This window comes from Streptomyces gobiensis (genome assembly GCF_021216675.1).
Lineage (GTDB): Bacteria > Actinomycetota > Actinomycetes > Streptomycetales > Streptomycetaceae > Streptomyces > Streptomyces gobiensis.
On record NZ_CP086120.1, the window covers coordinates 4593461 to 4650664 of the forward strand.

General features: G+C 68.2%; 52 protein-coding genes and 1 riboswitch (1 of these 53 running past the window's edge). Of the genes, 38 read left to right on the forward strand and 14 right to left on the reverse strand.

The features are described from left to right. On the reverse strand, positions 1-208 hold the start of the coding sequence (gene lexA, locus test1122_RS21375) for a transcriptional repressor LexA (protein WP_232270773.1). 596 nt of this gene lie to the left of the window's left edge; 208 of the gene's 804 nt are visible here — the first part of the coding sequence; it begins with the start codon at positions 206-208; the stop codon falls past the left edge of the window. Positions 209-596: 388 nt separating this feature from the next. Here lexA and nrdR point away from each other — a divergent pair, with 388 nt between their 5' ends. From nrdR to test1122_RS21420, 9 genes are all read left to right on the forward strand, one after another. Next, a complete protein-coding gene (nrdR, locus tag test1122_RS21380; RefSeq protein ID WP_232270774.1) occupies positions 597-1124 on the forward strand; it encodes a transcriptional regulator NrdR in 528 nt (175 codons plus the stop codon). A gap of 116 nt (positions 1125-1240) precedes the next feature. Further along, positions 1241-4096, forward strand: coding sequence for a vitamin B12-dependent ribonucleotide reductase (locus test1122_RS21385; protein ID WP_232270775.1), 2856 nt, complete (start codon positions 1241-1243; stop codon positions 4094-4096). A gap of 210 nt (positions 4097-4306) precedes the next feature. Then, positions 4307-5068 carry an SDR family oxidoreductase gene (locus test1122_RS21390; protein WP_232270776.1) on the forward strand — a complete coding sequence of 254 codons (762 nt, stop codon included), beginning with the start codon at positions 4307-4309 and terminating at the stop codon, positions 5066-5068. Positions 5069-5157: 89 nt separating this feature from the next. Continuing rightward, on the forward strand, positions 5158-5994 hold the full coding sequence (locus tag test1122_RS21395) for an arylamine N-acetyltransferase family protein (RefSeq protein WP_232270777.1): 837 nt from the start codon (positions 5158-5160) through the stop codon (positions 5992-5994). Positions 5995-6014: 20 nt separating this feature from the next. Next, positions 6015-6626, forward strand: a complete 612-nt coding sequence (locus test1122_RS21400) for a YdbC family protein (protein WP_232270778.1) — start codon at positions 6015-6017, stop codon at positions 6624-6626. 64 nt (positions 6627-6690) lie between these two features. Next, entirely contained in the window at positions 6691-7347 is a 657-nt protein-coding gene (locus test1122_RS21405) for a histidine phosphatase family protein (protein ID WP_232270779.1), read from the forward strand. A gap of 69 nt (positions 7348-7416) precedes the next feature. After that, on the forward strand, positions 7417-8334 hold the full coding sequence (locus test1122_RS21410) for an ADP-ribosylglycohydrolase family protein (protein WP_232270780.1): 918 nt from the start codon (positions 7417-7419) through the stop codon (positions 8332-8334). A gap of 56 nt (positions 8335-8390) precedes the next feature. Beyond that, the gene (locus test1122_RS21415) at positions 8391-9098 is read left to right on the forward strand and encodes a ribonuclease HII (protein WP_232270781.1); all 708 of its coding nucleotides are present in this window, start codon (positions 8391-8393) and stop codon (positions 9096-9098) included. Positions 9099-9141: 43 nt separating this feature from the next. Next, positions 9142-9759 (forward strand): hypothetical protein, encoded by a 618-nt coding sequence (locus tag test1122_RS21420; protein WP_232270782.1) that lies wholly within the window; start codon positions 9142-9144, stop codon positions 9757-9759. Positions 9760-9992: 233 nt separating this feature from the next. Here test1122_RS21420 and test1122_RS21425 read toward each other — a convergent pair whose 3' ends face one another. Beyond that, positions 9993-10559 carry a hypothetical protein gene (locus test1122_RS21425; protein ID WP_232270783.1) on the reverse strand — a complete coding sequence of 189 codons (567 nt, stop codon included), beginning with the start codon at positions 10557-10559 and terminating at the stop codon, positions 9993-9995. Between the two features lie 218 nt (positions 10560-10777). After that, entirely contained in the window at positions 10778-12949 is a 2172-nt protein-coding gene (locus tag test1122_RS21430) for a RecQ family ATP-dependent DNA helicase (RefSeq protein ID WP_232270784.1), read from the reverse strand. A 133-nt stretch (positions 12950-13082) separates the two neighbouring features. On the opposite strand from test1122_RS21430, the gene test1122_RS21435 reads away from it, so the two are divergent. The 7 genes from test1122_RS21435 (at position 13083) to test1122_RS21465 (ending at position 23272) form a co-directional block, all read left to right on the forward strand. Further along, positions 13083-14252 (forward strand): DUF4192 domain-containing protein, encoded by a 1170-nt coding sequence (locus test1122_RS21435; RefSeq protein WP_338423560.1) that lies wholly within the window; start codon positions 13083-13085, stop codon positions 14250-14252. An 87-nt stretch (positions 14253-14339) separates the two neighbouring features. Then, on the forward strand, positions 14340-16403 hold the full coding sequence (locus test1122_RS21440) for a glycogen debranching N-terminal domain-containing protein (RefSeq protein WP_232270785.1): 2064 nt from the start codon (positions 14340-14342) through the stop codon (positions 16401-16403). Between the two features lie 44 nt (positions 16404-16447). Further along, entirely contained in the window at positions 16448-17203 is a 756-nt protein-coding gene (locus tag test1122_RS21445; RefSeq protein WP_232270786.1) for an NUDIX hydrolase, read from the forward strand. Positions 17204-17301: 98 nt separating this feature from the next. Beyond that, the gene (locus tag test1122_RS21450) at positions 17302-19173 is read left to right on the forward strand and encodes an ATP-binding cassette domain-containing protein (protein ID WP_232270787.1); all 1872 of its coding nucleotides are present in this window, start codon (positions 17302-17304) and stop codon (positions 19171-19173) included. 121 nt (positions 19174-19294) lie between these two features. Next, complete coding sequence (locus tag test1122_RS21455; protein WP_277879868.1) at positions 19295-20263, forward strand: FadR/GntR family transcriptional regulator; 969 nt, start codon at positions 19295-19297, stop codon at positions 20261-20263. Positions 20264-20637: 374 nt separating this feature from the next. Continuing rightward, a complete protein-coding gene (locus tag test1122_RS21460; RefSeq protein ID WP_232270789.1) occupies positions 20638-22227 on the forward strand; it encodes an RNA polymerase sigma factor in 1590 nt (529 codons plus the stop codon). Between the two features lie 157 nt (positions 22228-22384). Then, complete coding sequence (locus test1122_RS21465) at positions 22385-23272, forward strand: S1 family peptidase (protein ID WP_422397027.1); 888 nt, start codon at positions 22385-22387, stop codon at positions 23270-23272. A 97-nt stretch (positions 23273-23369) separates the two neighbouring features. On the opposite strand, the gene test1122_RS21470 is transcribed toward test1122_RS21465, so the two are convergent. Beyond that, positions 23370-23597, reverse strand: coding sequence for a DUF7455 domain-containing protein (locus tag test1122_RS21470; protein WP_232270790.1), 228 nt, complete (start codon positions 23595-23597; stop codon positions 23370-23372). Positions 23598-24024: 427 nt separating this feature from the next. On the opposite strand from test1122_RS21470, the gene test1122_RS21475 reads away from it, so the two are divergent. The 3 genes from test1122_RS21475 to test1122_RS21485 all read left to right on the forward strand — a co-directional run bounded on the left by test1122_RS21475 (position 24025) and on the right by test1122_RS21485 (position 28383). Continuing rightward, entirely contained in the window at positions 24025-26145 is a 2121-nt protein-coding gene (locus test1122_RS21475) for a DNA gyrase/topoisomerase IV subunit B (RefSeq protein ID WP_232270791.1), read from the forward strand. Between the two features lie 109 nt (positions 26146-26254). After that, positions 26255-26782 carry a DUF485 domain-containing protein gene (locus test1122_RS21480; protein WP_232270792.1) on the forward strand — a complete coding sequence of 176 codons (528 nt, stop codon included), beginning with the start codon at positions 26255-26257 and terminating at the stop codon, positions 26780-26782. A 5-nt stretch (positions 26783-26787) separates the two neighbouring features. Further along, positions 26788-28383, forward strand: coding sequence for a solute symporter family protein (locus test1122_RS21485; RefSeq protein WP_232272025.1), 1596 nt, complete (start codon positions 26788-26790; stop codon positions 28381-28383). A 52-nt stretch (positions 28384-28435) separates the two neighbouring features. On the opposite strand, the gene test1122_RS21490 is transcribed toward test1122_RS21485, so the two are convergent. Continuing rightward, positions 28436-29344 (reverse strand): sucrase ferredoxin, encoded by a 909-nt coding sequence (locus tag test1122_RS21490; RefSeq protein ID WP_232270793.1) that lies wholly within the window; start codon positions 29342-29344, stop codon positions 28436-28438. A 62-nt stretch (positions 29345-29406) separates the two neighbouring features. On the opposite strand from test1122_RS21490, the gene test1122_RS21495 reads away from it, so the two are divergent. Continuing rightward, entirely contained in the window at positions 29407-30459 is a 1053-nt protein-coding gene (locus test1122_RS21495; protein WP_232270794.1) for a CobW family GTP-binding protein, read from the forward strand. A 357-nt stretch (positions 30460-30816) separates the two neighbouring features. Here test1122_RS21495 and test1122_RS21500 read toward each other — a convergent pair whose 3' ends face one another. Then, positions 30817-33258, reverse strand: coding sequence for a DNA gyrase/topoisomerase IV subunit A (locus test1122_RS21500; RefSeq protein WP_232270795.1), 2442 nt, complete (start codon positions 33256-33258; stop codon positions 30817-30819). 268 nt (positions 33259-33526) lie between these two features. On the opposite strand from test1122_RS21500, the gene test1122_RS21505 reads away from it, so the two are divergent. From test1122_RS21505 to test1122_RS21520, 4 genes are all read left to right on the forward strand, one after another. Then, a complete protein-coding gene (locus test1122_RS21505) occupies positions 33527-34882 on the forward strand; it encodes a M16 family metallopeptidase (RefSeq protein ID WP_232270796.1) in 1356 nt (451 codons plus the stop codon). 26 nt (positions 34883-34908) lie between these two features. Next, entirely contained in the window at positions 34909-36294 is a 1386-nt protein-coding gene (locus test1122_RS21510) for a M16 family metallopeptidase (RefSeq protein WP_232272026.1), read from the forward strand. A 232-nt stretch (positions 36295-36526) separates the two neighbouring features. Continuing rightward, positions 36527-36664, forward strand: a riboswitch (cyclic di-AMP (ydaO/yuaA leader). 12 nt (positions 36665-36676) lie between these two features. Further along, the gene (locus test1122_RS21515; RefSeq protein ID WP_232270797.1) at positions 36677-37486 is read left to right on the forward strand and encodes a M23 family metallopeptidase; all 810 of its coding nucleotides are present in this window, start codon (positions 36677-36679) and stop codon (positions 37484-37486) included. Between the two features lie 200 nt (positions 37487-37686). Then, positions 37687-38364 (forward strand): GntR family transcriptional regulator, encoded by a 678-nt coding sequence (locus test1122_RS21520; protein WP_232270798.1) that lies wholly within the window; start codon positions 37687-37689, stop codon positions 38362-38364. A gap of 121 nt (positions 38365-38485) precedes the next feature. Here test1122_RS21520 and test1122_RS21525 read toward each other — a convergent pair whose 3' ends face one another. Then, entirely contained in the window at positions 38486-38767 is a 282-nt protein-coding gene (locus test1122_RS21525; protein ID WP_232270799.1) for an HPr family phosphocarrier protein, read from the reverse strand. Between the two features lie 143 nt (positions 38768-38910). On the opposite strand from test1122_RS21525, the gene test1122_RS21530 reads away from it, so the two are divergent. The 12 genes from test1122_RS21530 to test1122_RS21585 all read left to right on the forward strand — a co-directional run bounded on the left by test1122_RS21530 (position 38911) and on the right by test1122_RS21585 (position 50862). Further along, positions 38911-41607 carry a bifunctional acetate--CoA ligase family protein/GNAT family N-acetyltransferase gene (locus test1122_RS21530; protein ID WP_232270800.1) on the forward strand — a complete coding sequence of 899 codons (2697 nt, stop codon included), beginning with the start codon at positions 38911-38913 and terminating at the stop codon, positions 41605-41607. Between the two features lie 29 nt (positions 41608-41636). Further along, positions 41637-42230 carry a DUF5998 family protein gene (locus tag test1122_RS21535; protein ID WP_232270801.1) on the forward strand — a complete coding sequence of 198 codons (594 nt, stop codon included), beginning with the start codon at positions 41637-41639 and terminating at the stop codon, positions 42228-42230. Beyond that, complete coding sequence (locus tag test1122_RS21540) at positions 42230-43438, forward strand: alkaline phosphatase family protein (protein ID WP_232270802.1); 1209 nt, start codon at positions 42230-42232, stop codon at positions 43436-43438. Before test1122_RS21535 ends, test1122_RS21540 begins: the two co-directional genes overlap by 1 nt. A gap of 119 nt (positions 43439-43557) precedes the next feature. Further along, positions 43558-45045, forward strand: coding sequence for a recombinase family protein (locus test1122_RS21545; RefSeq protein WP_232270803.1), 1488 nt, complete (start codon positions 43558-43560; stop codon positions 45043-45045). A gap of 203 nt (positions 45046-45248) precedes the next feature. Continuing rightward, positions 45249-45470: a hypothetical protein gene (locus test1122_RS21550; RefSeq protein WP_232270804.1), complete on the forward strand. Its 222-nt coding sequence runs from the start codon at positions 45249-45251 to the stop codon at positions 45468-45470. A gap of 65 nt (positions 45471-45535) precedes the next feature. Continuing rightward, positions 45536-45724 carry a hypothetical protein gene (locus tag test1122_RS21555; RefSeq protein ID WP_232270805.1) on the forward strand — a complete coding sequence of 63 codons (189 nt, stop codon included), beginning with the start codon at positions 45536-45538 and terminating at the stop codon, positions 45722-45724. A gap of 1582 nt (positions 45725-47306) precedes the next feature. Next, positions 47307-47555, forward strand: coding sequence for a hypothetical protein (locus test1122_RS21560; protein WP_232270806.1), 249 nt, complete (start codon positions 47307-47309; stop codon positions 47553-47555). 14 nt (positions 47556-47569) lie between these two features. Continuing rightward, positions 47570-47800, forward strand: coding sequence for a hypothetical protein (locus test1122_RS21565; protein WP_232270807.1), 231 nt, complete (start codon positions 47570-47572; stop codon positions 47798-47800). Positions 47801-47812: 12 nt separating this feature from the next. Beyond that, positions 47813-48046: a hypothetical protein gene (locus test1122_RS21570; protein ID WP_232270808.1), complete on the forward strand. Its 234-nt coding sequence runs from the start codon at positions 47813-47815 to the stop codon at positions 48044-48046. Next, positions 48039-48530 (forward strand): hypothetical protein, encoded by a 492-nt coding sequence (locus test1122_RS21575; RefSeq protein ID WP_232270809.1) that lies wholly within the window; start codon positions 48039-48041, stop codon positions 48528-48530. The genes test1122_RS21570 and test1122_RS21575 overlap by 8 nt, the downstream gene beginning before the upstream one ends. Positions 48531-49546: 1016 nt before the next feature. Further along, complete coding sequence (locus tag test1122_RS21580; protein WP_232270810.1) at positions 49547-49954, forward strand: P27 family phage terminase small subunit; 408 nt, start codon at positions 49547-49549, stop codon at positions 49952-49954. A gap of 326 nt (positions 49955-50280) precedes the next feature. Next, positions 50281-50862 carry a hypothetical protein gene (locus test1122_RS21585; protein WP_232270811.1) on the forward strand — a complete coding sequence of 194 codons (582 nt, stop codon included), beginning with the start codon at positions 50281-50283 and terminating at the stop codon, positions 50860-50862. Between the two features lie 43 nt (positions 50863-50905). Here the strand turns inward: test1122_RS21585 and test1122_RS21590 are convergent, their stop codons facing one another. Genes test1122_RS21590 through test1122_RS21600 form a run of 3 tightly spaced genes read right to left on the reverse strand, consistent with a single transcriptional unit; the run spans position 50906 to position 52664 of the window. After that, the gene (locus test1122_RS21590; protein WP_232270812.1) at positions 50906-51751 is read right to left on the reverse strand and encodes a helix-turn-helix domain-containing protein; all 846 of its coding nucleotides are present in this window, start codon (positions 51749-51751) and stop codon (positions 50906-50908) included. A 9-nt stretch (positions 51752-51760) separates the two neighbouring features. Beyond that, the gene (locus test1122_RS21595) at positions 51761-52285 is read right to left on the reverse strand and encodes a DUF6879 family protein (protein WP_232270813.1); all 525 of its coding nucleotides are present in this window, start codon (positions 52283-52285) and stop codon (positions 51761-51763) included. Continuing rightward, complete coding sequence (locus tag test1122_RS21600) at positions 52266-52664, reverse strand: hypothetical protein (RefSeq protein ID WP_232270814.1); 399 nt, start codon at positions 52662-52664, stop codon at positions 52266-52268. The genes test1122_RS21595 and test1122_RS21600 overlap by 20 nt, the downstream gene beginning before the upstream one ends. A 717-nt stretch (positions 52665-53381) precedes the next feature. On the opposite strand from test1122_RS21600, the gene test1122_RS21605 reads away from it, so the two are divergent. Beyond that, positions 53382-53996: a thymidine kinase gene (locus test1122_RS21605; RefSeq protein WP_232270815.1), complete on the forward strand. Its 615-nt coding sequence runs from the start codon at positions 53382-53384 to the stop codon at positions 53994-53996. 98 nt (positions 53997-54094) lie between these two features. On the opposite strand, the gene test1122_RS21610 is transcribed toward test1122_RS21605, so the two are convergent. Genes test1122_RS21610 through test1122_RS21620 form a run of 3 tightly spaced genes read right to left on the reverse strand, consistent with a single transcriptional unit; the run spans position 54095 to position 56011 of the window. After that, positions 54095-54877 carry a DUF3710 domain-containing protein gene (locus test1122_RS21610; protein ID WP_232270816.1) on the reverse strand — a complete coding sequence of 261 codons (783 nt, stop codon included), beginning with the start codon at positions 54875-54877 and terminating at the stop codon, positions 54095-54097. 1 nt (position 54878) lies between these two features. Next, positions 54879-55394: a dUTP diphosphatase gene (gene dut / locus test1122_RS21615; protein WP_232270817.1), complete on the reverse strand. Its 516-nt coding sequence runs from the start codon at positions 55392-55394 to the stop codon at positions 54879-54881. Positions 55395-55426: 32 nt separating this feature from the next. Further along, a complete protein-coding gene (locus tag test1122_RS21620) occupies positions 55427-56011 on the reverse strand; it encodes a PaaI family thioesterase (protein ID WP_232270818.1) in 585 nt (194 codons plus the stop codon). Between the two features lie 148 nt (positions 56012-56159). On the opposite strand from test1122_RS21620, the gene test1122_RS21625 reads away from it, so the two are divergent. After that, on the forward strand, positions 56160-56603 hold the full coding sequence (locus test1122_RS21625; protein ID WP_232270819.1) for a DUF3093 domain-containing protein: 444 nt from the start codon (positions 56160-56162) through the stop codon (positions 56601-56603). A gap of 217 nt (positions 56604-56820) precedes the next feature. On the opposite strand, the gene test1122_RS21630 is transcribed toward test1122_RS21625, so the two are convergent. Beyond that, complete coding sequence (locus tag test1122_RS21630) at positions 56821-57120, reverse strand: DUF4193 domain-containing protein (RefSeq protein ID WP_232270820.1); 300 nt, start codon at positions 57118-57120, stop codon at positions 56821-56823. Positions 57121-57204: the final 84 nt, after the last annotated feature.

Below are 57204 nucleotides of genomic sequence, written 5' to 3' on the forward strand. Positions count from 1 at the left end.
TGACCCGGCGCTGCCGGTCGGTGAGGCCCGTGCTGTCGGCGCGGATCCCTGGAGGTCGCCCGGGCAGTGCGCGGCCGGGCTTGGGGCCATCTCCGGCACCGGGAATGCCGGGTGCCCCTGTGCTGTCGTTGATCTGATGCATCTGGTCGATTCGGTCCTGGGAGCGGTCCTGGGCGGTGATGGTGGCGCTGTCTGCGGTGGTGGTCACGTCGGCCCCTCTCGAGCGGTTCTCCCTAGTTGGACAACGGTAGTTGGTTTCGAAAGGTTGCGCCAAACACACGTTCGAGTGAAATATCGCAGATCAGCTGACGTGATCACTGTGAGGGGTGTATGAGCCCGAATCCCATCCGGCCTATTGCGGTACTCTCTCGTACGCTCCACGCTTCGGGGCCGTGCGACACGCGAAGCCGCGTCATTGCCTCCCAGCTACCAGATCTAGTGGTTTGATGGGCGCCAGCCACCAGAAGTTGTGGTCCCGTGTCCTTCGAGGCGTAGGGCATCGCCTATGCTGGTGGTGAGTTCCGAGGGGCCTGAACCGGGCCCGCGGAGCTGTTGAATCATGCTGCGCCATCGAGGGTGAAGGAGGGTGAGAAGCCATGCACTGCCCCTTCTGCAGGCACCCCGACAGCCGCGTCGTGGACAGCAGGACCACCGACGACGGCACCGCGATCCGCCGACGCCGCCAGTGCCCCGACTGCTCCCGTCGTTTTACGACACTGGAGAACGCGTCACTGACAGTGATCAAGCGAAGCGGGGTCACCGAGCCCTTCAGCCGGGACAAGGTGATCGCCGGAGTGCGCAAGGCATGCCAGGGACGCCCGGTCACCGAGGACGCCCTCGCCCAGCTCGGCCAGCGGGTCGAGGAGGCGGTGCGCGCCACCGGGAGCGCCGAGCTGTCGACCCATGATGTCGGCCTTGCCATACTCGGCCCGCTCCAGGAGCTGGACCTCGTGGCGTATCTGCGATTCGCGTCCGTCTACCGGGCGTTCGACTCGCTGGAGGACTTTGAGGCCGCCATCGAGGAGCTGCGGGAAGTGATGCCATCCGCCCGGGAGAGTGCGGGCGATGACGGGGGTGGCGACAACGGCGCCGCGGTCCCCGTCCCGGCGGCCGCCACCGACTGAGCGGCGCAAACGATTCTTGACCGGACCGCTGGAGAGCGGCCCCGGCCATCAGGCAGACACCGTGACCCGGGAAGAATCGGGGCACATCAGGGCGTTATGCCCAATAGGGAGGCGGAATGACAGAGACGGCGAGCGGCCCGGCACGAGGCTCCCACGCCAAGGGCAGCAAGGTGAGCAAGGGCCTGCGTATCGAGCGCATCCACACGACCCCCGGCGTGCACCCGTACGACGAGGTGGTCTGGGAGCGTCGTGACGTCGTCATGACCAACTGGCGCGACGGCTCGGTCAACTTCGAGCAGCGTGGCGTCGAGTTCCCCGACTTCTGGTCGGTGAACGCGGTCAATATCGTCACGAGCAAGTACTTCCGCGGGGCGGTTGGCACGCCGCAGCGTGAGACCAGCCTCAAGCAGCTCATCGACCGGGTGGTGAAGACGTACCGCCAGGCCGGTGAGGAGAACGGTTACTTCGCTTCCCCGGCGGACGCCGAGATCTTTGAGCATGAGCTGGCCTACGCCGTGCTGCACCAGATCTTCGCCTTCAACTCCCCGGTGTGGTTCAACGTCGGCACCAAGCAGCCTCAGCAGGTCTCCGCCTGCTTCATCCTCTCCGTCGATGACTCCATGGAGTCGATCCTCGACTGGTACAAGGAAGAGGGGATGATCTTCAAGGGCGGCTCGGGCGCGGGCCTGAACCTCTCCCGTATCCGCTCCTCCAAGGAACTGCTCTCCTCCGGTGGCAACGCCTCGGGTCCGGTCTCCTTTATGCGCGGCGCCGATGCCTCCGCAGGAACGATCAAGTCGGGCGGTGCCACCCGCCGCGCGGCCAAGATGGTCGTGCTCGACGTCGACCACCCGGACGTCGAGGCCTTCATCGAGACCAAGGTGAAGGAGGAGGAGAAGATTCGCGCGCTGCGCGACGCGGGCTTCGACATGGACCTGGGCGGTGACGACATCACCTCCGTCCAGTACCAGAACGCCAACAACTCGGTCCGGGTGACCGATGAGTTCATGAAGGCCGTGGAGTCCGGCTCGAAGTTCGGCCTGCGCGCCCGGATGACCGGTGAGGTCGTCGAAGAGGTCGATGCCAGGAACCTCTTCCGTAAGATGGCCGAGGCCGCCCACGTCTGCGCGGACCCCGGTATCCAGTACGACGACACCATCAACCACTGGCACACTTCGCCGGAGTCGGGCCGGATCACCGCGTCCAACCCGTGCAGCGAGTACATGCACCTGGACAACTCCTCGTGCAACCTGGCCTCGCTGAACCTGATGAAGTTCCTGCGCGACGACGACAAGGGCAACCAGTCCTTCGACGCCGAGCGCTTCGCCAAGGTCGTTGAGCTGGTCATCACGGCGATGGACATCTCCATCTGCTTCGCGGACTTCCCCACCCAGAAGATCGGCGACACCACCCGCGCCTTCCGCCAGCTGGGCATTGGCTACGCCAACCTCGGCGCCCTGCTGATGGCGACCGGCCACGCCTATGACTCGGACGGCGGCCGGGCGCTCGCCGGTGCCATCACCTCGCTGATGACCGGCACCTCCTACCGGCGCTCCGCCGAGCTGGCCGCGGCCGTCGGCCCGTATGACGGCTACGCCCGCAACGCGGACGCCCACAAGCGCGTCATGAAGCAGCACGCCGACGCCAACGACGCGGCCACGCGCATGGACGACCTGGACACCCCGGTCTGGGCCGCCGCGACCGAGGCCTGGCAGGACGTTGTCCGGCTCGGCAAGAAGAACGGCTATCGCAACGCCCAGGCCTCGGTGCTCGCTCCGACCGGCACCATCGGCCTGATGATGGACTGCGACACCACCGGCGTCGAGCCCGACCTGGCTCTGGTCAAGTTCAAGAAGCTGGTCGGCGGCGGCTCCATGCAGATCGTGAACAACACGGTCCCCAAGGCGCTCAAGCGCCTCGGCTACCAGCCGGAGCAGATCGAGGCGATCGTCGAGCACATCGCCGAGCACGGCAATGTCATCGACGCGCCGGGCCTCAAGCATGAGCACTACGAGGTCTTCGACTGCGCCATGGGCGAGCGCTCCATCTCCCCGATGGGGCACGTCCGGATGATGGCCGCGGCCCAGCCCTTCCTGTCGGGCGCGATCTCCAAGACCGTGAATATGCCCACGACCAGCACCGTCGAGGATGTCGAGGACATCTACCTCCAGGGCTGGAAGCTCGGCACCAAGGCACTGGCTGTCTACGTCGAGAACAGCAAGGTCGGCCAGCCGCTGTCGGCCAAGAAGAAGGAAGAGGTGCGCAAGCCCGAGACCGAGACGGTCGTCGAGTACCGCCCGGTCCGTAAGCGGCTCCCCAAGGGGCGCCCCGGCATCACCACCTCCTTCACCGTCGGTGGCGCCGAGGGCTATATGACCGCCAACTCCTACCCGGACGACGGCCTCGGAGAGGTCTTCCTGAAGATGTCCAAGCAGGGCTCGACCCTCGCGGGCATGATGGACGCCTTCTCCATCGCTGTTTCGGTCGGCCTCCAGTACGGCGTGCCGCTGGAGACCTATGTCTCCAAGTTCACCAATATGCGATTCGAGCCGGCCGGTATGACGGACGACCCGGATGTGCGGATGGCGCAGTCGATCGTCGACTACATCTTCCGCCGTCTGGCGCTGGACTTCCTGCCCTTCGAGACCCGTTCGGCGCTCGGCATCCACTCCGCCGATGAGCGCCAGCGCCACCTGGAGACGGGTTCATACGAGTCCACCGATGACGAGGTCGACGTCGAGGGCCTGGCCCAGTCCGCCCCGCGTCAGCCGGAGTCTGCGAAGGCCCCGGAGAACCCAGCCCCGGGCGAGGCCCCAGCGCCGCCGCAGGCGCACAGCTCAACCGAACTGGTTGAGATGCAGCTCGGCCTGAATGCCGACGCCCCGCTGTGCTTCTCCTGCGGCACCAAGATGCGCCGGGCAGGAAGCTGCTACCTCTGTGAGGGCTGCGGCTCCACCAGCGGCTGCAGCTGATTCCGGGCGCCGCTCAGCGCGGATAGTCAGCGGGGACCGGTGAAGCACCGGTCCCCGCTTTCCGCTGTCGGGGCGCGGGCAAGCCGCGGACCATGGTGCCCGGCGATGGTGGCGCGCCAGATGAAGCCCGCGGGCGCGCGGATGTCACATTGCCGTGGGCTCGTTCGGTCTACCCGGTGGAACACACATCACATCTGGAGGTTCGCACCTATGGACAGTCCGATTCTGGTTACCGGTGGTACCGGCACGCTGGGCCGTGAGGTGGTGCGGCTGCTGCTGGAGGACAAGCGTGAGGTGCGGGTGATGAGCCGGCGCGCGCGGCCGGAGGGCGACACAGGGCCCTATGAGTGGGCGAGGGCGGATCTCGTCACGGGGGAGGGGACCGACGCCGCGGTGGCCGGGGCCGGTGCGATCGTGCACTGTGCGACGACCAGGGGCAAGGGTGATGCCGAAGCGACGCGGCGGCTGGTTCAGGCCGCGCGGCGGGCCGGGAACCCGCATCTGGTCTATATCTCGATCGTCGGGATCGACCGGGTGCCGATGTTCTACTACCGGGCCAAGCTGGCGGCCGAGCGGATCATCGAGGAGTCCGGGCTGCCCTGGACGACGCTGCGCACCACTCAGTTCCATGACTTGATCGCGATGTTCACGGCCGTTCAGCGGTGGCTGCCGGTGACACTGACGCTGGGTGGCGGGGTCCGCCTCCAGCCCATCGAGGTACGCGAGGTGGCAGCCCGGCTCGCCGAGCTCGCCGTCGCGGAGCCCGCGGGACGGGTCGAGGACATGGGCGGTCCGCAGGTGCGTACGGCCGTAGAGCTGACCCGGACGACTCTGCGTGCGTATGGCCGCCGTCGGCCGGTGCTGCCGCTGCGCTGGCCCGGCGCGTCCTTCCGGGCGCTGCGGGAAGGGGGCCTGCTGGCGCCGGATCACGCGGTGGGCCAGGGTACCTTCGACGACTTTCTGGCCCGCTGAGGGTGAGGCGAGGGTGAGCCGGGAATGAGCCGGGGCCAGGGGAGGTTGGCCTTTCCGTCGGGCGTGCGCCCGGCGGAGAGGGGTTCTCGGTGAGTGACGGTATGTGGGGCGGCGACGCGTTGGATCTGGGCGCCTACCTGGCGCGGACTGGGTACGGCGGCGCGGATCCGCAGCCGGATCTGGCGACACTGCGGGAGCTGCAGCGCGCGCATGTGGACCGTATCCCCTTTGAGAACCTGGAGATCATGCTCGGCCGTCCGGTCCTGCTGGAGCTCGATGCGCTGCAGGCGAAGATGGTGGCGCGGCGCCGTGGCGGCTACTGCTTTGAGCAGAACCTGCTGTTCGCCGCCGTATTGGAACGTATCGGCTTTGAGTTCACCGGCCTCACCGCCCGGGTGCGGATGGGCAGTGATCAGCTGCGGGCTGCCACGCATATGCTGCTGAGTGTCGATCTCGATGGCGAGCGCTGGCTCGCCGATGTGGGCTTCGGCGGTGAAGGACTGCAGGCGCCGATCCCGTTGAAGGACGGGGCCGAAGTGCGGCAGGGCGGCTGGACCTTCTCGCTGGCGCGCGAGGACGGCGGGGTGTGGGTGCTGCGCTCGCTGCACCCCGACGGCTGGTTCAGCATGTACGCCTTCACCGAGGAGCCGCACTTCCCGCCGGACTACGCGGTTGTCAACTACTACATCTCCACCCACCCACGCTCGCCCTTCACCACCAGACCCGTGCTGCAGAAGCCGGAGCCACTGGTGCGTACGACCCTTATCGGCACCCGGCTCTCGGTGGTGCGTCCCGACGGCAGCGAGCAGGAACGGGAGGTTCCGGCTGAGGAGTTGGGGATGCTGCTTGAGCAGGCCTTTGGAATCGAGCTGAGCGAAGGGGAGTTGGCTGAGCTGCGGCAACGGTATCGGACGATAAGCGGCTGAGATGGCCGTACGATGGCGCGGTGCTGGTCAAGTGGATGCGGTGCACCGTGATCGATCGACGCGGCTTCGAGCGCGGGCAGCGGAAGTGGGCGGGGCTGCTCGGCGAGCCCGGCTTCCGGGGCCAGGGCGGTGGCTGGAGCCGGTCCCGACCGGAGGTGGCACACCTCTTCGGCTTCTGGGAGAGCCGGGCCTTCTACGACTCCTTTATGGCCCGCTCCCATGATCGGTTGCATGCGGCGCAGGTCGGCACCTACCTGGGGATGCGGACGCTGCTTTTTGAGTACCGCTTCGATGTGAAGACGGGCTTCCTGCCGGAATTCACCGGCGCCGATCTGCTGCGAGTGGCGCACTGCCAGGTGCGGGAGGACCGTATCGAGCACTACATCCTGATGCAGGAGAAGGTCTGGAATCCGGCCATGGCCGGATCGCCCGGGATGCTGCGCGGGATCTTCGCCCAGGCGCGGGCCGAGGAGGAGTTCCTGGTCCTTTCGATGTGGGACTCGGCGGCCGAGCACGGCAAGTACCGCACCGAACGCGTCGAGCGGCTGGCCCTGCGTGCTCAGACCGGGGCCGATATCGCCGCGATCGACGGGGACGTCATTGATCTGGAGCCCTCCTGGACCGTCGCATGACCGGGTGCCCGGTCGGCGGCTCCCCGGCGGGCCGGGGCCGGGCAGCGGACCTAGGGTGGGCCATATGGCACGACCGCGGCGCATCGTCCTCATCCGGCATGGCGAATCCGAGGGGAACGTCGATGACACGGTGTATGAGCGGGTGCCCGACCACGCGCTGCGGCTGACCGCCGAGGGCTGGCAGCAGGCGCGGGCGGCGGGGGACCGGCTGCGGGAGCTCTTCGGGGAGGAGCGGGTGTCCGCATACGTCTCGCCCTATCGGCGCACTCATGAGACGTTCCGGGCACTGCGGCTTGATCCGTCCCGGGTACGGGCGCGCGAGGAGCCCCGACTGCGCGAGCAGGACTGGGGCAACTGGCAGGACCCCAAGAACGTACGCCAGCAGAAGGCGGCCCGTGACGCGTACGGGCACTTCTTCTACCGCTTCGAGCAGGGAGAGTCCGGCGCGGATGTCTACGACCGGGTCGGGGCCTTTCTGGAGAGTCTGTGGCGCAGCTTCGATGCGCCGGACCATCCGCCGAATGTGCTGCTGGTGACGCATGGGCTGACCATGCGGTTGTTCTGCATGCGCTGGATGCACTGGAGCGTGGCCGAATTCGAATCGCTGTCCAACCCGGACAACGGTGAGACCCGGATGCTGATCCTGGGACGGAAGGGGCGCTACCACTTGGACCGGCCGTTCGAGCGGTGGTGTGTGCCGGACCCCTATGAGGTGCTGTAACGATCCGGCTGGCCCGGCTGGTCTGTCTTATCTGGCTCATATGGGGTGGCCGGATAGAGTTTCGCCACCATGACCGTTGATCCCGCTCGCCGCGACCGCGCCCTGGCGAGCCTGCGCGGGCTGTCCGTGGGGGACGCCCTGGGCTCGCAGTTCTTCGTACCGGCCCACTACCCGCTGCTGCGGCGCGGGGAGCTGCCGCCCGCCCCCTGGCAGTGGACGGATGACACCGAGATGGCCTGCTCGGTGGTGGCCGTGCTGGACACCCGGGGCGCCGCTGATCAGGACGCGCTGGCCGCCGCCTTCGCGGAGCACTATGACGTCGACCGGGGTTATGGGCCCATGGTCGATCGCATGCTGCGGCAGATCGCCCAGGAGGGCGCCGACTGGCGTGAGCTGGCCGCCGCCCTCTTCGACGGGCGGGGCTCCTGGGGCAACGGCGCGGCGATGCGGGTGGCACCGCTGGGCGCCTGGTTCGCGGATGACCCGGCCCGGGCGGCGGCCGAGGCTCAGCAGTCGTCGTACGTCACCCACCAGCACCGGGAGGCGGTGTGCGGAACCATGGCGGTCGCGGTAGCGGCGGCGCTGCGGGCCAGCACCCCGGCGTGGGGGCCGGACAGCGGGGGCGCGCTGTTGGACGGTGTGGTCGAACTGGTGCCGCGCAGCGCCGTACAGGCGGGGCTGCGCCGGGCCCGCGACATGCTCGACTACGGGGACCCGGGGACGGTGGCGGCGGTGCTGGGCTGTGGGCGGCGCACCAGCGCGCAGGACACGGTGCCGTTCGCGCTGTGGGCCGCCGCCCGGCATGGCGGTGACTTCGAGCGGGCGCTCTGGACGACCGTTCAGGCGGGCGGTGACATGGATACCACCTGCGCGATCGTGGGCGGTGTCCTCGCGGCGGGGCCCGACTGCGCGCCGCCGAGCGCTTGGACGCAGCGGACCGAGCCGTTGCCGGAGTGGGTGCCGGGCGCGGATCTGGCGGGCCGCTGAGGAACGGGTGACCGGTGTGTCATCGGGCGCGGGGCCAGCGGTAGGGTGACGGTGTCATGCCGTACGAGCCACCCACCCATCGCGTCGAGCGGTCGCTGAGGGCGACCACCGGGGCCAAAGTTGTCGCCGGAGTCGATGAGGTCGGACGGGGCGCCTGGGCCGGCCCTGTCACGGTCTGTGCGGCGGTTACCGGCTTGCGCAGGCCCCCAGAGGGGCTGACCGACTCCAAGCTGCTGACCGTGAAGCGACGCACCGAGCTGGCCGAGGTGCTTTCCGGCTGGGTCACCGCCCATGGCCTGGGCCATGCCTGGCCCGAGGAGATCGACGAGGTGGGTATGACGGCGGCGCTGCGGCTCGCGGCGGGCCGTGCCCTGGAAGTCCTCCCGATACGGCCGGATGCGGTGATCCTGGACGGCAAGTACGACTATCTGGGTACGCCCTGGCAGGTCCGTACGGTGATCAAGGGCGATCAGTCCTGTGTTTCGGTGGCGGCTGCCTCCGTTATCGCCAAGGTTCGCCGGGACGCGCTCATGGCCGAACTGGGCCTGGAGCACGTCGATTTCGGCTGGGATGACAACGCGGGCTACCCGGCGCCCGTGCACCGGGCCGCGCTGGAGGAGCTGGGGCCCACCCCGCACCACCGGCTGTCCTGGGCGTATATGGACGCACTGCCGCGCTGGCGGCATATGAAGAAGACCCGGATCGTGAACGATCCCATGGCTGCCGAGGGGGGATTGGAGACTGAGCAGATCGGTCTCTTCTGAACCCGCTGGCGCATCCCGTACCGGCGTTTGATAGACATCACCCATGCCTCACAGCTCCGAGGAGCCACAGATTCACCCAAGTGTTCCGGGCCCCCGCAATGCCGCGGCCGCCGCCCGTACTCCACAAGCCCCCCGCCCCGCCGTTCCTGGCCCCCGGCCCGGCCCGCGCCCCGCACCGCCGCGCGCGGACAGCAGCCGTCCAGGACCGGGCCGCCCGGGTCCGTCGCGCACCGCCCCGTCCCCGGCCCCGGCCGCCGCGCCGACGGCCTCAAGTACTGCTACGGCCGCGGGGATTCAGCTGGTCACCGCCACCGCGGCCACCGCGGTGGAGGCCGCCGACGAGACGGTCGACCGGCTGCTCGACGAAGGTGGCGCGCCGACGGACATCCTGATCCTCACCACCGGGGAACAGCATCCCTGGGCACAGCATGAGCTGTCCTTCGGTGAGGACGCGTACTGGCGGCAGCAGGCCGAGGGCGGGGACATCTTCTACGCCCACACCTCCGCCGCCGCCCGCCTCATGGCTCGTCCGGTCGTGGTGCTCGCCGTCAACGGCGGCACGGACACGGAGGTCGCCGAGGCGCTGCCGGTGGCGCTCGGTCGGGCCAAGGCCCAGCTGATCGTGTGCGGCGATCCGCAGCGGCTGCGCGCCCTGCTCTGAACGACGTGCGTTCCGCCCAGGGGGTGTCCGGTGGGTCTCCGTGGAGGGAGGAGCTGGGGGCACCCCCAGGCGAAGCTCTGGGGGAGTCTGGTGCGTGCGATCGCAAGGCGGAGGAGGAAGCCAACCTGGTTGGTTGGCGACCGACGACAACGCGGCTGGGGGCACCTCCCAGACGAAGTCTGGGGGAGTGCGTGCCAGGCGTCGCGATGCCGCGGAGACCCACCGGACACCCCCTAACCGGCTATTCGGTCGGCGGGCGGGGCCGCGAACGGACGGCGGCCGCCACGGTCTTCGCCGAGCACCCGCCAGCCGGTGGGTGTCAGCGTGATGTAGGCGCCGCAGCGCAGGCCGTGCAGTGTGCAGGCGTCGCGCAGTCCCCACATCCAGGCTCCGTCCTCCTCGGTCCAGCGGTCCGCGCCACTGCGGCAGTACAGCAGCACGGCGGTACGCGCCGGTCTGCGGCGGCGCAGATCGTGCGGGATGACCTGGCGCAGCTGGACCAGCAACGCGTTGCGGTACTCCCAGCCGTCGGGGGCGGTGGCGGGGCGGCCGAATGACGCGCTGGCGACAAGCCGTTCATCCGGTCCGAGCACGGCCACTACCGCCGTTGAGGGCACCGGCAGATGCCTGGTGTACAAGCCGGTGACGACCTCGCGAGGGCTACGCAGCAGGGGAATCCCGGCTGCGGCCCACTCCGCGGGCTCAAGGGTGCGGCCGAGCCGGGAAGCGGGGTCGGCGACAGCGGCCCATGGGGCCCGGGCACGCCCGGGGGCGGCGGAGGGGGTGGAGCCGAAGGCCACTCTTCTCCCTTCGTCTGCGTTGATGCACCGGCGTTGATGCACCGGCGTTGACGCACCGGCGGGGCGCCGGGCATGGGCACACGCCACGACACCCTCATACCGGACCGGGGCGATCCGGATCAGGAGCCGCTCCAATTCTCGCCATCGCCCCGACTGGCGGCAACGAGTAATTTCGTACACGAGGCCGGAATCAGCCGGTCCCGGCCTGACGGATCCGCTCACCCCTGCACGGCGAGGACCAGCGGCAGTACGTCCTTGGCTCCCGACTGACGCAGCAGCCGCGCCACCATGGCCAGGGTCCAGCCCGTATCGGTGAAGTCGTCCACCAGCAGTACCGGACCACCGGCGTTCACCAGCGCCTCGGCGAGGGGTGGCGGCACCGCGAGCGTCTGATGCAGCGCCCGCACCCGCTGTGCGCTGTTGCTGCGCGGCAGCGCTCCCCCCGGGCCATCCTCCGTACGCACCACGGTCCCCAGCAGGGGCATCCGCCCGATGGCCGCGATCCGCTCGCCGAGCGACTGGACCAGCTTCGGCCGGGCGCCGGAGCTGACGGTCACCACTCCCACGGGGCGGTCCGGTGCGCCCTGCTGGCCGGATGCCCAACCGCCGGGGCCCTTCGCCCAGTCGGCGAGAACCGTCACCACCGCCTGTACCACATCGTCCGGCACCGGCCCATCGTCCGCCTGCGGAGCGAGCAGCGGGCGCAGCCGGTTGCCCCAGCCGATGTCCGAGAGGCGCCCCAGTGCCCGGCCGGGCGCCGACTGCTGGCCGGGTGGAATACGGCCCTTGAGGTCCACCCCTATTGCGGGCAGCCCGGTCGGCCACATCCGTCGCGGCTCCACCTCAACTCCCGGGCGCGACAGCTCTCCGGTGGCCGCCGCCAGCGAATCCGGGGTGACCTCAGTGGTGAAGCGGGCTCCCGCGCAGTTGTCGCACCGGCCGCAGGGTGCCGCCTGAGGGTCGTCCAGCTGCTGGCGCAGGAACTCCATCCGGCAGCCGCTCGCGGTGGTGTAGTCCCGCATCGCCTGCCGCTCCGCCTCCCGTTGGCTGGCCACCCAGGCGTACCGCTCGGTGTCGTAGGACCACGGCTGGCCGGTGGCGGTCCAGCCGCCGCGCACCCGCCGCACGGCGCCGTCCACATCGAGCACCTTGAGCATCATCTCCAGCCGGGATCTGCGCAGCTCAACCTGGGGCTCCAGCGCAGGCAGCGATACCGGGCGGCCGGCGGCCGAGAGCACCTCGAGGGTGCGGCGCACCTGCTCCTCGGGCGGGAACGCCAGCGAGGCGAAGTACCGCCAGATCGATTCGTCCTCCGGGCCCGGGAGCAGCAGCACCTCCGCATGGTCCACACCGCGCCCTGCACGGCCGACCTGCTGGTAGTAGGAGATGGGGGAGGACGGCGAGCCGAGATGCACCACAAAACCGAGATCCGGCTTGTCGAAGCCCATGCCCAGAGCCGAGGTCGCCACCAGCGCCTTCACCCGGTTCGCCAGGAGATCCGCCTCGGCGGCCTCCCGGTCGGCGTTCTCCGTCCGCCCCGAGTAGGAGGTGACCACGTGCCCGCGCTGCCGCAGATAGGCCGTGACCTCCTCCGCCATCGCGACCGTGAGGGTGTAGATGATCCCCGAGCCAGGCAGCCCTTCCAGATGACCGTCGAGCCAGGCGAGCCGGTGTGCCGCGTCCGGCAGCCGCAGCACCGACAGGCTGAGGCTTTCCCGGTCCAGTGGACCGCGCAGCACCAACGCCTCCGTGGACTGCGCACCCGTGCCCGTGCCGAGCTGCTCGGCGACATCGGCGGTGACCCGGGCATTGGCGGTCGCGGTCGTGGCCAGCACCGGCACCCCGGGTTTCAGCTCAGCCAGCATCGTCCGCAGCCGCCGGTAGTCCGGCCGGAAGTCATGGCCCCAGTCTGAAATGCAGTGCGCCTCGTCGACCACGAGCAGCCCGGTCGCCGCCGCAAGTTCGGGCAGCACCTGATCGCGGAAGTCCGGATTGTTCAACCGCTCCGGGCTCACCAGGAGGAGGTCGACCTCGCCCGCCGCCACCTCCGCCCGAACCGTCTCCCACTCCTCGGTATTGGCGGAGTTGATCGTGCGGGCCCGGATGCCCGCACGCCCGGCCGCCTCGATCTGGTTGCGCATGAGCGCCAGCAGCGGAGAGACGATGACAGTCGGGCCACTGCCGCGCTCCCGGAGCAGCGCGGTCGCGACGAAGTACACCGCGGACTTGCCCCAGCCGGTGCGCTGCACCACCAGTGCCCGCCGCCGGTCGGCGACCAGCGCCTCGATGGCCCGCCACTGGTCCGTCCGCAGCCGGGCCGCACCGGTGCCGTCACCCACGAGACGGGCCAGGACAGTGTCGGCGGCGGCGCGCAGCTCATTGGCAGTCATGCCCACATGCAACCTGATAGCACCGACAAAGCGCGAACCCGATCCTGTGGACAACATGGCGTTCGTATGATCAATTCGGCGCCCTGTGGACAGCGGCGAGCGGGCCCGCCCGCAGTCGCGCGATCGTCGGCCCATGGCACACAGCAGCGGACCGACCAAGGACCAGTCATTCACCGAGCACCGGATCACTCTGCGCGGCCCGGCCGAACTGGCCGACGCCCTACCGTATTTGCTTGGCTACCATCCCGATGACTCGATCGTCGTCATCGGAATCCACGGTGGCAGCGGACGCTTCGGCGGCCGGATCCGGCTCGGCATTCCCTCCGTCCCGCAGGAGTGGGCGGACACCGCCCGACAGGTAGCCGACTGCCTGCTGGACAACAGCGAGGCCCATGGCGCACGGCCCGACGGGGCCATCGTCTATCTCTGCCAGGACCCGGCCGCAGGAGAGAGCGGACACGGGGTCATGGAACGGCTGCGCCCGCTCGCCCAGCAGCTGCGTACCGCCTGCGGGGCGCTGGATATGCCGGTGTACGAAGCACTCTGTCTCTCCGGCGGCCGGTACTGGTCGTACTGCTGCCCCGATCCGCACTGCTGTCCGCCCGACGGCACCCCGCTGGGTCCACCCGGCACCTCGACCATGGCCGCCGCGGCCAGTTACGCGGGCATCCAGGTGCGGGGCTCGCTGAAGGAGCTGAGGGCCCGGCTGGCCCCGCTGGGCCCGCCGCTCGCCGCGGGACAGGAGCGGGCGCTGGACGAGGCCGGGGCGGCTCTGCTGCCCAGAATGCTCGGCGCGGCGGACCGGGACAGGGTGCGGACGGAAACCCTGGACCTCGGCGCCCGGCTGCTCGCGCGGTACCGGTCCGCACCCGTGGCGGGAGAGCCCCTTGATGAACCGGCCATCGACGCCCGGGACGACGCGCTCCTGGCCGACACGGAGGCCGCCGCGCTGATTCTGGGCCTCCAGGACCGGATCACCCGTGATCAGGCGGCGGAGTGGATGGAGGGCACGGACACCGGGCCCGCTCTTCGGCTGTGGCGGGCGCTGAGCCGTCGCTGTGTCGGGGCCTATACCGAGCACGCGGCGGCTCCGCTCACCCTCGCGGGCTGGGTCGCGTGGTCCAGCGGGGACGAGCCCGGCGCCCGAATCGCCCTTGGCCGGGCCCTGGAGGTGGACCCCCACTATGTCTTCGCCCGGCTGCTGCACTCGGCCTGTAACGGCGGACTCGATCCGGAGCCGCTGCGGGACTGTCTGCGCAAACAGCGGGCCGCGCGCGGCTCAACGCGGCCGCGGCCAGCGTGACCAGGCGCCCATCGGGCCGTTCACTCCAGTGGCGGATATCGCGAGCCGCTCAGCCCCTGCCCCATGCAAGGAAGTACGGAGCCAGGCATGTCCCCGACCGCGCAGACAAACACCCCACCGAGCCGACGCCCGCCCGCGCGGACCCCGGCACCGCCCCGGCCAGGCGTCGTATACCAGCCCGCACACGCGGTGCTGATCTGCGTCGCCGCCCCGGCACTCGCGATCTCTACCGAGCAGGGTCAGCTCACCGGCCAGGGGCTGGAGGGCTTCTACCACGGTGGGCGCAGAGTCCTCTCCCGCTGCCAACTGCGTCTGGCGGGGGAGGAGCCGGTGCCGTTGCAGGGACGGATGCTCGGTGCGGGCCGTGCCCGGTTCATCGCCGCAGCGCGGACCACCGCCGACACTGGACCCGACCCTGCCGTCACCGTTGAGCGGGTGCGCTGTGCCGACGGCACCGAGCGGATCACGGTGCTCAGCGCGGCCGAGCACCCCGTGCGGCTGCCCGCCGAGCTGCGGCTCGGCACCGATCTGGCGGAGCTGGGCGCCATCGCGGTCGGCCGGTCCGGGGCCGAGCTGCCCGCCGCCGTCCATGGCGCCGGACTGCGCTGGTCGGCGCCGACCGGGCAGGCCGTCGTCACCGCTCAGCCCGCCCCGGACACCACGTGGGCCTCGGCCGGACTGCTGCGCTGGGAGCTGGAACTGCCCCCCGGCGGCAGCCGCACGATCACGCTCTCCATCGGACTGCGGAAGACGGCCGGTGCCGTGGCCGCGCCACAGGCCCGTACCCCTGCCGCCCTTCCCGGGCCGCCCCTGGACGCCGCCGCGGCTCCCTGGCCCCGGTCACAGGCCCGGTGCGACGACGCCCGGGTGGACACGCTGCTGCGCACCAGCCTTGACGACCTCCACGCGCTGCTGCTCCGTGACCCGGTGCGTCCGGCCGATGTCCATCTGGCCGCCGGGGTCCCCTGGCGCTGTGCCCTCGCCCCTGCCGAGTCCCTGCGTGCGGCCCGTACGCTGCTGCCGCTCGGCACCCGCCTCGCCGCAGGCACCCTGCGTACCCTCGCCCGCAGTCAGCTGACCGGCCCGGGTCCGGACCATGGCCGGATTCCTGGCACGCTGCGGAACGCGGGGCCGCATGTCCCGCCCAGCTGCACCGGTATCGAAGCCACGCTGCTCTTTCCCGCCGTGCTGGCCGAGGCCCGCCGCTGGGGCTTGGCCGACTCCGACATCGAGCCGCTGCTGCCCGCGGCCGAGCGCTGTCTGGAGTGGCTGCGCGGCGCTGCCAAGGAGGGCGGCTATGTGCCCGACCCGGTCCCCGACGGGCCGCTGCGCTGCGAGACGCAGGCACAGGCACACCGGGCGGCCCTGCTGGGGTCCGATCTCCTCGACGCCTTCGGCCGGCCCGGTGGCGAGGAGTTGCGGGAGTGGGCGCAGGCGCTGCGGCAGCGCTTCCGGGAGGACTTCTGGCTGGACGACCGCTCGGGCGGCAGACCTGCCGCGCTGCGTACCGCTGATGGCAGCGCCATGGCACATCTGAGCAGCACCGCCGTAGAACTGCTCGACACCGGGCTGACCGACGCCGGTGAGTATGCGGTCGGTCTGCTCGACAAGGTGCAGACCGAACAGCTTGCCAGGCTGCTGGGCGGTCCCTCGCTCGACTCCGGCTGGGGGCTGCGCAGTCTCAGTACCAAAGAGCCGGGCCATAACCCCTTCGGCCATCGCAGCGGTGCCGTGCGCAGCCAGGAGACCGCCACCGCGGTGGCGGCTCTGGCCGCGGCAGGGTACGAGAAGGAGGCGGCGTCGCTGCTCCGGGGTGCACTGGACGCCGCGGAGGTCTTTGGCTACCGGCTGCCGGAGATGTACGCCGCCGAGCAGCGCACGGCGGGCAGCGCTCCGCTGCCGCATCCGGCCGCCTGCCGCCCGGCGGCCGTCGCCGCCGCGGCGGCGGTGCAGCTCCTTCTCGCCCTCGCCGGGATCCGCCCCGATGTGCCCGCGGGCACCGTCGCTGTCCGGCCGATGAGCACCGCGCCGCTGGGCGCGGTGCAGTTCACCGGATTGCGGGTGGCCGAGGAGCCTTTCTCGGTGCGGATCAGCAGGCTCGGCATGGGGATGGTCGAGGAGGCGCCGGAGGGATTGCAACTGGGCATCTGACTGAGGACCCTGTTTATCGTCAGGCAGACGACTATGATCATGGCATGCCCTACGACCCGTCGACCTGTCCCTCCTTCGCCGTCACCGTCGACCTGGTCGTGCTCACCGTGCGCAGGCACGCGCTGTGCGCACTGGCCGTACGCCGCGGGGAGCCGCCCTATCAAGGCCGGTGGGCGCTGCCCGGTGGGTTCGTACGGCCGGACGAGGACCTGGAGGCGGCGGCTGCCCGTGAGCTCGCGGAGGAGACGGGGCTGCGCGCCCACGAGACCAGCGGCCAGTGCTCTGGCGCACACCTTGAGCAGCTTGCCACCTATGGCGCCCCGGAGCGGGACCCACGGGCCCGGGTGGTCAGTGTCGCGTATCTGGTGCTCGCGCCTGATCTTCCCGCGCCCACCTCCGGAGGGGACGCGCAGACCGCCCGCTGGGCCCCGGTCGACACCCTGCTGTCCCCGGCCGAAGGCCCCGCCAGGGGCAGAGAGCACAGCTCCTCGCTCGCCTTCGACCATGAACGGATCCTCTCTGACGGAGTTGAGCGCGCTCGCTCGAAGATCGAGTACTCCTCGCTCGCCACCGCGTTCTGCCCGCCGGAGTTCACGGTGGGGGAGCTGCGCCGGGTCTATGAGGCGGTCTGGGGGGTGGCCCTCGACCCGCGTAACTTCCATCGCAAGGTGACCGGTACCCCGGGCTTCCTGGTGCCCACCGGCGGCACGACGACACGTCAGGGCGGCCGACCCGCCCAGCTGTTCCGGGCGGGCGGTGCGACGCTGCTGAACCCGCCGATGCTGCGTCCGGAGATCTGACCGGCCCGGACACCACGTCGACCTCGCGGGTTTGCCGGGAAAATCGCACATGTCGCGTTATCTTGCATGCGTTCCTCATGCGCTCTGCGGGAGAAGCGATGATTCAGGCCATCGGACTCACCAGCGCCCCCCGCCGTAGCCAGCCGCCCGCCGTGGACGACCTCACCTTCGAGGCGCGCCCCGGCCGGATCACCGCGCTGCTCGGCCCCCAAGGCGCCGGCAAGACCACCGCACTGCGGCTGATGCTGCAGCTGCAGTCCGGGCGCGGTGTCGCCCTCTTCCGGGGACGGCCGTTGCACCGTGTCCCGCACCCCGCCCGGGAGATCGGGGCGTTGCTCGGCGATGTGCCCGGCCATCCGGGCCGTACCGCGCGCGGACATCTGCGGATGCTCACCGCCGTCGCCGGAGTCCCCGCCGCACGGGCCGACGAGATGCTGGATGTGGTAGGCCTCAGCGGGCTCGCGGACCAGCGGCTCGGCGCGTTCTCCCTCGGCATGGACCGCCGCCTGGGCCTGGCCGCGGCCCTGCTGGGCGATCCGCACACCCTTGTGCTCGACGAACCCGCGCACGGGCTGTCACCCCGCGAGGTCGCATGGCTGCACGGGCTGCTGCGCGGCTTCGCCGACCAGGGCGGTCTCGTGCTCACCACCACCAGCGAGCCCAAGGAGGCGGCCCGCACCGCGGACCGGGTCATCACCCTGGAAAGGGGCCGGCTCATCGCGGATCAGGAGGCGGCGGACTTCGCCCGCACCCGGCTGCGCCCCCGGGTCGTTGTCTCCTCGCCGCACGCCGAGCGGCTGGCCGCCCTGCTCGTTCAGGAGTCCCGCAGCGCCACTCAGCTGGAGTCCTTCGCCCCCGCCCGGGCGACCGACTCCATGGAGCCCATCGAGGTCGTGCGGGAGAGCGGCGGCCGCATCGCTATCTACGGCAGCGACCGGGCCATGGTCGGCGAGACCGCTTACCGGCATGGCATCCTGATGCACCAACTCGCCGACGAGATCGGCGACAACGGCGACAGCGCCCTGCTCCCCCCGCTGGCCCGCGCCGACGGACGCGGGCCGGCCCCGGACTACGAGACAGCCCCGGACTACGAGCCGGCCGCGGACCCCGAGCCGGCCGCCGCCCAGTCCTCCGTCCCCGCGGCCCGCCGGGAACGGAGCGAGGAGGCCGAGCTCCCGCCGCGCCTCACCGCCGTGCCCGCCCCCGGCCCCAGCTGGCCGCTCCGCTATGAGCTGCGACGGCTGACCGGTGTGCGCTCCAGCTGGCTTATCGCGGCCGCCACACTGCTCACCGCCTTCCTGGTGGCCGCCGTGCTCGGCTACCGGGACGGCACCCCCGCGCTGCGGCTGCTCACCGGCTGGCCCGACGGGGTCCCCCTGCCCCCCATGGCGGCCACGGCCGGACTGCTGGGGGCGTTCGCCTTCGGCCAGGAGTTCCGCTACCCCGCTCTCGCCCCCGCCCAGGTCCCCGTACCGCGCCGCCTCGGGCTGCTGGCCGCCAAGCTCTCCATGACCGCCACCACCGCGGTGCTGCTCTGCGGCGCTTCCACCGCCGTCAACGCCACCGGTCTCGCTCTGCTGTACGGCCCCGGCTTTCTGGCCCTCCCCGGCGGCTGGCCGCTCTCCCTGGCGGCGACCGTGGCCCTCGCCGTCGGCTGTGCCTGGGCCGGGCTGCTCGCCGCCGCGGTCTTCCGGTCAACCATCGCCGGAGTGGGGGCAGTCCTCGCCGTACCGCTTCTGATCGCCCCGGTGGTACGGAAGTTTCTCGCCGGTCCGGCCGGGGCGTCCATCGAGGGGCTGCCAGGACGGCTGGAGTCGCTGACCCTGGTCCCATGGCCGGCCGGCGCCGATCGGTGGGTTGCCGCGGCCATGCGACTGCTGGCTCAACCCATGGGCAGCGCCCTCATGTTGTCGCTCACCGCGTTGTTCTGTGCATATACGTTCAGCACGCTGCGCGGCAGAACCCACTGACGCCACCGCGTGACCACAGTAGTGGCGTCAACTACCGTTTATGTGACGGTGATGACGGAGAGGGGCCGTTTCCTTCCGAATGGGGCGTCAATGGCGCAGGAGTCGACGATCACCCTTTCGTGTGCTTTTCACCAAAGCCCTCAAGGCCGTCCCGGGCTCCGCCGACAAAGGATGCGTGACTACCCTTGCGCACTCCATGATGACCGCGGCTCGCCCCGCCGACTCCGGCCTTGCCGGCCCGGGTGAGCTGGACCGCTACTCCTACGCCGAGTCCTCCGGCGCCGCACGCGCCACCAACGCCCCTGCCTGGGAAGGTGGTGACAACGATATGGCCCGAGTGGGCCGCCGCGCCGCGGGCAGCCGGGGCCGTGGCCTGCACGGCCAACTCGTCCAGCAGCTCGGCCAGATGATCGTCTCTGGCGATCTCGGCGCTGACCGTCCCCTGGTTCCCGAGGAGATCGGTCAGCGCTTCGAGGTCTCCCGCACCGTCGTCCGTGAATCCCTCCGCGTCCTTGAGGCCAAGGGCCTCGTCAGCGCACGTCCCAACGTCGGCACCCGGGTACGCCCGGTCAGTGACTGGAACCTGCTGGACCCCGACATCATCGAATGGCGCGCCTTCGGACCGCAGCGCGAGGACCAGCGCCGCGAACTGTGCGAGCTGCGCTGGACCATCGAGCCGCTCGCCGCCCGGCTCGCCGCCGGCCACGGCCGCGACGAGGTCCAGCAGCGTCTCACCGACATGGTGGAGATCATGGGCCACGCGCTCGCCCAGGGGGACACCCTCACCTTCTCCCGCGCCGACGCCGAGTTCCATGCCCTGCTGCTGCAGGCCGCCGGAAACCGGATGCTGGAGCACCTCTCCGGCATTGTCGCGGCGGCGCTGCAGGTCTCCGGTGGCCCGGCCACCGGCTGCGAGCGGCCCACCGAGGCAGCGATCGGCCATCACCAGCGGATCGTGGACGCCCTGGGTTCCGGCGAGGCCGCCGTCGCCGAGACCTCCATGCGTCAACTGCTCGCTGTCCACCCCGAGGCCGGCGCCCCCGGTGCCGCCCCGGCCGATCATGTGGTGCCCGCTCCCCGCGAGCACTGACTCCGACCGGTCGCACACGGCACCAATCGCAGGCCGTCGCCGGACCCGCCTACGGGCGGGCTCCGGCGACGGGCTCCTCTCCCTGCCACTTCTCCCCTGGCGTGCCGGACCATCCCATACGTCTGAATACGGACCGATAGCAATGGATACGCCGTGTGACTCGGGACACGCGAATTGGGCGTAACGCTTCTGGGAGAAGTGCGATGACTCAAGAGGTGGTAGCCGCAGAAGGGAATACGATCGTCGTTCGCGGCGCTGTATTCCTTCACCGCACCGCTCCGCCCGAGTCACCGGTTCATCTCCGCCGGTGCTCGCAGGCTCCGGTCCTCCATGGACGGGGCCGTAGTCGTTTCCATCGTTCCGAGAGGTTGTTCGTGTCGGCCAGCACATCCCGTACGCTCCCCGCGGAGATCGCCGAGTCCGAGTCTGTGATGGCGCTCATCGAGCGGGGAAAGGCTGAGGGGCAGATCGCCGGCGATGACGTGCGTCGGGCCTTCGAGGCTGACCAGATTCCGCCAACCCAGTGGAAGAACGTTCTGCGCAGCCTCAACCAAATCCTCGACGAGGAGGGTGTGACGCTGATGGTGAGTGCCGCCGAGGCGCCCAAGCGCACCCGTAAGAGCGTCGCAGCGAAGACCCCGGCCAAACGCACCGCCACCAAGGCGGTCGCCGCCAAGACCACCGCCGCCAAGAAGGCCACCGCCGCCGCGAAGACGGCGTCGGCTGAGGACGCCGAGGTCACCGAGGGCACTGACGAGCTGTCGGAGTCGAAGCCCGCCAAGAAGGCCGCTGCGAAGAAGACCGCCGCCAAGAAGACCGCCGTGAAGAAGACGGCGGCGAAGAAGACGGCCACCAAGAAGACGGCCGCTAAGAAGTCCGTCGTCGACGAGCTGCTTGAAGGTGATGACGAGGGCATCGAGGAGCCCCCCGCCAAGGGCGGCAAGGCCGGGGCGGAAGACGCCGCCGCCTCCGATGGCAAGACCGAGAACGAGGGTTTCGTCCTCTCCGACGACGACGAGGACGACGCTCCCGCCCAGCAGGTCGCCGCGGCCGGCGCCACCGCCGACCCGGTCAAGGACTATCTCAAGCAGATCGGCAAGGTCCCGCTGCTCAACGCCGAGCAGGAGGTCGAACTCGCCAAGCGCATCGAGGCGGGGCTGTTCGCCGAGGACAAGCTGGCGGGTTCGGACAAGCTCGCGCCCAAGCTCAAGCGTGAGCTGGAGATCATCGCCGAGGACGGCCGCCGGGCCAAGAATCACCTCCTGGAGGCCAACCTCCGCCTCGTGGTCTCGCTGGCCAAGCGGTACACCGGTCGCGGCATGCTCTTCCTGGACCTGATCCAGGAGGGCAACCTCGGTCTCATCCGCGCCGTTGAGAAGTTCGACTACACCAAGGGCTACAAGTTCTCCACGTATGCCACGTGGTGGATCCGGCAGGCCATCACACGCGCCATGGCTGACCAGGCCCGCACCATCCGTATCCCGGTGCACATGGTGGAGGTCATCAACAAGCTGGCCCGTGTCCAGCGCCAGATGCTCCAGGATCTGGGCCGCGAGCCCACCCCGGAGGAGCTGGCCAAGGAGCTGGACATGACGCCCGAGAAGGTCGTCGAGGTCCAGAAGTACGGCCGTGAGCCGATCTCCCTGCACACCCCGCTGGGGGAGGACGGCGACAGCGAGTTCGGTGACCTCATTGAGGACTCCGAGGCCGTCGTCCCGGCCGACGCGGTCAGCTTCACCCTTCTCCAGGAGCAGCTGCACTCCGTCCTCGACACGCTCAGCGAGCGTGAGGCGGGCGTGGTCTCCATGCGCTTCGGTCTCACCGACGGCCAGCCGAAGACTCTCGATGAGATCGGCAAGGTCTACGGCGTGACCCGTGAGCGGATCCGGCAGATCGAGTCCAAGACCATGTCAAAGCTGCGCCACCCGTCCCGCTCTCAGGTCCTGCGGGACTACCTGGACTGATCCGGGCAGCGCTCGTACGGCGGAGAACCCGCATACGGCCCGGGCCGGTGCCCCACCAGGGGCACCGGCCCGGGCCGTATGCGCTTCCGGATGCGAAAACGCCCCCGTTCGGCCCACGGTGCGTAGCCAGGGAGCTTCTTACCGTTAAAGAAGCTCTATGCGTCCTTTCTCTTCCTCGCTGCTCTCTTCCCCGCTGCTCGGCATCGCCATCGCCATCGGCATCATGGCGCCAGCCACCCTTGCCCTGCCGCCTCCTGCCTCAGCTGGCCAGGTCATCATCGGTGGCAGCCCGGTCCCCGTCGCAGAGCATCCATGGGCCGTGGCCCTGGCCAGCCGCGCCGTATTCGGCGACGCCAGGTCCGGACAGTTCTGCGGCGGTGCGGTGGTGGGCCCGCGCACCGTGGTCACGGCGGCACACTGCTTCAGCTCGGAGGTGCTCGGCCGTGACCACACCCAGATCCGTGATCTGCGGGTCATCGCAGGCCGGGAAGACCTGCGCGGCAATACGGGCAAGGAGCTGGCGCTCCGTGCCACCTGGGTGAATCCGGACTTTGACACCGAGACCAACGCCGGGGATCTCGCCGTGCTCCAGCTTGCTGAACCGCTGCCCGCCGGCTACGTCATCCCCATGGCAGGCGAGGACGACCCGGCGTACGCACCGGAGACGCAAGCGGCGGTCTACGGCTGGGGGGACACCCGCGGTGACGGCAGCTACGCCGACCGGCTGCGCTCGGCGCGGGTGCGGATGCTTGACGACAAGATCTGCGCCACCGCGTATCCCGGCGGTGCTGGTGGCACGTACCAGGCCGACACGATGGTCTGTGCCGGAGAGCCCAAGGGCGGGCGGGATGCCTGCCAGGGTGACAGCGGTGGTCCGCTGGTCGCCCAGGGGCGGCTGGTGGGCCTGGTGTCCTGGGGCTCGGGCTGTGGTCAGCGGGGACGGCCGGGGGTGTACACCCGGGTCGGAGCCATCCGGGACCTGGTGCGGGAGCACGGGGCTGAGCCTTCCCCGCTACGGACATGGCCCTTCCCTCTGCGGACATGACGATGGGCGGCCACTCCCGGCTGGGGGTGGCCGCCCATCGCTTCCGGTCCTGGGCCGGTCCGAGCTCGTCGGAAAGGAACGCTGTGCGTCAGGTCAGTCAGCTCTGGTCGCCAGCAGCTGCCGGAGTGGCGGTCAGCCGCTCCGTCTCGTCCTGTATTTCCGCGGCGATCTTCTTGAGTTCTGGCTCGAACTTGCGGCCGTGGTGAGCGCAGAACAGCAGCTCTCCGCCACTGAGCAGTACGACGCGCAGGTATGCCTGGGCGCCGCAGCGGTCGCAGCGGTCAGCGGCCGTCAGCGGGCTCGCGGGTGTCAGAACAGTAGTCACGTCGCCTCTTCTCTAGCTCGACGAGCTGTCGTACCAGGGTCAACATCCAACCAGGCCGAAAACGTTCCCGCTCGGGGCTTTTCCTCAAAAATTCCCTCTGAGGTGGCCGAATGCTGCCGGTTGGCGGCGAAGGAGCCGTATTGCTAGTTGATTGCGGTTTTCATGCCATTTGTCCGGTTGTCGTCTCTGAGCTGGTTGCCCAGTTCGTTCATGAGGACGTGCCCGGAGCCTAAATGGTTCATGCCTCGATGGGAACGTGATGTACACGTCACCCGGATGAGTTATCGAACATCTGCGCGACACTGGGTTAGCATAGGTTTACTCCTGGGTGGCTGCACACCAGCTCTACGGGGCCTCGGTACCCTCTGACCGGCAAGCAAGCCACCCGAGTTAATCCCTGAGCGAAATTCAGCGAGGAGCGAACCGCGTGACCGCCGAGACGTCTGTGCCGTCCACCGCGCTGCTGACCGGAGCAGACCGGGATGGAGGCTCCAACTACACCGCTCGGCACCTACTGGTCCTTGAGGGTCTGGAGGCGGTGCGGAAACGGCCCGGCATGTATATCGGCTCGACCGACAGCCGTGGCCTGATGCACTGCCTCTGGGAGATCATCGACAACTCTGTCGATGAGGCCCTGGGCGGTCACTGCGACCGTATCGAGGTGATCCTCCATGAGGACGGCTCGGTCGAGGTGCGGGACAACGGGCGGGGCATCCCGGTGGATGTCGAGCCCAAGACCGGGCTCTCGGGCATCGAGGTCGTGATGACCAAGCTGCACGCCGGCGGAAAGTTCGGCGGTGGCTCCTACGCCGCCTCCGGCGGTCTGCACGGTGTCGGCGCCTCAGTGGTCAACGCCCTCTCCGCCCGGCTCGATGTCGAGGTCGACCGGGCCGGCCGCACCCACTCCATCAGCTTCCGGCGCGGTGTCCCCGGCATCTTCACCGAATCCGGTCCGGATGCCCCCTTCGATCCGTCGAGCGGCCTGCTCAAGGGCAAGAAGATCCCCAAGACCCGCACGGGCACCCGGGTGCGGTACTGGGCGGACCGGCAGATCTTCCTCAAGGACGCCAGGCTCTCCCTGGCGGACCTGCACGCCCGCGCCCGGCAGACCGCCTTCCTGGTGCCCGGACTGACGATCACCGTGCGTGATGAGCGCGGTATAGAGGCCCCGGCCGCCGAGGAGGTCTTCCACTACGACGGCGGCATCAGCGAGTTCTGTGAGTACCTGGCCCAGGACAAGGGCGTCTGCGATGTGCTGCGGCTCCAGGGCCAGGGGTCCTTCAAGGAGACCGTGCCGGTCCTCGACGGCCGTGGCCATATGATCCCCACCGAGGTCACCCGAGAGCTGGGCGTCGACATCGCCCTGCGCTGGGGCACCGGCTACGACACCACCGTCAAATCCTTCGTCAACATCATCGCCACCCCCAAGGGCGGCACCCATGTCGCCGGCTTTGAGCGCGCGGTCACCAGGACAGTCAATGAGGTACTGCGCTCCGCCAAGCTGCTGCGTGTCGCCGAGGATGACATCGTCAAGGACGATGCGCTGGAGGGACTTACGGCGGTCGTGACGGTACGGCTGGCCGAGCCGCAGTTCGAGGGGCAGACCAAGGAGGTGCTGGGCACCTCGGCGGCCTCCCGGATCGTGGCGCAGGTGGTGAGCAAGGAGCTGAAGGCGTTCCTGACGTCCACCAAGCGGGACGCCAAGCAACACGCCCGGGCCGTCCTGGAGAAGACCGTCGCCGCCGCCCGCACCCGGATCGCCGCCCGGCAGCACAAGGAGGCGCAGCGCCGTAAGACCGCGCTGGAGTCCTCCTCGCTCCCGGCGAAGCTGGCCGACTGCCGCAGCGACGATGTGGAGCGCGGCGAGCTCTTCATCGTCGAGGGTGACTCGGCGCTCGGCACCGCCAAGCTTGCCCGTAACTCCGAGTTCCAGGCGCTGCTGCCCATCCGTGGCAAGATCCTCAACGTTCAGAAGTCTTCTATTTCAGACATGCTGAAGAACGTTGAGTGCGGCGCGATCATCCAGGTCATAGGAGCCGGGTCCGGCCGGACCTTCGACATCGACCAGGCGCGCTATGGCAAGGTGATCTTCCTCGCTGACGCCGATGTCGACGGCGCGCACATCCGCTGTCTGCTGCTGACCCTCTTCCAGCGCTATATGCGGCCCATGGTCGAGCAGGGCCGGGTCTTCTCCGCGGTGCCGCCGCTGCACCGGATCGAGCTGAGCAACCCCAAGAAGGGGCAGGACAAGTACATCTACACCTACTCCGACAGCGAGCTCCGGCAGACCCTGCTGGACCTGCAGGCCAGGAACATCCGCTTCAAGGACGCCATCCAGCGCTACAAGGGTCTCGGTGAGATGGACGCCGACCAGCTCGCGGAGACCACGATGGATCCGCGCAAGCGCACCCTGCGGCGGATCAACATCAGTGATCTGGAGGCCGCCGAGAAGGCGTTTGATCTGCTCATGGGCAACGAGGTCGCGCCGCGTAAGGAGTTCATCACCACCTCAGCGGCGACGCTCGACCGCTCACGTATCGACGTCTGACCGGCAACGATCCACTCGTCACCTGAAGGGGTGAAGGTCCCGGATAGCGGAGTCCGGGATCTTCACCCCTGTCCATGCTTGGACTCTCCGGCAAGCAAGGAGAGTTCGGGTGACACAGCACGACGAGCGCGACGACCCCAGCGGGATCCGGCTCCAGGACCCCTGGTACGACGCGCTGGCCTCCGGCTGGGGTGAGGGGGACAGCGCCCAGCAGGAGCCGCGCAGTAACGCTCCTGCGCCGGATGTGCCCCCAGACCCGGCAGCCCGGGCGGACCCGGCAGTTCCGGCGGACCCGGCAGCCCCCGGCGGTCCGGCCGCGGTCTACCTCGCGGTGCACCGGAGCGAGGCCTTCCAGGAGGTGCGCCGTCGCCACCGGCGCTTTGTCTTCCCCGCTACCGTCGGCTTCCTCGGCTGGTATCTCGCCTACATCATCACCGTCACCGCCGCGCCCGGGGTGATGGGGCGGCCGGTGGGGGACGGCCCGTTCAATGTGGGCATGCTGGCCGGGCTCGGGCAGTTCGCCACGACTGCCCTGCTGACCTGGGCGTACGCCTGGAACGCCCGGCTGCGCCGGGACAGGGCGGCACTTGAGCTGCGCTGGGAGACCCAGCAGCGATCCCGGGAGGCAGCCCGGTGAGCCCGGTGAGCTGGAGCCATCAGACCCTGGCGCTGGTCCTCTTCAGCGTCTTTGTGGCCGTCACCCTGGCGATCACCACGTGGGCCAGCCGCAGACGGCAGGGATCGCCGGAGGAGTTCTATGCGGGCGGACGGCTGTTCTCGCCCATGGAGAACGGTTTCGCCATCTCCGGCGACTATTTGTCCGCCGCATCCTTCCTCGGTATCTCCGGCCTGATCGCCCTCTACGGTTTCGACGGCACGGTCTACGCCGTTGGTTTCCTGGTCGCCTGGCTGGTCGTACTGCTTCTTGTCGCTGAGCTCCTGCGCAACTGCGGTCGGTTCACGCTCGCCGATGTCCTGGTGGCGCGGCTGCGGGAGCGACCGGTCCGGATCGCCGCGGGCAGCGCGTCGGTCACCGTCTCGGTGCTCTATCTGGTGGCGCAGATGGTTGGTGCGGGCACCCTGGTCGCGCTGCTGCTGGGCGGCACCGGCTCCGCCACGCGCACCTGGACGGTGATCGGAGTCGGGGCGCTCATGGTGATCTACGTTTCGTGCGGCGGGATGCGGGCGACCACCTGGATCCAGATCGTCAAGGCAGTGCTTCTGCTGGGTGGTGCCATCACACTGGCCGTCCTGGTTCTGCTGCGCTTCGGCGGAGATCTGGGCTCGCTCCTGTCCGGCGCCGCCGAACGCAGCGGGCACGGCAACGGCTTCCTCACCCCGGGCCTGCTCTTCGGCGCAGGCTGGACCTCCCGGCTGGACTTCATCAGCCTCGGGATCGCGCTTGTCCTGGGCACCGCCGGACTTCCGCATATCCTGGCCCGCTTCTACACGGTGCCCACGGCACGGGCCGCCCGCCGCTCGGTGATCTGGGCGATCGGGCTGATCGGGGGCTTCTATCTGATGACGATCGTGCTCGGTTTCGGCGCCGCGGCGCTGCTGGGGCCGGACACGGTGCGGGAGTCCAACCCGGCCGGTAACACAGCGGTGCCGCTGCTCGCCCAGTTCCTGGGCGGCGGCGCCGGGACGGCGGGGGGAACGCTGCTCTTCGCGGTGGTGGCCGCGATCGCCTTCGCCACGATTCTCGCCGTGGTCGCCGGGATCACTCTGGCCTCTTCGGCGGCCATCGCCCACGATCTGTACGCCTCACTGAGCCGCCGCGGTGGCCGTGGGCCGCGCAGCGAAGTGGCCGTCGCCAGGATCGCCGCCGTTGGGATCGGCGCTGCCGCCATCGGGCTCGGGCTGCTCGCCCAGAACCTCAACGTCGCCTTCCTGGTGGGCCTGGCCTTCGCCGTCGCCGCCTCGGCGAATCTCCCCGTGCTGCTCTACACCCTCTTCTGGCGCCGCTTCACCACGCGCGGCGCGCTCTGGTCCATCTACGGCGGCCTCGTTCCGGCCATCGCCCTGGTCGCACTCTCGCCGGTGGTCTCCGGCAGCCCTGAGTCCCTCTTCCCGCACCTGGACTTCGCCCTCTTCCCGCTGCAGAACCCCGGGGTGGTTTCCATCCCGATCGGATTCCTCATGGGCTGGCTGGGCGCGGTCACCGATACGGACACCCCGGATGAGGCCAAGCATGCTGAGACGGAGGTACGGGGGCTGACGGGGGCGGGGGCGGCGTAGGCATGGCGACCCGGGTCAGCTGCGAGATCCCTCCCGAGCCCGGCCGCGTTGGCTAAGCGAGCGTGGTGATGGCCGCGATCTCCATCCTGGGCTGTACGGCGAGCGCGGCACCGCAGCTCGCGGCGGCTGGGGGAGCGTCGGTGGAGGCGGTCACGCTGACCAGCCAGGAGCGGCCATCGCGGTGGGTCACGGTCACGACCCAGCCGCCGTCATGCTCCTCGGTGTCGGCGACCGTCAGCGCGTCCGCACCGTTCTCGCCGGTAAGCTCCCGTACCGCGAGCTCAGCGGCCTGGCCGGGGCGCTCCCAGGCGGAGCGGCCGCGGCAGCGCTCAACGACCACCCGGCCGTCACGGACGGCGGCCAGCAGCGCCTTGACAGCGGGTGCCTCGACGCGTCCGTAGGCATAGCCCTGCGGCAGCACCAGCAGCGTGGGGGCGAACCGGTGGCCGCCAATATGGGTGATCTCCCAGACGTCGGCCCCGCCGGAGGCGGCCAGCTCTGCGGCGAGCGGGCGGCCGAGCAGGGCGCAGCAGCGGTCCCGTTTGCCGTTGGTGCACACCAGGGCGAGCGGATGGCCGTCGTAGGGGTCCCACAGCCCGTTGTGGTCGCCCGCGCCGAGCGCGGTGAAGTCCAGTTCCCGCAACCGCTCCGGGTCGCCGACGTCCGCCGCGGTACGGATCCAGGAGCGGCCCGGAACCGTATGGGCGGCGAAGACCCGACGGCGGACGGGGCCATGGCAGTCCGCGTGCCGCCCGGGGCGGCGGATCAGTGCGATACGTACTCCGGTGCCCTCGGCAGCCTCCTCCAGGGCGCGGCCGAGCGCCGGATCCAGATGGCTCTGGACCAGGGCGTTGCTCCCCCACGGCCCGGGCTGTTCGATCAGCAGCCAGGTACGGGCGGGCGCGGCGGTCGCCGCCAGCGGCTCAGCCAGTTCCCGTGATGCGGTCGCACACGTACTCACATAGGTGAGCCTAACCTCCGTTACGATCGACAGCCGTCCGGCACGAATGGAGGCGCGCACCCTTGCTGAGGAAACCGATCCCGGTCATCGTCGTCGCTGGCTTTCTGGGGTCCGGGAAGACCACTCTGCTCAACCACCTGCTGAGAAACCGGCAGGGCGTCCGGGTCGGTGCGGTGGTCAACGACTTCGGCAGCATCGAGATCGACGCCATGACCGTTGCCGGACAGGTCGACTCGATGGTCTCGCTCGGCAATGGCTGTCTGTGCTGCGCCGTCGACACCGAAGACCTGGATGAGGTGCTGGACAAGCTCGCCCGTCCCACGGCCCGGATCGACCTGATCATCATCGAGGCGAGCGGTCTCGCCGAGCCGGAGACCCTGATCAGGATGGTCCTGGCCAGCACGGACCAGCGCATCGTCTACGGCGGGCTGGTCGAGGTCATCGATGCCGCGGAGTTCGACGGTGTCCGGGCCCGGCATCCCGGGATCGACCGGCATATCGGTGTTGCCGATCTCGTCGTGCTGAACAAGGCCGACCGGGTGACGGAAGACCGACGGCAGGCGCTGCTGGACACGCTGGGGCAGCTCAGCGGCGGCACACCCGTCGTCTCCGCCTCATACGGGCGCATCGACCCGGAGCTGTTCTTCGACCGGGAGGTGGGCCGGGAGGGGGAGCAGGCCGTGCGACAGCTCTCCTTCGAGGATCTGTACACGGACGACGACCACGGTCAGCATGTCCACACCGCCTATGAGAGCGTCGAGTTCACTGCGGACGCCCCGCTCAGCCCGCGCCGGTTTATGAACTTCCTCGACACCAGGCCTCCCGGCCTCTACCGGATGAAGGGCTTTGTCCACTTCGGGGCTGATGGCCAGCCGCAGAAGTGGACGATGCACGCCGTCGGCGGTTTTCTGCGCTTCTACCCCTCGCCCTGGTCGCGGGATGAGCAGCGGCAGACGCAGCTGGTCCTGATCGGCGCCGGGGTCGATGCCGACGCCCTGCGCAAGGAACTGGACGCCTGCGTCGGAACCGGACCCGAGGAGTCCGGCCCCACCAGCATGTGGAACGTCCTGCGCTACGTAGACGCCCCCGAAGAGCCGACTCCCCCCACCCCGTAACGGATCGTTGTGGGCACTCGGTCCGCCCGAGGGGCGGAACGGGTGGGCACAACACCGGCCACCGGCCCGCACCCGGCAAACCCCGGGGCCCCGGGGCGAAGCCCCGGTTACGGGAAGGGGCGGGATACGGGGAACCACCCACGGCCCCCGCAACCGGGCGAAGCCCCGACCGCGGCGGAGCCGCAAATCGGCACAGCCGGGAAGGGGCGGGATACGGGGAAGCCCACCCTCACGGCACCCCGCAACCAGGCGAAGCCCCGCCGCGCGGCGGAGCCGCGTACCGCACAGCCGCGGGCGGAGCCCCGTGACGGGGCGGGCCGGGCCCGCGAGCCCGGCCCCGGCGTACCGGGGCCCGGCCTACACCGGCCCGGCGACCACCGCGATCGCCTTGCCCAGCGGGAGCCCGGAGCCATCACGCCGCGGATCCATCTCCGGCAGCTCGACGGGCGCCCCCGTCCTCGTGGCGGCCCGAGCCGGAGCCGCACCCGCCCAGGCGAAGGTCAGACAGTCCTCGCCCTTCAGGAAGCGCTGGCAGCGCACCCCACCCGTCGCCCGCCCCTTGCGCGGATACTGGTCGAAGGGCGTGAGCTTGGCCGTACGGACCGAGTCATCCAGCGTGCCGTGGGAGCCCGCCACCGTGAAGACCACCGCGTCGGCGGCCGGGTCCACGGCGGTGAACGAGATCACCTTGGCCTCCGGCCCCAGCTTGACGCCTGCCATACCACCCGCCGGGCGGCCCTGCGGCCGGACCTGACCGGCCGGGAAGCGCAGCAGCTGGGCCTCATTGGTGATGAAGACCAGATCCTCCTCACCGGTGCTCAGCTCGACCGCGCCGACGATCCGGTCGCCCTCCTTGAGGGAGATGACCTCCAACTCCTCCTTGTTGGCGGGATAGTCGGGCACCACTCTCTTGACCACGCCCTGCTCGGTGCCGAGCGCCAGGCCCGGCGAGGACTCGTCCAGCGTGGTCAGACAGATCAGCGATTCATCATCTTCGAGCGAGAGGAACTCGGAGATCTCCGCCCCGCCCGCCAGATTCGACGAGGACGCCGGGAGCTGGGGGAGGTCGACGACCGAGATCCGCAGCAGCCGCCCGGTCGAGGTCACGGCCCCGATCTCGCCGCGTGTTGTCGCCGGGACGGCCGAGACGATCACATCGTGCTTGGCGCGCTTGCCGGACTTGGTGAAAGCGGGCTCACCATCGGCCGTACGGGCCAGCAGCCCGGTGGAGGAGAGCAGCACCCGGCAGGGGTCGTCGGCGACCTCCAGCGGTACGGCCGCGACCGTGGCGCCCGCCGACTCCAGCAGCTCGGTGCGCCGCTCGGTGCCGTACTTCCTGGCCACCGCCGTGAGTTCGGAGGAGACCAGCTTGCGCAGCTCCGCGTCCGATTCCAGGATCCGGGTCAGCTCCTCGATCTCCGCCGTGAGCCTGTCGCGCTCGGCCTCCAGCTCCAGCCGGTCAAACTTGGTGAGGCGGCGCAGCGGAGTGTCCAGGATGTACTGCGTCTGCGTCTCGGAGAGACCGAAGTGAGCGATCAGCCCCTCCTTCGCCTCCGCCGCGTTCTCACTCGACCGGATGATTCTGATGACCTCATCGATGTCGAGCAGTGCGACGAGCAGGCCCTCGACCAGATGCAGCCGGTCGCTGCGCTTGGCGCGCCGGAACTCGCTGCGCCGCCGCACCACCTCGAAGCGGTGGTCGACATAGACCTCCAGCAGCTCCTTGAGCCCGAGGGTGAGCGGCTGCCCGTCGACCAGCGCCACATTGTTGATGCCGAAGGACTCCTCCATCGGCGTCAGCTTGTAGAGCTGCTCCAGCACGGCCTCCGGGTTGAAGCCGTTCTTGATCTCGATGACCAGCCGCAGCCCGTGCTTGCGGTCGGTGAGGTCCTTGACGTCCGCGATGCCCTGGAGCTTCTTGGCGTTGACCAGGTCCTTGATCTTGGAGATGACCTTCTCGGGGCCGACCATGAAGGGCAGTTCGGTGACGACCAGGCCCTTGCGCCGGGCCGTGACGCTCTCCACCGACACCGTGGCACGGATCTTGAAGCTGCCACGCCCCTTGGCGTACGCGTCCTTGATCCCGTCCAGTCCGACGATCCGGCCGCCGGTCGGCAGGTCCGGTCCTGGCACAAAGCGCATCAGGGTGTCGAGGTCCGCGCCCGGGTGCTTGATCAAATGCTTGGCGGCGGCGATCACTTCGCCCAGATTGTGCGGCGGCATATTGGTCGCCATGCCGACCGCGATCCCGGAGGCGCCGTTGACCAGCAGGTTTGGATAGGCCGAGGGCAGCGCCACCGGCTCCTGCTCACTGCCGTCGTAGTTCGGTGCGAAGTCGACGGTGTCCTCGTCGATCGACTCGACCATCAGCCCGGCGGCGGGTGCCGTCCGGCACTCGGTGTACCGCATCGCCGCGGGCGGGTCGTCATTGCCCAGCGAGCCGAAGTTGCCATGCCCGTCGACCAGCGGCAGCCGCATGGAGAAGGACTGTGCCATCCGCACCAGGGCGTCATAGATGGCGCTGTCACCGTGCGGGTGCAGCTTTCCCATCACCTCACCGACAACCCGCGCACACTTCACATACGAGCGCTCGGGTCGCAGCCCCATCTCATGCATTTGGTACAGAATCCGGCGGTGCACCGGCTTCATCCCGTCACGGGCGTCGGGGAGCGCACGGGAGTAGATGACCGAGTATGCGTACTCCAGGAAGGATCCCTGCATCTCGTCGACGACGTCGATGTCGAGGATGCGCTCCTCGAAGTCATCCGGCGGCGGGGTCTTCGTACTGCGGCGGGCCATCGGGGCTGCGGCTCCTTTAGGTACGTGTGCCTACGGCGTTACTGCGATTACCGGGCTTACTGCGTTGATTACTGCGACTACTGCGGTTACTGCGTTCTGCGGACGTGGGGCTGCTGCGTCTGATGCCGACCATTGTGGACCCAGCCGCTGACAGCCGGGCGTCCGACCCGGGGTCAGGGGGAACCGTACGGGAACTTCGCGCCAGGTCTCCGCGCTTGCATACAGTGGCAGGACTGCTCTGCTCAACGACGGAAGGGACTCCTCGCCCATGGGTCACACGGCCACGCCCCCGCCCCCCACAGGAGGGCTGACAGCGACCGAGCATTGGCTGGCCAACGGCCTGCGCGTAGTGCTTTCCGAGGATCATCAGACACCGGTAGCCGCGGTCTGCCTCTGGTACGACGTCGGCTCCCGCCATGAAGTCAAGGACCGTACCGGTCTCGCTCACCTTTTTGAGCACCTTATGTTCCAGGGTTCGGCGCAGGTCAAGGGCAATGGACACTTTGAGCTGGTGCAGGGCGCGGGTGGCTCGCTGAACGGCACCACCAGCTTTGAGCGCACCAACTACTTCGAGACTATGCCCGCCCACCAGCTTGAGCTCGCGCTGTGGCTGGAGGCGGACCGGATGGGCTCGCTGCTGGCCGCTCTGGACGACGAGTCCATGGAGAACCAGCGCGATGTGGTCAAGAACGAGCGGCGGCAGCGGTACGACAATGTGCCCTATGGCACCGCGTTCGAGAAGCTGACCGCCATGGCCTACCCGGCGGGCCACCCCTACCACCACACCCCGATCGGCTCGATGGCCGACCTGGACGCCGCCTCGCTGGAGGACGCGCGGGAATTCTTCCGTACCTACTACGCGCCGAACAACGCCGTGCTGTCGGTCGTTGGCGATATCGACCCGGAGCGGACGCTCGCCTGGATCGAGAAGTACTTCGGCTCCATTCCCGGCCACGACGGCAAGCAGCCGCCGCGCGACGGCACGCTCCCCGACATCATGGGGGAGCAGCTGCGTGAGGTCGTCGAGGAGGATGTACCGGCCCGGGCGCTGATGGCGGCGTACCGGCTGCCGCATGACGGCACCCGGGAGGCCGATGCCGCTGATCTCGCGTTGACCGCGCTGGGCGGGGGTGAGTCCTCCCGGCTCTACAACCGGCTGGTCCGCCGGGACCAGCTCGCCGTCACCGCGGGCTTCGGTCTGCTGCGGCTGGCGGGCGCGCCCTCGCTGGGGTGGCTGGATGTGAAGACCTCCGGCGACGCGGAGATCGCGGACATCGAGGCCGCCGTCGACGAGGAGCTGGCCCGCTTCGCCACTGAGGGCCCCAGCCCCGAGGAGATGGAGCGTGCCCAGGCCCAGCTGGAGCGTGAGTGGCTGGACCGGCTGGCGACGGTCAGCGGCCGCGCCGATGAACTGTGCCGGTTCGCCGTGCTGTTCGGTGATCCGCAGCTCGCGTTGAGCGCGGTGCAGCGGGTGCTGGAGGTCACCCCGGAGGAGGTACGGGCCGTGGCCGCCGCCCGGCTCCGCCCCGACAACCGTGCGGTGCTGGTCTACGAACCGACCGAGCCCGACGTCGTTTACGCCGCCGACCACACAGCCGACAACCTCGAAGGGGCCGAGCAGTGAGTAACCCCACCCCCACCACCCCCACGATGGAGCTCCATCCGCAGCCGGTCGGCGGACAGCCCAAGCCCTGGAAATTCCCCGCGCCCGACCGCGGCACCCTGCCCAACGGTCTGACGGTGCTGCGCTGTCACCGTCCAGGCCAGCAGGTCGTCGCGGTCGAGGTCAACCTGATCGCCCCCCTGGACGCCGAGCCCGAGGGTCTCGACGGCGTCGCCACCATCATGGCGCGGGCGCTGTCCGAGGGCACCGACAAGCACAGCGCCGAGGAGTTCGCCGCGGAGCTGGAGCGCTGCGGCGCCACCCTGGACGCACACGCCGACCACCCCGGGGTCCGGGTGTCCCTGGAGGTCCCGGCCTCCCGGCTGGCCAAGGCGCTCGGGCTGCTCGCCGACGCGCTGCGCGCCCCGGCCTTCCCGGACAGCGAGGTCGACCGGCTGGTGCGCAACCGGCTGGATGAGATCCCGCATGAGCTGGCCAACCCGGCCCGCCGCGCCTCCATGGCGCTGTCCAAGGAGCTGTTCCCGGCCGAATCCCGGATGTCCCGCCCCCGGCAGGGCACCGAGAAGACCGTCGAGCGCATTGACGCCGGTGCCGTACGGGCCTTCTACGAGGCGCATGTACGGCCCGCCACGGCCACCGTGGTCATCGTGGGTGACTTCACCGGCGTCGACCTGGACACGGCGCTCGCCGACACCCTCGGTGCCTGGACCGGCGCCGCCGCCGAGCCGCGCCCCATGCCGCCGATCACCGCCGATGACACCGGCCGGGTGGTCATCGTGGACCGGCCGGGAGCGGTGCAGACCCAGCTGCTCATCGGCCGGATCGGCGCTGACCGGCATGACCGGGTGTGGCCCGCCCAGGTGCTCGGCACGTACTGTCTGGGCGGCACCCTCACCTCCCGCCTCGACCGGGTGCTGCGCGAGGAGAAGGGGTACACCTACGGGGTGCGCGCCTTCGGGCAGGTGCTGCGCTCCGCGCCCTCTTCTGCCCCGGGCGGGGCTGTCGGCGCGGCGATGCTCGCCATCAGCGGCTCGGTGGCCACCGATGTCACCGGCCCCGCGCTGGCCGACCTCTGGCAGGTGCTGCGCACCCTCGCCGCTGAGGGCCTGACCGATGAGGAGCGCGATGTCGCCGTGCAGAACCTGGTGGGGGTCGCCCCGCTGAGGTACGAGACGGCAGCGGCCGTCGCCGGGACGCTCGCGGACCAGGTGGAACAGTTCCTTCCGGATGACTTCCAGGCGCAGCTGTACGCCCGGCTCGCGGAGACCGGCACGGTCGAGGCCACCGCGGCGGCCGTCAACGCCTTCCCGGTGGACCGGCTGGTCACCGTTCTGGTCGGCGACGCCGAGCAGATCGCCGGGCCGGTGGGTGAGCTGGGGATCGGTCAAGTGACCGTCGTCACAGGCCAGTAATCGCCGACCGGGCGGCCAGTGCCGCCCGGCGCGGACCCAAAAGCCCTCGGATGTCAGGACTGATATCCGAGGGCTTCTCTTATGTCCGGCCTTATGTCCGATTTGGCAGGTGATATGAGGGGTGACGGTGTGGGATGTCTGACAAAGAGGCTAGATCCTCTTGGTACTTCGCAGATGTCCGGTTTAGCTTCGGTGTCGCTGTTCGTTAGAAGTGACCGCATCCGCGGCCGACGTCCAGTGAACGCCGAGTCCCCGTGAGGGAGCCGGGGACCCACCAGTAGTCCTTGGGGTGAATCGAGCCGTGTGCTCGTAGGAGACCTTCCTGCTCCGAACCCGTCAGCTAACCCGGTAGGCGTGAAGGAAGGAAAGGAGCACGCCTGCCATGGCGTTCACCCATGCCACCGGGGCGGATCACCGACCGGGACGCGCCGTCCGCACCGGCGCCAAGATCTTCAGCGTTGCCGCCCTGACCGCCGGTCTGATCGGTTCTCTCGCAGCTCCCGCCTCCGCCGCGGGCGGCACCAAGGCCAAGCAGGTGAGCGGATTCAGCCAGGCCCTGATGATCGGCGACTCGATCGCCGAACAGATCAGCGCCCAGGCCAAGGCTCAGCAGAGCGCCGCCGACGCCAAGGCTGCGGCGGCCAAGAAGGCCAAGAAGGCCAAGAAGGAAGCCGCCGAGGCCAAGAAGAAGGCGGCGGCCAAGAAGAAGGCCGCTGAGCAGGCCAAGAAGGAGCGGGCGGCGCAGCAGGCCAAGGCCTCCCGGGCCGCCAAGCGTGCCAACCCCAACGCCTTCGTTTCACCCGTCAAGGGCTCCAAGGTCACCACCCCGTACCGGGCGGGCGGTGCCCTGTGGTCCTCCGGCAAGCACAGCGGCATCGACTTCGCCGCCGCTGCGGGCACCCCCGTCCGCTCCGTCGGCGGCGGCACCGTGGCCGTAGCGGGCTGGGGCGGCGCGTACGGTAACAACATCGTCATCCGTCACAGCGACGGCACCCACACCCAGTACGGCCACCTGTCCTCCATGGGTGTCAGGGTCGGACAGCAGGTGAAGTCCGGCCAGCAGATAGGCCGCGTCGGCTCGACCGGCAACTCCACCGGCCCCCACCTGCACTTCGAGGCCCGGATGACCCCGAACTACGGCTCGGACGTCAACCCGGTCTCCTACCTGCGGTCCAAGGGCGTCAGCGTCTGACGGCCACCGTGCGCCGCTGTGACGCATCGCACAGAGCGACGAAGACCCCTGCTTTCAGCCGGGGTCTTCGTCGTTTCACGCCCATCCCGCCGCTCTTTTTCCGCCTGATTCGGGCCGGGCGTCGGAAATAACTGGCGGTTGGAATACAGTTCGGGTCTGCGACATCTCGAAAACGTGGGGATTACGCCGGAGGTCCGACCATGCGCATTTCCGCGCACACGGTATGCACAGCGGTTCGCGATGACATCGTCTCTGGCGCCTTTCCGCCCGGCGCCCGGCTCACCGAGGAGCTGCTGGCCCAGCGCTACGGCGTCTCCCGGGTGCCGGTGCGCGAGGCCCTGCGCACCCTGGAGTCCGAGGGCTTTGTGACCACCAGGCGGCATGCCGGCGCCTGTGTCGCCGAGCCGACCGAGCAGGAGGCCGCCGACCTGCTGGACATCCGCGCCCTGCTGGAGCCGCTGGGCACCGCACGGGCCGCCCAGCGTCGCACCGAGGCGCATCTGAAGGTGCTGCGGGGGCTGGTACGGCTGGGGCAGCAGCGGGCCGAGCGGGGGCAGTTGTCGGACCTGCGGTCGCTGGGGGACTGGTTCCACGAGACGCTGGCCCAGGCCTCCGGCAGTGCCAGCCTGGCCGCGCTGCTCACCCAGCTGCGCCGGAAGATCGCGTGGATGTACGCGGTCGAGCCGCCGGTACAGGCCACCACGGTCTGGCGGGAGTATGGCGCGATTGTTGACGCGGTCGCCCGCGGGGATGCCGAGCGGGCCCGCTCGCTTGCGGCCGCGCATGTGGAGCGTTCCATCGCGGCCCGTCGGCAGCAGCGGCCGGTCGTGGTGAGGAGTTTGAAACCTACTGTAAACACCGCGCGCGGCCGCGTTTAACAAAGTCTGTATACAAATGGAGCTGGAATTCCCGGGGGTAATTACTGCTGCCCGGAAATTCCCGTAGAACATGTAAAAGCGGTGGAGCGGGGTGCTCCACCGCCTTTTTGGGCCCGGCTTCTCAGACGGTCTCGGGAAGCTCCTCAAGGCCCTCCTCGACCAGCTTGGCCAGTCGGTCCAGCGCCACCTCGGCGTCGTCTGCGTCGGAGGTGAGCACGATCTCCTCGCCACCCTCGGCGCCCAGGCCCAGAACGGCGAGCATCGACGCGGCGTTGACCGGGGTGCCGTCAGCCTTGGCGATGGTGACGGGGACGCCCGCGGCGGTCGCGGCGCGGACGAAGATCGAGGCGGGACGGGCGTGCAGGCCCTCGGCCCAGCCGACGTTGACGCGGCGCTCAGCCATGGTGTTGCCCTTCAAGTCGGAACGGTTGTCTAGACCAGTTTCGCATGGCAGGGAGAGTGCTCCCGTCCCGGCACGGTGCCCCCTCAGACTGCCCCTTCGCACGGATGTCCGCGAGCCGGTGCAACTGGCCTTACGCTGGCCCCATGCAGACGCCCACGGAGCGCGCCTACCCCACTCACTGGGAAGCCGATGTGGTGCTGCGCGACGGTGGTACGGCCCTGATCCGGCCGATCACCCCCGAGGACGCGGGTCGCCTGGTCAGCTTCTATGAGCAGGTCTCGGACGAGTCCAAGTACTACCGCTTCTTCGCCCCCTACCCCCGGCTCTCCGACCGCGACGTCCGGCACTTCACCCAGCACGACTACGTCGACCGGGTCGGGCTCGCCGCGACCGTCGGCGGTGAGTTCATCGGAACCGTCCGCTACGACCGCGTCGACGAGACCGGGCGTCCCGCCTCCGCCCCCGCCGACGGGGCCGAGGTGGCCTTCCTGGTCCAGGACGCTCACCAGGGCCGCGGCGTCGCCTCCGCTCTCCTGGAACACATCGCCGCCTGCGCCCGCGAGCGCGGGGTGCGACGCTTCACCGCCGAAGTGCTGCCCGCCAACAACAAGATGATCAAGGTGTTCACGGACGCCGGTTACTCCCAGAAGCGCAGCTTCGAGGACGGCTCCGTCCACCTCACCTTCGACCTTGAGCCGACCGCCGAGTCCCTTGCCGTGATGCGCGCCCGGGAGCAGCGCGCCGAGGCCCGCTCGGTGCAGCGGCTGCTGGCCCCCGGCTCCATCGCCGTCATCGGCGCCGGCCGACGCTCCGGTGGGGCCGGTCGCACCGTGCTCGACTCGCTGCGGGCCACCGGCTTTACGGGCCGTATATACGCCGTCAACAACCGGTTGCCCCACGGGCAGAGCGAGCTCGGGGGCGTCCCCGGCATTCCCGCGCACCGCCAGGTGAGCGCCATCCCCGAGCCCGTCGATCTCGCGGTCGTCGCCGTCCCCGTCGGCCAGGTGGACGCCATCGTCACCGAGTGCGGTGAGCACGGCGTCCAGGGCCTGGTCGTACTCTCCGCCGACTTCGACCGTGCCGAGCAGCGCGAGCTGGTCCGCAAGGCCCGTTCCTACGGGATGCGGATCATCGGCCCGAACGCCTTCGGCCTGATCAACACCTCTCCCGCCGTCCGGCTCAACGCGACCCTCGCCCCGGAAACCCCCGCCCGTGGCCGTATCGGCCTCTTCACCCAGTCCGGCGCGATCGGCATCGCCCTGCTCGCCGGGCTGCACCAGCGCGGCGCCGGGCTCTCCTCCTTCGTCTCCGCGGGCAACCGCGCCGATGTCTCCGGCAACGACGTCCTGCAGTACTGGGACGACGACTCCGATACCGATGTCGCCCTGATGTATCTGGAGTCCCTCGGCAACCCCCGCAAGTTCACCCGGCTGGTCGGGCGTACGGCCGTCCGTAAGCCGATCGTCGTCGTCAAGGGTGCCCGGCACAGTGCCAGCGCACCGCCGCCCGGCCACGCGGTTCCGGTCAGCCGCACCCCGGACGCCACGGTCGCGGCGCTGCTGCGGCAGGCGGGTGTGCTGCTGGTCGACACCGTCACCGAGCTGGTCGACGCCGGAGTGCTGCTCGCCTTCCAGCCGCTGCCGACCGGGCCCAGGGTGGCCACCCTGGGCAACGCGGAATCGCTCTGCCTGCTCACCTACGACGCCTGCCTCGCCCATGGGCTGCGTCCCCGGCCTCCCATCGACCTGACCGCTGCGGCCTCCCCGGACGACTTCCGGCGAGCGCTCGCCGACGCGCTCGCCGACCCCGATACGGACGCCGTGGTGGTGGCCGCCATCCCCTGGGTTGACGACCGCGAGACGGCGGAGCTCGCTGACGCCCTGCAGGCCGCCGCCGAGGGCTCGGGCAAACCGGTAGCCGTCGCCCACCTGGCGATAGAAGGGCTGGACACCGCTCTCAGCAGTCGGCGCATCCCCTCCTACCCCTCCCCGGAACGGGCCGTGCGGGCGCTGTCCGAAGCGGTCCGCTACGCACAGTGGCGCCGTGACGCACAGTCCCCGGGGCGAGTGCCCGACTACGACGACATCGACGCGTCCGCCGCCGCGGCGCTGCTCGCCGACGGGGCCACCGGACAGCCTCCCGGCGAGGCGGCCAGCACACAGCTCACCCCCGCGCAGACGGCAGCGCTGCTCGCGCACTACGGCATCGCCGTGCAGCCCACGCATGCCGCGCCGGACGCCGAGGCGGCGGTCACGGCCGCCCGGCGGATCGGCTATCCGGTCGCGCTCAAGACCACCGCGCCGCATCTGCGGCACCGCGCCGACCTCGGTGGGGTCCGGCTCGATATCGCCGGCGAGGACGGACTCCGACGCACCTACGCCGAGTTCACCGAAACCCTCGGTCGGCCCGCCGAGCTGCGGCCCGTCGTCCAGGCCATGGTCCCACGTGGGGTGGACACGGTCGTCCGGGCCGCCGTCGACCCGTCCATCGGCACCGTGCTCTCCTGCGGGCTCGCCGGTCCCCCCTCCGAACTGCTCGGCGACATCGCCTACCGGCTGGTGCCGGTGACCGACCGGGACGCCGCCGGGATGATCCGCTCCCTGCGGACCGCGCCCATGCTCTTCGGCTGGCGCGGCGCTCAGCCGGTGGACACCGCCGCCCTGGAGGAACTGCTGTTGCGTGTCTCCCTGCTGGTCGATGACCATCCGGAGATCGTTTCGCTCACCCTGGAGCCGGTGATCGTCGCTCCGCACGGCCTGACCGTGCTGGGCGCCGCCGTACGGCTGGCACCGCCCCCGGCCACCACCGACCTGGGTCCCCGCCGACTGCCCGCGTACTGAGCCATCTCGATCCCCGTAGGATGGGCTGCATGGCGAAGACCGGAACGACGACGCAGGGGCTGCGTGCGGCGATCGAGCGCAGCGGCTACTACCCGGCTCTCGTGGCGGAGGCGGTGGAGGCCGCGGTCGGCGGCGAGCCGGTCGCCTCGTATCTCGTCCACCAGGAGACGACGTTTGACTCCAACGAGGTACGCCGCCATGTCACGGTGCTCGTCCTCACCGGCACCCGCTTTATCGTCAGCCACACCGATGAGCAGGCCGCCGACACCACCTCCCCGGCGCCCTACGCGACGACGTCCACCGAATCGGTGAAGCTGGAACGGATCTCCTCCGTCGTGCTCAGCCGCGTCGTCGCCAACCCCGAGTCGTACACCCCCGGCTCCCTGCCCCGCGAGGCCGTACTGACCATCGGCTGGGGCGCGGTCAGCCGTATCGATCTGGAGCCCGCCAGCTGCGGCGACCCCAACTGCGAGGCGGACCACGGGTATACGGGTTCAACCACCGCCGACGACCTCTCGCTGCGGGTCAGCGAGGCCGGGGACGGCCCCGACACCGTGCGCCAGGCGCTCGGCTTCGCACAGGCACTCGCTGAGGCCACGGCGGCGACGGTGACCTCGCACTGATGGTCCAGCCCACCACCACCGACCCGGCATGGCCGGAACCCGCCCCGCTCGATCCCCGCACCGCCCCCGTGCCGAAGTACGGCGACGCGTCGCTGGCCGATCTGCTGCCCGCCATCGTTGCGGGCCAGGGCGTGCCCGGATTCACGTCCAGGCTTCCGCTGGACCCGGCCGACCGGGTCTGTGTCTTTCTTGTCGACGGCATGGGCTGGGAGATCCTGCGGGCACACCCGGACGAGGCACCGTTCCTCACCTCACTGCTGCCCAGCTCCGCGAACCGCACCGGGGCGCCGATCACTTCCGGTTTCCCCTCCACCACCGCGACCTCGCTGGCCTCGGTGGGCACCGGTCTGGTGCCCGGCGCACACGGGCTGCCCGGCTACTCGGCGCTGGACCCGGACACCGGCGCCCTGATGAACCAGCTCCGCTGGCAGCCATGGACCGACCCCTACGTCTGGCAGCCCTACCCGACCGTCTTCCAACTCGCCCACGCGGCGGGCGTGGAGACCTGCCAGGTATCGGCCCCGCACTTTGAGCACACCCCGCTGACGAAGATCGCCCTGTCGGGCGGCACCTTCCTCGGGCAGCTCTCCGGCGAGGACCGGATGGACCTCGCCGCACAGCGCCTCGCCGCCGCGGACCGGTCCCTGGTCTATACGTACTACGCCGACCTGGACGGCAACGGCCACCGCCATGGCGTCGACTCCGACGCCTGGCGCGGACAGCTGATGTACGTCGACCGGCTCGCCCAGCGGCTCGCCGAACAGCTGCCGCCGCGCTCCGCGCTCTACGTCACGGCCGACCACGGCATGGTGGACGTCCCGGCCGGTCCTGATGCCCGTTTCGACTTCGATGAGGACTGGGAGCTGCGCGCGGGCGTCGCAGTGCTCGGCGGCGAGGGCCGGGCCCGCCATGTCTACGCGGTGCCCGGCGCGGCGTCCGATGTGTACGCCGTATGGCGGGAGGTCCTCGCCGAGCAGGCCTGGGTGGCGACCCGGGACGAGGCGATCGAGCTGGGCTGGTTCGGGCCACCCGGAGCGGGAGTTGACGAGCGCGTGTACGGCCGGATCGGGGATGTAGTGGTGGCGATGAGCGGGGACTCCGCCATAATCGCGACCGAGACGGAGCCGAAGGAGTCCGAACTGATCGGTATGCATGGCTCGGTCACCTCGGCCGAGCAGTTCGTCCCGCTCCTCGAAGTCCGCACCTGACCGCCCCACCATCACTAGCCACCGAGAAAGGTCCGCAACTCCCCATGCCTGAGCTGGTGTTCTTCTCCGGAACCATAGACTGTCGCGACAGATAAACACTTGCGCTGAGAGGGGCGGGCATGGAACCAGCACAGCTTGTAGACCTGTATATCCGCAGGTCAAAGACGGGAAGCCTTGAGCTGAGTACCGCCGCGCAAGAGGCACGGGGGCGAGACTGGGCAGCGCGAAACAACCTTACGGTCCGCACGGTGTGGACCGACATGAAGAGCGGTAGTCGCGCTGACGTAAAGCGTCCCGACTACGACAACGCCCTAGCGGCACTCCGCAACGGGGAAGTTCGAACCCTTTGGGCATACAAGCTTGACCGGTTCTCCCGAATGGGTGCTATCGCTGTGTTGACCATCCTGGATGAACTCAGCGGCTCACGAGTCATCTTCGATTCAGACGGACTGGACTCCGCCGACCCGACACATCGACGCATGATCATGTGGCGTGCGGAAGACGCCAAGGAAGAAGCAGACCGCATCGGAGGGCGACTCAAAGACACATTCGGCGCAGCAAAAGACGCTGGCCTATGGGTACCGGCAAAGGTGCCGTACGGATTCATCAGGACTGTCGGGCGAAAACTTGCCGTAGACAACGATACAGCGCCAATCGTCCGCCGCATCTTCGCGAACACCATTGAGGGAGTAAGCACCCCGAAGCTTGCTCGCGCGCTGAACGAGGAAGGTATTCCCGCCCCTTCGGGTGGTCGCTGGTCCACAAGCACGCTGTACGGCATTCTGCGCCACCCTGCGTATATTGGGTACGCAAGCCGACTTGAGGGACATAAGCGCGTCGCCTACCGGGACAGTAAAGGGAACCGTGTTCCCATCGGTCCCGCCATTGTCAGCGAGGCGACACAGGCACAGGCAGAGCAAGCCCTGAACTCCCGCACGGTCTATAAGAACGGAGCGAAGCGAGGAAACCGCGCTACGCCTACGCACTTGCTCACGGGCCTACTTCGGTGCGCTGGCTGCGACAGGACCCTTGTAGCGTCAGGAAAATCGTACCGCTGTACCTCAGCGAGTCTCGGCGGTAGGGAATGCCCCGCTCCGGCAATGGCACTGAGGGAAGCGGTAAACGACGCCGTAGCGCGTGCATGGGCTAATCGCTTGGCAGCAAGCGAACCAGACCGCCCCCTGATTAAGGCTGTGGCAAAGCGTTGGCTGTCTTCCCACAAGCCGGAAGTCATGGCGGAGCGGGACAGCGCCGTACGTGCCGTGAAAGACGCTCAGGCAGGCTTGCAAGACCTTCTAGACGCGCGTTGGAAGCGTAAGGAGTTCGAAGGTCCCGCAGCCGCCTACTTCCCTAGCCTTCTCGCTGATGCTGAATCGGCGGTGGAATCGGCTCAGCATCGCCTAGCCGAACTCCCCGAACCCATGGCCGATATCAGCTATCTACTAGACAGTGAACTTGTGTGGGAAGCATGGGAGGCAGCAAGCCTCAGCGACCAACGCGACTTGCTCAGACTGGCCATTGACCGTGTGGTCATGTGCAAGGCCCCGGGAAAGGGAAAGCCGTTCGCCCCGCTTGAGCGTCTGACATTCGTATGGGCCAGCGAGTAACGCAGTAACCACCAATGGCACCCGCCCGCCGACGCTTGGCGCTCTTCTGTCTGCGCTAACGGGAGATGCAGCGGCGCTCAGCCGGTAAGCCAGCGAGCGACACGAGCCCCGTTCGGGAAACTCCGGGCGGGGCTCTTCGCTGTCTCCGGGCAATCGGCACTCTAGACCCTGGGTGAGACCGCCTAGGGGACGGAGAGACGACCATGCACCCTGATGAAGAACTTATGTTCACGCCCGAAGGACGTAAGTTCCTTCTAGATCGTGAATCTTGGTGCGGCAAAGTGAGAGAACTCATGACCGAGGAAGGGACCTATCAGGAACTCGTCACAGCCAGGAAAATTCCATGGTCACAAGCCGCCATTGACGGCTACGCGGCGCAGCTTGAGGCGCTGTATGCCGCCATGCCGAAAGACCCCCGGTCCTGAACGCGGGCAATCCACTCACTAGACCTACGGTGAGAGGCAAAACAGCGCGCGGAAGGAGAGAGGGCATGAGCGCTGAGGACGTTCTTAAGTACATGCTGTCTTGGGCATCTGAGGACTCGCACCGTGGGCGTTTGGCTCGCGCACTTCAGACCAATATGGGAGAAAGCGCAGAGCTTCAGGCGCGCCGTGTGGGTCTGCTGTCCATCTACGTGCAGCGCGAAGCGAAGAGCGGTAAAGGTCTCGCGCTGATCTAGCGCTAAGCTCGGGGACGTAAGCCGTCTGGTTTCGTGACCAGGCGGCTTTTCCTTGGCCTAGAAACGTCTCCTTTCGTCTTCATGGTCTAGAAGCTCCGTCCTTTTCGTCTCTGACGGACCCCTATTCCGTCTCATTCCATCCCCTCAACTAGTTATTCCGTCCCGTTTCGCCAGGAGGAAGTACACATGAATTCAGAGCTGATTGTTGCGCTCCGTAACGCCGAAGACATTGCATGGAAAGCCATGGGCAAGCCCACGGATGACAGCGCAGAGAAGACGCACAAGGCCATTGCGGATGCGCTCCGCCTTGCTGAGAAGTTGGCCGCTGCCCCCCGCTGCGAAGCCTCTAGCTGTGACAACGCCATTGAGTACAGCGGGATAGGGCGGCATCGGCGGTTCTGTTCGGACCGTTGCCGTAAGGCAGCTCACCGGGCGAACCGTCAGCACTAGGACAGCGAAGGAGGTTGGGCTGAAAACCTTACTCTCTGTTGTTTGTTCCTTATTGGCTCCATCTGAACGTTAACACCTATTCCCTTGAGAACTCCAATGGAAAACCCGACCACCGTACACATACACGAAATAGGGAACACTCCTCATGAGCTACAACCTGATTGCCCGCTGTGACTACTGCCGGAGGAATCTGACTGGCGAACAAGTGCGCTTCTGCTCTGCCGCTTGCCGTGCCGCTGAGTGGCGAGACAGCAAGCGAACCACGGAACGGGAGTACCGAAACTGTGAGCTGTGCGGGGACCCGTTCGCGGTGCGCTACAGGTACCAAAAGGTCTGCGACTACAACAGCGTTGCGTCTGAGGACTGCAAGGACCTACAAGACGAGCTAATGATTCAGTGGGAAGAGGAGCAAGACGAACGCATGCGCGCTGTCTGCGAGCGGGAAGGCTGCGAGGTCCCCGTCTATCGTCCGGGTCGTGGCCGTCCGCGCCGTTTCTGCACCGCTCGCTGTAAAACAGCCTTCTACCGAAGCGCGAAGCGTAACGGGTAGGTAATAGATTTGGATTTCCGACGCCTAAATGCCCGAATTACCGGCTTTGCGGGCAGTCCACTCACTAGATAAAGGGTGAGAGACAGTTCACGCGCTCTCACGCGACACCCTCACCACTTGCCAATTGAGTAGGTGCCCGGTGGGACGCCACCGATTCCCGGGCAACACGAACACCCGAGCATGCCGGGTAATTGCATGCCCTTCCCTAGGCCCCTGCCTGTGTCTGATTTCTTCGCTGAGGATTGGCGTCCGCTCAGTGAGAGGTCAGCACGGGCAGGGGCTTTCTTCGTTTAGACCTTTCTCCCCGCAGCGACACGGGCCGAATGTGCGCGCGACCCGTAGAGCGCTGTCCCTGCCAGACCGGTCGGGTTAGAGCCATGTCCCGACCGGTCCGGCCCTTTCGACTTCTCAGGAGTTCTCTTATGCACGCTGACCCGTACTCAGGGCTTCACTCCGTGCGCGTGCTCGAAGCCCAGACAATTACGCCGAGAGATGAGGCTCAGCGCGTAGCCGTGCTGAATGCCTTCGCAGTGCTTGACCAAATCGCCCGACTCTGGAAGCAAGCCACGGAGGAAAGCGCCGATGTCCGCTGAACTCCGCCATGAAGACAGGCTCCATATTCAGAACTTCTCTGACGCCATGCTTGCCGCTGTCGTGGAAGACGAGCGCCGTTACGTGGTGCTCATCAGTCTATATGAGCATGCAATGGACTGGCTCAAGGCTAACGACCGTCAGACCATACCCATTAGTTCGTTCCTGCGCCTGGTCAAGGCGACAGGGTACAAGGTCACGCTAAACCCGAAGCGTGTGCATAGTCTAACTCACCGCTGATAGGAGAACCAGGAATGTACAACAACGAAATGCGCCCCACTCGGCGCGAATTCCGTACGCGCAGTCTCGCGGATACCTTCCGCTATAACCCGGAACTGGAAGCGGTAGAGCGCCTACAGCGAGAGCGGCCCGATCAGTTCGACACGCTGAACCCCACGGTCAAGGTGGAGCTTGCCAACTACAAGACCGTCCGTGCGGCTGCAAAGGAACTAGGGCGCGACGTTAGCGCCCCTCAGAACGACTGAAAGGAAATCATCGTGAACAACGAAGCCATCTGGAAGAAACAGCAGGAACTAGCGGCTCTTATCGCTGAGGAAAACGAGCGTAGGGGCTGGAAGCCGATCAGCGCCCATGAGCCCACCCTTGACAAGATCATTGAGGCTAGCGCCAAAGGTGAGCTTGAACTCACTCCAGACATGCGCAAGGTCATCGCTGAGTACGAGCTAAGGAAGAAGGCTGCCGCTAAGGCTGAGGGGGACCCCAATGACTGACATTGCCCTTGAGAAGGCGAATAAGGCCGCTCAAGCTGCCGCCGAGAAGCTTGCTGAGCTACAGGCCGTCGCGGACGAGAAGGCGGCTCAGGTTGCCGCTGAGCGTGCGGAACGCGCAAAGGCATTTGATCAGCGCACGGCGGACACGTGGCAGGAAGAGGCGAAGCGCCTAGCGGATGAGCACCAGGACGGCATGCGGCGCTTTATGGAGTTGCTACAGGAGGAGCCCTGGTTTGAGGCTCTCCTAGCTGCCCGTACCGCTCGCTGGGCTCACGTGCACTTTGTGGGGTATGCCAACAGCGCCAAGTACCGTGCCACGGGGCAGCGGACGAACGGCAACATGCCGAACCCGGGACCTACTGACTCGCCTTTCCTTGACCTCATTATGCGTGAGGGTGAGCGAATCGCTAAGAGCCGTGCCGCTGACTACATGGACGAGCGCGCACAGGAGCGAGAGCGGTTCATTAACGGGGAGGTCGAGTGACGCCGGATATTCTCCAACCGGGCCCGATTTGGGAAGGCCAGCCGTCGTACGCCTGGTTTCCTCGCAATGCAGCGGGTGAACCGTGCTACACCGACACACATTCCTCCGCTGACGTCGTCTGGCCGGTCGTCGGTGGTGCTCCTGCTACTCGCGGGACTGTGCAGAAGCGTCATCCAGCTAAGTATCGTGGGGCCATCACGCTAGACCTGACGCTACGGGATGCAAACGGCGTAGAGATACAGCCTCCCACGATCCCAATTCCGGAACTCCGCACGCTGGTATAGCGCCACCTGACATGGAGCCAGCGAGATACCCCGCCCGTGTCTCACTGGCTCCCCCAGGGCCGCTCAGAAAACCCTCTACGGGTCCCTGTGAAGCCCCTTGGGGCAGATAAGCCCCCGTTTTCACCTCCCCCATCCCATGCCCTCATAGGGCCTACAGAAGGGCTCTCATATGCCGAGTAAGCCTCGCGTGCCGTGTCCCGTGCCCGGATCCCGGAGCTAACCTCAGGGGGCCGCTGTGAGGCGCACAGGCGTGCTGATAGGCGCATGGGCGCGCAAGCTGGCAATGATGTGTACGGACAGAGTAAGTGGAGGCGTAGACGAGCGGCGTTCATCTACTCGCGTCCGTGGTGCTGTCTATGTGGTGCAGCCGCCAAGGTTGCGGACCATTTCCCGCTGTCGCGTAAGCAGCTCGTGGCGCGTGGCGAGTCCGATCCGGACGCATTCGGGCATCTCAGGCCCTTGTGCGTGCCTTGCCACAACCGCGAAACAGCGCGAAATCAGCCTGGTGGATGGGCACATGAGCGCTCAGCGAAGCCAAAAGGGCCGGAAATTCCTCCATTTTAGGCCGAATTCGGGGCTCATGTGGGCACTGAAACAGCCCCATTTCACGCTGTGTGACCGCCCGGGGTGGCGGGGGGACCCCCACAGGCCTTCCGACCGGTCGGCAGGGAGGGAAACGCGTGGCTCAGGGGGGTAAGACCGTTTTCGTGGCAGGCGAAAGGATGACCAACCGTGATCGAAGAGCCAGAATGGGCAGCCGAATTCGGCACCGACCCACAGACCACCGCTGACGCTTCCGCCGTGTGGCAGCGCGCTACGGCTGACCGAATCGTCAAGCCTCACGAGCGAGAAGCATTCGCCACTTACGCGCTGAATAGTGCCCGCGTAATGGACGCTGAACGACAGATTAGCCGGGATGGCATGGTGTTGACCGGCGCCAACGGCGTACCGGTGAAACACCCGGCAATCACCATAATCAACATCTATTCCGCTGGAATTCGCGCCCTTCAGAATGCATTGGGGCTGAACTCGTACAGTGCGGCTCGCAACGCTGCCATGGTGAAAAACAGTGGAGTTGAGCACGACACTTCCCCGGCAACCGTGGCAGCGTTGAAGCTTGTGGCTGGTCTCGATGAGTAGCCCTATCTACGACAAGATTCGTGGCGCCATGGCTCCGCTGGAACATATCGACAGGCCAACGGCTGACGCGTTTCACAGCGCGATAGCGCGGCACGAAGACGCTGGACGGCTTACAGCGGACGAAGCGGCAGCACTGCGCAGGCTGAATTACGACAACGCTTACGAGCCCTGGGATTGGGCCGACGACGAATGGCTAGCTTCGCTGCTGAGGGGACCCGCCGAATGACTGACACCGAACTTGCAGCCGCTATCAAGCGCCTTCTACGCGACTGCCGCAACGACGTACGCAAGGCAGCCGGGAAAACACCTATCAAGGAGCCTGCCTGATGAAGCGTGACTATCTCGGGTGGGCTGCACTCGTTGCCGCACTAATTGGCACTGCATCCGCTGAGTACAGCCTTGCTCGCGCCGTAGGCTTCGGCACTGTGCTTGCCGGATGCGTTCCGGCTGCACTCGACATTTACGCACTCCGCGCATTCCGCACCGGTCGTGACGTTGCCGCCGTAGTCGTTGCGCTGATTGCGGTGAATGCAGCGGCGCACCTGGTTGCATCTGGACAGCTTCCCGTGTCCGTGCCGCTGATTGTCGCTGTCTCCGCTATTGCCCCGCTGGTGCTATGGCGCGTCCATGCTCTCAGCAAGGCCGTAAACGTCTCCGAGAAGCCACAGGAAGCCCCGAAGGTAGTTCGGGAGTCCCGAGAGTCTGAGAAGCCCGCAGAGAGGCGCACAGAGATTCCGAGTGCAGCGAGCAAGGCGCCGGATGCAGACCCGCTGTTGTCGGATGCGCGGAAGCTGGACGAAGAGATACGCACTCGGACCGGTAAGCCGGTATCGCTGCGACAGATGCAGTCGCATTTCCGCATTGGACAGGCACGCGCTCAGCGCATCCGTGCTGCACTCGCTACATGAATGAACCCCTGTACCCGCTGACTGTCGGTACGGGGGTTTTTGCTCAGTCTTCCCGTCCCCACTCGTCAAGGGCCATAGCGATCAGCGCCCGTACCTCTTGCCCGTACACTGCTGACTCTTGAAGCATGGAGAAAGCCCGCTTGTAGAGGGCGAGTTCTCGGGGCTGTGTGACCGTGAGTTCAGCGGAGTAGGTTTCCACCACAACCAAGCGATCATCAAAGAGGCTAAAGGGGTTCCCTGGCCAAATCTTCTGTTCTGCCCTGCGAGGGATAATCCCGAGACTAAGCCGGGGCAGGCTCATAACAGCCAATAGCCTATCTAGCTGCCCGCGCATTACATCGGGTCCCCCGTAATTGGTGTAGAGCGCTTGTTCCCCGAGGATGACACTGAATCGGCGGTCACCCTGATATAGGTACTGCTGACGCTGCATACGCAAGGAAACGGCTTCATCTGTGTCATCGGGAATCTGTAGGAACTCGATTACCTGACGGAAGGTGGCAGCGGCGTAATCGGCAGTCTGTAGCGTCCCCCATACAACGGTCGGATGGTAGATACGGAAAGCTGAGGTCTTCTCGTAGAGAGATAGCGAACGCTTCTGGGGGCTCTTCGCACCAGCGGTGAACATGCGTCGCCATTCCATCCACATGGCCTCAATATTGCGGATGGTGGCGATTAGGTCAGGAACTTGTTCTTCGGCCCCTACGATCCGGCACCAGGTGCGTAGGTCATCCTCGCTGATGTTCTGCTTCCCGTGCTCGATACGGGAGACCTTAGAGAGGTGCCAGCCTGCCGAATTGGCCAGCGCCCGGCCAGTGAGACCCCCGTCTTTGCGGAGTTCCCTTAGCCGGGCGCCGAACGCTTCACGCGCTTGTTGGGCTTGGTGTGACACAGCGGGGAATCAGTGCTTGTAGTCGTCGTACGGGGTGGCGAGTGACCAGAGCTGATCCCTGACCCGTACGGCTTCCCCGACAACGGCCGGATCAGTGATCAGCTCTGCACCCTCGAACCGTCCGTCAGGGCGGAAATGGGTGACAGCCAGCGTTTCACTGTCGAATAGCCACCAGTCGTTACCGTTGGCCGGAAACTCAAACCCTTCCGGGATGTGGTGTCGTGGCAGCCATCGAATCTCTTCCCCCGCTTCGTGGTTCATCGGGGTGAGTTCGATTTCCCACCTGATGTACTCGGTTACTGGTTCCGTCACGACGCGAACGCGCCGAATGGTCCTCCCCGCTGCCGTCAGCGAACGTGTCTGTTCGAGCCACGGGCGGAACCATTCGAAGTCGTCTGGCTCACCCTTTAGCCACTTCGCGTACGGGCCATCCTCGATGGAGACGCGGTATTCGTCCTTGAGTTCCAGATGGAACGCTTCCCGCTTGAATGTTGAGAACAGCTCGTCACGCCGTTCAGCCGTGACCAGATCCATCGGCGCTTTCCTCCAACAGTGCTTTGATTGCTGCCTTGCTGACCTCTACGCAGTCTTCGTAATCCGGAATGCGCATCTGTCCCAGCGTCTCAGTGTCGCTGACCTTCTTTCCCTGAACGATGTAGTTACCGCTCTCCGTGACGTACACGATGGGGTGCGCCCACGTGCTCACCGTGCCGGTAACTCCATCGTTGATGAGGTGCTTGAAGAGTCGGGCTGGTACCTCAACGATCGTTTCTCCGCTGGGGACTTCGAGTTTGCTCGTGATCTCCGGGTTGGTGACCTTCCATCCTTGGACGACGTATGAGTCTGCGTCTGAGGCGTACAGCGTGGGTGACTCCGTGGGGTTGGACTCCTTGCCCAGGAACGTTAGCCGCATGATCGCTCTCCTGTCGGGAGGGTTGCTCGTGTTTGCGGACCCTGACCAGCGTCCAACTGCCGTTCGAGCACGTCAAGATGGCCCGCAAACATGCGCAAACTCCTTGGGGCGTTGCCGGGTTGGTCCCTAGCGTCAACGGCAGCGAGGAGAGGCAGGCAGCCGTGACAGAGACACTGTGGAAGTGGGTCGATACCGGGTCCGGGAGTGGCGCGATGCAACGCGTTACCGAAGTCTCCGCGCACCCACGCACAGCGGACATTGATCAACTTCAATCCGCGTACCTCATGCACAGGCAGGAATGCGCAGAGTGCACGCCTGACAAGTCGTGCGAGATGGCGCGTCGGATGGAAGAGGCACGGCGGGGGCTGAGGTGTCGTGACGGTCGCCATTGAGCGGGCCACGAAGACCCGCAAGAGGGCAGCGAAGGCCAGCGACAGACCACACACCTACTGCGGCTACTGCGCTGGATGGCACTCTGTCTGGTGTCCTGACTGTGCCGGATTCGCTGGGTGCTCCACTTGCCGACATACGTGCAAGGTCCCCTGTCCGCAGTGCGTGGGAGGCACGTTAGAAAGGTGGCTGCCCTGAGACCCTGCCGGTTGATGCCCTCAGCATCCCGGTAGTGGGGTGACTGAGCCCCCGTTGTGTGCTTCCCCCGTGGCGCAGGGCGGGGGCTTTCTCCTGGTCAGAGTTGGTTGCTATACGTCCCAGCAGTCCATGGACTGCGGAAAGAGCACACTCGCTCTCCAGATCGAGCACAACAGATCAGCGCGCGGGCTACAGGGCATGATCTTCACCCGCAACGACCGGGCGGGCGAGGGGAAGCTCTCCTCCCGGCTCGGGCTGGTCACCGAGGCCGTGGAGGCCGGCGACGGCTTCGACTTCCACGCCCACCTCGTCCGCCACCTCACCGCGGGCGGCCGCACGGACTATGTCATCGCGGACGAGGCACAGTTCCTCACCCCGCAGCAGATCGACCAGCTCGCCCGGGTCGTCGACGACCTCGGCATCGATGTCTTCGCCTTCGGCATCACCACGGACTTCCGCACCCGGCTCTTCCCCGGCTCCCAGCGGCTGATCGAGCTGGCCGACCGGGTGGAGGTGCTTCAGGTCGAAGCGCTGTGCTGGTGCGGAGCGCGGGCCACACACAACGCCCGTACGGTCGGTGGGCGGATGGTCGTCGAGGGTGCCCAGGTGGTCGTCGGGGATGTCGGCCAGCCGGCCGGTGAGCTCGGCTATGAGGTGCTGTGCCGCCGCCACCACCGTCGTCGGCTGACCGCCGCCACGGCACGCGCGGGCGCGCTGTCCCCCGACGTCCTCCCCGTCGGCTGACCCGGACGGGGCTCCGCCCCTCCCGTAACGAAGGCCGGTGGCTGTTCTCGTATGGGGAACGGCCACCGGCCTTCGGCTGTGTGCAGTTCAGCGTGGTGTCAGCGCACCTCGGTGATCTCCGGGCCACGCTGCAGCTTGTCGATGCCACCGGCGAACCGGGAGCCCTCCTCGGCGGAGTCCTGCTGGACGCCGTCGGGCACCATCTGGGCGTCATTGGGCAGCTTGAGCACGATCGGGTCCCGGGGGGCCATCGGGGAATCGCCACGCACGATGACCGTGTCCCGGAAGATCTGCTCCAGCAGCCCGGCGGCCTGCGGCTGCACCGCGCCCTGACCGGAGATGACACCGCGCAGGAACCAGCGCGGCCCGTCCACCCCGATGAAGCGCACGACCTGCACCCCGTGCTTGCCGTCCGGGAGCTGCACCGGCACCTGAGCCCGCAGCTCCCAGCCCAGCGGGCCCTCGACCTCGTCGATGACTCCGCCCTGCTGGGTGATGCCGGAGGCGATCTCCTCGCGTACCTCATCCCAGATGCCCTCGCGCTTGGGCGCGGCGAAGCCCTGGAGCTGGATGGCGCTGTCCTGGAGGACCACGGTCGCGGCGACGATCGCGTCGCCGGCGACCTCGACCCGCAGCTCCATGCCCTCGACACCGGGCACAAACAGTCCGCCGAGGTCGACCCGGCCCTTGTCCGGCTCGCTGACCTCGGAAATGTCCCAGGGGCCGTCGGGGCGCGGGGCCGGCGGCAGCTTCACCCGCGCTGCCTCGTCCACCGCGGCCTCGGACTCCGCGGCCTCGTCCGCCACCTCGTCGGCAGCTGTCTCGTTATCGTCCGAGACGCCTTCCGGCTTCTCGTCCCGCTTGCGACGACGTCCGAACACGTCACTGTCCCTTCAGGTCGGCGCCCTCGTCGGCACCGACCGCAGCGTATTGATTGTGCTGTGAAGCCCCAGCACCCCCGCCAGCGTGGCCACCCGTGGAGCCGAAGCCCCCGGCGGCCCGCGCCGATCCCGGCAACTCTTCCACTTCGTGGAAACGCACCTTCTCGACCTGCTGGACGACGAGTTGGGCGATGCGATCGAACCGGGCGAACCGCACGCTCTCGTGCGGGTCCAGGTTGACCACGATCACCTTGATCTCTCCACGGTACCCGGCATCCACCGTTCCCGGGGCATTCACCAGCGCGACGCCACAGCGGGCGGCCAGCCCGGAGCGCGGATGAACAAAGGCCGCGTATCCATCGGGCAGCGCGATGGACACTCCGGTCGGCAGCACTGTCCGCTCGCCGGGAGCGAGTTCGGCGGCCTCGGTGGTGACGAGATCGGCACCCGCGTCGCCCGGGTGCCCATAGCCGGGCAGCGGCACATCGGGGTCCACACGGCGGATGAGCACGTCCACGGGATGACGAGCCGCGGGGGGCGGGGAAGGGGTCACGGGTTCACCTCAAAGGCGCGGGCGCGCCTGACCTGGTCCGGGTCCTTCATGGCGGCCTGGATTTCCTCTTCGCGGCCGTTCTCGATGAAGTGCTCCACCTTGACCTCGATGAAGAGGGCATCGGCACGCACCGCGACCGGGCCGTCATAGCCGCCGATCCGGCCGGTGGCGGTGCAGTAGATCTTCCGCCCGTGCACCGCGGTCACCCGGGCGTCCAGATGCAGCACGGTACCCACGGGGACGGGCAGCAGGAAGTCCGTCTCCAGCCGTCCCGTCACGGCGATGGTGTGCATCAGCCAGTTGAGGGAGCCCAGCGTCTCGTCCAGCGCGGTGGCCAGGACGCCGCCGTGTGCCAGGCCGGGGGCGCCCTGGTGGTCGGGCGTGACGGTGAACTCAGCGGTGACGTTGACACCCTCGCCTGCCCGTGCGGCCAGGTGCAGTCCGTGCGGCTGCCAGTCGCCGCAGCCGAAGCACTGGTCGTAGTGAGCACCGAGGGGTTCGCCCGGTGCGGGCGCGTCGGGGTGACGTGCCGGGGGCAGGGCGTCTTCAGGCGGTGTCAGCGAGGTCTTGGGAGCAGTCACGCAACCAGACCCTACCGCCGCACGCTTCGGTCACAGCGCCCGCCCTTCCCTGCCGCACCGGCGCCCGGGGCCCGGGGATCGCGGGTGCGGTCCGGTGGCCGGGGTTCCGGTGGCCGGGGTGGTGTCCGCCCGTGCCAAGCTGGGAGGCATGGCGTACGACGAACGACTGACCGCACCCCGCTCCTGGTGGCTGATCGCCGTACTGGCCGGAGTCGCGCTGAGCCTGGTGCTGCTGCCCGTGGGACCGCTGCCGGCGCTGGGCGGGCTGGTCGCCGGGGCCGCGCTGGCGGCGGCCGCGGTGAGCGCCTATGGCTCGGTGCGGATCCGGGTCATCGCCGGCTCGCTGGTCGCGGCCAGTGCCCGGATCCCGCTGACGGCGCTGGGTGAGGCGAGGGCACTGGACCCCGAAGAGGCCCGCGCCTGGCGTACGCACAAGGCGAATCCACGGGCGTTCATGGTGCTGCGCGGATACATCCCGACGGCGGTGCGGGTCGAGATCACGGACCCGGAGGATCCGACGCCGTATGTCTATCTCTCGACGCGCTGCCCGGACCGGCTGGTCGCAGCGCTGGAGTCGGCCAGGACGGCCTGAGGCACGGTCTGCGGCACGGCCTGCCGTGGAGAGTGCCGGTCAGGCTGTCGGCGACGGCACCGGGGAACGCCCGCAGTCTGTTCTGATCGTCGTCGGGCTTCCCGGCCTTCGCCTTCGTCCTGCGCACACCGCAGCCGGGCACGCCGCGGGGGCGAGCGAGGCTACTCGGCCCCGCTCGTCATCACGTGCGTCCTCGACCGCCACGGAGGCTTGCCGGTCAAGCCGCGCAGTCGCGGCAGATCAGCTGTCCGTTCTTCTCCGCGGCCAGCTGGGAGCGGTGATGCACCAGGAAGCAGCTCATGCAGGTGAACTCGTCGGCCTGACGCGGCAGCACCCGGACGGACAGCTCCTCATTGGAGAGATCCGCCCCGGGCAGCTCAAGTCCCTCGGCCTGCTCGAACTCATCTACGTCGACGCTCGAGGCGGCCTTGTCGTTCCGCCGTGCCTTGAGCTCTTCGATGCTGTCCTCGTTGGCGTCATCATCGGTCTTGCGTGGAGTGTCGTAATCCGTTGCCATGTCGCTCTCCCCCTCCGGGTATCTGTGGTGTCTCAGCGCACGTAACGCATGAGAGGCCGGACTTGTGCCCGACCCGAGGCGGAG

What these genes read in the sequence shown, in the direction of transcription:
- test1122_RS21440 (WP_232270785.1), top strand. Translation starts at nt 14,340, where the DNA reads ATGTCCCCGACCGCGCAGACAAACACCCCACCGAGCCGACGCCCGCCC.
- test1122_RS21510 (WP_232272026.1), top strand. Translation starts at nt 34,909, where the DNA reads ATGGAGCTCCATCCGCAGCCGGTCGGCGGACAGCCCAAGCCCTGGAAA.
- test1122_RS21535 (WP_232270801.1), top strand. Translation starts at nt 41,637, where the DNA reads ATGGCGAAGACCGGAACGACGACGCAGGGGCTGCGTGCGGCGATCGAG.
- test1122_RS21555 (WP_232270805.1), top strand. Translation starts at nt 45,536, where the DNA reads ATGAGCGCTGAGGACGTTCTTAAGTACATGCTGTCTTGGGCATCTGAG.
- test1122_RS21585 (WP_232270811.1), top strand. Translation starts at nt 50,281, where the DNA reads ATGAAGCGTGACTATCTCGGGTGGGCTGCACTCGTTGCCGCACTAATT.
- test1122_RS21625 (WP_232270819.1), top strand. Translation starts at nt 56,160, where the DNA reads ATGGCGTACGACGAACGACTGACCGCACCCCGCTCCTGGTGGCTGATC.
- test1122_RS21595 (WP_232270813.1), bottom strand. Translation starts at nt 52,285, where the DNA reads ATGGATCTGGTCACGGCTGAACGGCGTGACGAGCTGTTCTCAACATTC.
- test1122_RS21605 (WP_232270815.1), top strand. Translation starts at nt 53,382, where the DNA reads ATGGACTGCGGAAAGAGCACACTCGCTCTCCAGATCGAGCACAACAGA.
- test1122_RS21560 (WP_232270806.1), top strand. Translation starts at nt 47,307, where the DNA reads ATGTCCGCTGAACTCCGCCATGAAGACAGGCTCCATATTCAGAACTTC.
- nrdR (WP_232270774.1), top strand. Translation starts at nt 597, where the DNA reads ATGCACTGCCCCTTCTGCAGGCACCCCGACAGCCGCGTCGTGGACAGC.
- test1122_RS21540 (WP_232270802.1), top strand. Translation starts at nt 42,230, where the DNA reads ATGGTCCAGCCCACCACCACCGACCCGGCATGGCCGGAACCCGCCCCG.
- test1122_RS21385 (WP_232270775.1), top strand. Translation starts at nt 1,241, where the DNA reads ATGACAGAGACGGCGAGCGGCCCGGCACGAGGCTCCCACGCCAAGGGC.
- test1122_RS21500 (WP_232270795.1), bottom strand. Translation starts at nt 33,258, where the DNA reads ATGGCCCGCCGCAGTACGAAGACCCCGCCGCCGGATGACTTCGAGGAG.
- test1122_RS21515 (WP_232270797.1), top strand. Translation starts at nt 36,677, where the DNA reads ATGGCGTTCACCCATGCCACCGGGGCGGATCACCGACCGGGACGCGCC.
- test1122_RS21420 (WP_232270782.1), top strand. Translation starts at nt 9,142, where the DNA reads ATGCCTCACAGCTCCGAGGAGCCACAGATTCACCCAAGTGTTCCGGGC.
- test1122_RS21405 (WP_232270779.1), top strand. Translation starts at nt 6,691, where the DNA reads ATGGCACGACCGCGGCGCATCGTCCTCATCCGGCATGGCGAATCCGAG.
- test1122_RS21505 (WP_232270796.1), top strand. Translation starts at nt 33,527, where the DNA reads ATGGGTCACACGGCCACGCCCCCGCCCCCCACAGGAGGGCTGACAGCG.
- test1122_RS21520 (WP_232270798.1), top strand. Translation starts at nt 37,687, where the DNA reads ATGCGCATTTCCGCGCACACGGTATGCACAGCGGTTCGCGATGACATC.
- test1122_RS21575 (WP_232270809.1), top strand. Translation starts at nt 48,039, where the DNA reads ATGACTGACATTGCCCTTGAGAAGGCGAATAAGGCCGCTCAAGCTGCC.
- test1122_RS21410 (WP_232270780.1), top strand. Translation starts at nt 7,417, where the DNA reads ATGACCGTTGATCCCGCTCGCCGCGACCGCGCCCTGGCGAGCCTGCGC.
- test1122_RS21600 (WP_232270814.1), bottom strand. Translation starts at nt 52,664, where the DNA reads ATGCGGCTAACGTTCCTGGGCAAGGAGTCCAACCCCACGGAGTCACCC.
- test1122_RS21450 (WP_232270787.1), top strand. Translation starts at nt 17,302, where the DNA reads ATGATTCAGGCCATCGGACTCACCAGCGCCCCCCGCCGTAGCCAGCCG.
- test1122_RS21565 (WP_232270807.1), top strand. Translation starts at nt 47,570, where the DNA reads ATGTACAACAACGAAATGCGCCCCACTCGGCGCGAATTCCGTACGCGC.
- test1122_RS21530 (WP_232270800.1), top strand. Translation starts at nt 38,911, where the DNA reads ATGCAGACGCCCACGGAGCGCGCCTACCCCACTCACTGGGAAGCCGAT.
- test1122_RS21430 (WP_232270784.1), bottom strand. Translation starts at nt 12,949, where the DNA reads ATGACTGCCAATGAGCTGCGCGCCGCCGCCGACACTGTCCTGGCCCGT.
- test1122_RS21550 (WP_232270804.1), top strand. Translation starts at nt 45,249, where the DNA reads ATGCACCCTGATGAAGAACTTATGTTCACGCCCGAAGGACGTAAGTTC.
- test1122_RS21435 (WP_338423560.1), top strand. Translation starts at nt 13,083, where the DNA reads ATGGCACACAGCAGCGGACCGACCAAGGACCAGTCATTCACCGAGCAC.
- test1122_RS21415 (WP_232270781.1), top strand. Translation starts at nt 8,391, where the DNA reads ATGCCGTACGAGCCACCCACCCATCGCGTCGAGCGGTCGCTGAGGGCG.
- test1122_RS21445 (WP_232270786.1), top strand. Translation starts at nt 16,448, where the DNA reads ATGCCCTACGACCCGTCGACCTGTCCCTCCTTCGCCGTCACCGTCGAC.
- test1122_RS21390 (WP_232270776.1), top strand. Translation starts at nt 4,307, where the DNA reads ATGGACAGTCCGATTCTGGTTACCGGTGGTACCGGCACGCTGGGCCGT.
- test1122_RS21525 (WP_232270799.1), bottom strand. Translation starts at nt 38,767, where the DNA reads ATGGCTGAGCGCCGCGTCAACGTCGGCTGGGCCGAGGGCCTGCACGCC.
- test1122_RS21545 (WP_232270803.1), top strand. Translation starts at nt 43,558, where the DNA reads ATGGAACCAGCACAGCTTGTAGACCTGTATATCCGCAGGTCAAAGACG.
- test1122_RS21630 (WP_232270820.1), bottom strand. Translation starts at nt 57,120, where the DNA reads ATGGCAACGGATTACGACACTCCACGCAAGACCGATGATGACGCCAAC.
- test1122_RS21465 (WP_422397027.1), top strand. Translation starts at nt 22,385, where the DNA reads ATGCGTCCTTTCTCTTCCTCGCTGCTCTCTTCCCCGCTGCTCGGCATC.